Origin of the sequence: Mixta sp. (assembly GCF_024610815.1) — a bacterium.
In the GTDB taxonomy this organism is placed as follows: Bacteria; Pseudomonadota; Gammaproteobacteria; order Enterobacterales; family Enterobacteriaceae; genus Mixta; species Mixta calida.
This window is the reverse complement of the sequence record NZ_JANION010000047.1, coordinates 1-57,671: the sequence shown is the minus strand read 5'-3', so window position 1 is coordinate 57,671 and position 57,671 is coordinate 1. Positions and strand designations below refer to the sequence as shown.

General features: G+C 58.8%; 44 protein-coding genes, 1 tRNA gene and 2 pseudogenes. 21 read left to right on the top strand and 26 right to left on the bottom strand.

Annotated features, from left to right (window positions below):
- Positions 1–263 precede the first annotated feature (263 nt).
- Both MYY08_RS02760 and MYY08_RS02755 read right to left on the bottom strand, forming a co-directional pair.
- The gene (locus tag MYY08_RS02760) at positions 264–995 is read right to left on the bottom strand and encodes a pirin family protein (RefSeq protein ID WP_288012999.1); all 732 of its coding nucleotides are present in this window, start codon (positions 993–995) and stop codon (positions 264–266) included.
- Positions 996–1,072: 77 nt separating this feature from the next.
- On the bottom strand, positions 1,073–1,282 hold the full coding sequence (locus MYY08_RS02755; protein WP_038627720.1) for a DUF1471 domain-containing protein: 210 nt from the start codon (positions 1,280–1,282) through the stop codon (positions 1,073–1,075).
- An 887-nt stretch (positions 1,283–2,169) separates the two neighbouring features.
- Between MYY08_RS02755 and MYY08_RS02750 the strand changes: the two genes are divergently transcribed.
- The 3 genes from MYY08_RS02750 to MYY08_RS02740 all read left to right on the top strand — a co-directional run bounded on the left by MYY08_RS02750 (position 2,170) and on the right by MYY08_RS02740 (position 7,480).
- Complete coding sequence (locus MYY08_RS02750) at positions 2,170–5,967, top strand: glycosyltransferase (RefSeq protein ID WP_288012997.1); 3,798 nt, start codon at positions 2,170–2,172, stop codon at positions 5,965–5,967.
- A gap of 164 nt (positions 5,968–6,131) precedes the next feature.
- A complete protein-coding gene (locus MYY08_RS02745; protein WP_038627724.1) occupies positions 6,132–6,689 on the top strand; it encodes a non-canonical purine NTP pyrophosphatase in 558 nt (185 codons plus the stop codon).
- Positions 6,686–7,480 carry an SIR2 family protein gene (locus MYY08_RS02740; protein ID WP_038627726.1) on the top strand — a complete coding sequence of 265 codons (795 nt, stop codon included), beginning with the start codon at positions 6,686–6,688 and terminating at the stop codon, positions 7,478–7,480. The genes MYY08_RS02745 and MYY08_RS02740 overlap by 4 nt, the downstream gene beginning before the upstream one ends.
- Before the next feature lie 74 nt (positions 7,481–7,554).
- Here MYY08_RS02740 and MYY08_RS02735 read toward each other — a convergent pair whose 3' ends face one another.
- From MYY08_RS02735 to norR, 3 genes are all read right to left on the bottom strand, one after another.
- The gene (locus MYY08_RS02735; RefSeq protein ID WP_288012993.1) at positions 7,555–9,603 is read right to left on the bottom strand and encodes a glycoside hydrolase family 31 protein; all 2,049 of its coding nucleotides are present in this window, start codon (positions 9,601–9,603) and stop codon (positions 7,555–7,557) included.
- Complete coding sequence (locus MYY08_RS02730) at positions 9,600–10,982, bottom strand: glycoside-pentoside-hexuronide (GPH):cation symporter (protein WP_052133936.1); 1,383 nt, start codon at positions 10,980–10,982, stop codon at positions 9,600–9,602. Before MYY08_RS02730 ends, MYY08_RS02735 begins: the two co-directional genes overlap by 4 nt.
- Before the next feature lie 436 nt (positions 10,983–11,418).
- The gene (gene norR / locus MYY08_RS02725) at positions 11,419–12,936 is read right to left on the bottom strand and encodes a nitric oxide reductase transcriptional regulator NorR (protein ID WP_288012989.1); all 1,518 of its coding nucleotides are present in this window, start codon (positions 12,934–12,936) and stop codon (positions 11,419–11,421) included.
- 155 nt (positions 12,937–13,091) lie between these two features.
- On the opposite strand from norR, the gene norV reads away from it, so the two are divergent.
- Genes norV through tehB form a run of 3 tightly spaced genes read left to right on the top strand, consistent with a single transcriptional unit; the run spans position 13,092 to position 16,583 of the window.
- Positions 13,092–14,567, top strand: coding sequence for an anaerobic nitric oxide reductase flavorubredoxin (gene norV, locus MYY08_RS02720; RefSeq protein ID WP_038627732.1), 1,476 nt, complete (start codon positions 13,092–13,094; stop codon positions 14,565–14,567).
- Between the two features lie 4 nt (positions 14,568–14,571).
- The gene (norW, locus tag MYY08_RS02715; protein WP_190296618.1) at positions 14,572–15,705 is read left to right on the top strand and encodes an NADH:flavorubredoxin reductase NorW; all 1,134 of its coding nucleotides are present in this window, start codon (positions 14,572–14,574) and stop codon (positions 15,703–15,705) included.
- A 14-nt stretch (positions 15,706–15,719) separates the two neighbouring features.
- Complete coding sequence (gene tehB, locus MYY08_RS02710) at positions 15,720–16,583, top strand: SAM-dependent methyltransferase TehB (RefSeq protein ID WP_288012985.1); 864 nt, start codon at positions 15,720–15,722, stop codon at positions 16,581–16,583.
- A gap of 93 nt (positions 16,584–16,676) precedes the next feature.
- Here the strand turns inward: tehB and MYY08_RS02705 are convergent, their stop codons facing one another.
- The 3 genes from MYY08_RS02705 to MYY08_RS02695 all read right to left on the bottom strand — a co-directional run bounded on the left by MYY08_RS02705 (position 16,677) and on the right by MYY08_RS02695 (position 22,189).
- Positions 16,677–18,083, bottom strand: coding sequence for a J domain-containing protein (locus MYY08_RS02705; protein WP_288012982.1), 1,407 nt, complete (start codon positions 18,081–18,083; stop codon positions 16,677–16,679).
- Positions 18,083–19,780, bottom strand: a complete 1,698-nt coding sequence (locus MYY08_RS02700; RefSeq protein ID WP_288012979.1) for an Hsp70 family protein — start codon at positions 19,778–19,780, stop codon at positions 18,083–18,085. Before MYY08_RS02700 ends, MYY08_RS02705 begins: the two co-directional genes overlap by 1 nt.
- 222 nt (positions 19,781–20,002) lie before the next feature.
- The gene (locus MYY08_RS02695; protein ID WP_376749034.1) at positions 20,003–22,189 is read right to left on the bottom strand and encodes a TonB-dependent siderophore receptor; all 2,187 of its coding nucleotides are present in this window, start codon (positions 22,187–22,189) and stop codon (positions 20,003–20,005) included.
- A gap of 357 nt (positions 22,190–22,546) precedes the next feature.
- On the opposite strand from MYY08_RS02695, the gene MYY08_RS02690 reads away from it, so the two are divergent.
- The 4 genes from MYY08_RS02690 to MYY08_RS02675 all read left to right on the top strand — a co-directional run bounded on the left by MYY08_RS02690 (position 22,547) and on the right by MYY08_RS02675 (position 26,213).
- A complete protein-coding gene (locus tag MYY08_RS02690) occupies positions 22,547–23,497 on the top strand; it encodes a siderophore ABC transporter substrate-binding protein (protein WP_190296616.1) in 951 nt (316 codons plus the stop codon).
- Between the two features lie 7 nt (positions 23,498–23,504).
- Entirely contained in the window at positions 23,505–24,464 is a 960-nt protein-coding gene (locus MYY08_RS02685) for an ABC transporter permease (RefSeq protein WP_038627746.1), read from the top strand.
- Positions 24,465–24,573: 109 nt separating this feature from the next.
- The gene (locus MYY08_RS02680) at positions 24,574–25,458 is read left to right on the top strand and encodes an iron chelate uptake ABC transporter family permease subunit (RefSeq protein WP_244555286.1); all 885 of its coding nucleotides are present in this window, start codon (positions 24,574–24,576) and stop codon (positions 25,456–25,458) included.
- Positions 25,455–26,213: an iron ABC transporter ATP-binding protein gene (locus MYY08_RS02675; RefSeq protein ID WP_084970319.1), complete on the top strand. Its 759-nt coding sequence runs from the start codon at positions 25,455–25,457 to the stop codon at positions 26,211–26,213. The genes MYY08_RS02680 and MYY08_RS02675 overlap by 4 nt, the downstream gene beginning before the upstream one ends.
- A gap of 106 nt (positions 26,214–26,319) precedes the next feature.
- Here the strand turns inward: MYY08_RS02675 and MYY08_RS02670 are convergent, their stop codons facing one another.
- Complete coding sequence (locus MYY08_RS02670; RefSeq protein WP_084970318.1) at positions 26,320–26,679, bottom strand: TehB family protein; 360 nt, start codon at positions 26,677–26,679, stop codon at positions 26,320–26,322.
- Positions 26,680–26,962: 283 nt separating this feature from the next.
- On the opposite strand from MYY08_RS02670, the gene dbpA reads away from it, so the two are divergent.
- Positions 26,963–28,342: an ATP-dependent RNA helicase DbpA gene (gene dbpA, locus MYY08_RS02665; protein WP_038627754.1), complete on the top strand. Its 1,380-nt coding sequence runs from the start codon at positions 26,963–26,965 to the stop codon at positions 28,340–28,342.
- Positions 28,343–28,390: 48 nt separating this feature from the next.
- Here dbpA and MYY08_RS02660 read toward each other — a convergent pair whose 3' ends face one another.
- Positions 28,391–28,729 carry a cupin domain-containing protein gene (locus MYY08_RS02660; RefSeq protein WP_038627757.1) on the bottom strand — a complete coding sequence of 113 codons (339 nt, stop codon included), beginning with the start codon at positions 28,727–28,729 and terminating at the stop codon, positions 28,391–28,393.
- A gap of 91 nt (positions 28,730–28,820) precedes the next feature.
- On the opposite strand from MYY08_RS02660, the gene MYY08_RS02655 reads away from it, so the two are divergent.
- Complete coding sequence (locus tag MYY08_RS02655; protein WP_288012971.1) at positions 28,821–29,204, top strand: RidA family protein; 384 nt, start codon at positions 28,821–28,823, stop codon at positions 29,202–29,204.
- Positions 29,205–29,258: 54 nt separating this feature from the next.
- Here MYY08_RS02655 and MYY08_RS02650 read toward each other — a convergent pair whose 3' ends face one another.
- Positions 29,259–29,444, bottom strand: a complete 186-nt coding sequence (locus tag MYY08_RS02650; RefSeq protein WP_038627761.1) for a hypothetical protein — start codon at positions 29,442–29,444, stop codon at positions 29,259–29,261.
- Positions 29,445–29,728: 284 nt separating this feature from the next.
- On the opposite strand from MYY08_RS02650, the gene corA reads away from it, so the two are divergent.
- Positions 29,729–30,697, top strand: coding sequence for a magnesium/cobalt transporter CorA (gene corA / locus MYY08_RS02645; protein WP_190296615.1), 969 nt, complete (start codon positions 29,729–29,731; stop codon positions 30,695–30,697).
- Between the two features lie 314 nt (positions 30,698–31,011).
- Here corA and MYY08_RS02640 read toward each other — a convergent pair whose 3' ends face one another.
- From MYY08_RS02640 to MYY08_RS02605, 8 genes are all read right to left on the bottom strand, one after another.
- On the bottom strand, positions 31,012–32,022 hold the full coding sequence (locus MYY08_RS02640; protein ID WP_288012967.1) for a LacI family DNA-binding transcriptional regulator: 1,011 nt from the start codon (positions 32,020–32,022) through the stop codon (positions 31,012–31,014).
- Between the two features lie 197 nt (positions 32,023–32,219).
- The gene (locus MYY08_RS02635; RefSeq protein ID WP_288012964.1) at positions 32,220–34,139 is read right to left on the bottom strand and encodes a glucose PTS transporter subunit IIA; all 1,920 of its coding nucleotides are present in this window, start codon (positions 34,137–34,139) and stop codon (positions 32,220–32,222) included.
- A 187-nt stretch (positions 34,140–34,326) separates the two neighbouring features.
- On the bottom strand, positions 34,327–35,211 hold the full coding sequence (locus MYY08_RS02630) for a metal ABC transporter substrate-binding protein (RefSeq protein ID WP_038627770.1): 885 nt from the start codon (positions 35,209–35,211) through the stop codon (positions 34,327–34,329).
- A gap of 20 nt (positions 35,212–35,231) precedes the next feature.
- Positions 35,232–36,095 (bottom strand): metal ABC transporter permease, encoded by an 864-nt coding sequence (locus tag MYY08_RS02625; protein ID WP_288012961.1) that lies wholly within the window; start codon positions 36,093–36,095, stop codon positions 35,232–35,234.
- 3 nt (positions 36,096–36,098) lie between these two features.
- On the bottom strand, positions 36,099–36,758 hold the full coding sequence (locus MYY08_RS02620) for a metal ABC transporter ATP-binding protein (protein WP_288012959.1): 660 nt from the start codon (positions 36,756–36,758) through the stop codon (positions 36,099–36,101).
- Between the two features lie 41 nt (positions 36,759–36,799).
- Positions 36,800–36,937, bottom strand: a complete 138-nt coding sequence (locus MYY08_RS02615) for a hypothetical protein (protein ID WP_167401654.1) — start codon at positions 36,935–36,937, stop codon at positions 36,800–36,802.
- A gap of 440 nt (positions 36,938–37,377) precedes the next feature.
- Positions 37,378–39,813 carry a formate C-acetyltransferase/glycerol dehydratase family glycyl radical enzyme gene (locus MYY08_RS02610; RefSeq protein ID WP_190296610.1) on the bottom strand — a complete coding sequence of 812 codons (2,436 nt, stop codon included), beginning with the start codon at positions 39,811–39,813 and terminating at the stop codon, positions 37,378–37,380.
- Positions 39,814–39,816: 3 nt separating this feature from the next.
- A complete protein-coding gene (locus tag MYY08_RS02605; RefSeq protein WP_038627779.1) occupies positions 39,817–40,716 on the bottom strand; it encodes a glycyl-radical enzyme activating protein in 900 nt (299 codons plus the stop codon).
- Between the two features lie 139 nt (positions 40,717–40,855).
- Here MYY08_RS02605 and fsa point away from each other — a divergent pair, with 139 nt between their 5' ends.
- The 6 genes from fsa (at position 40,856) to glgX (ending at position 50,700) form a co-directional block, all read left to right on the top strand.
- Positions 40,856–41,518 (top strand): fructose-6-phosphate aldolase, encoded by a 663-nt coding sequence (gene fsa, locus MYY08_RS02600; RefSeq protein WP_038627781.1) that lies wholly within the window; start codon positions 40,856–40,858, stop codon positions 41,516–41,518.
- 220 nt (positions 41,519–41,738) lie between these two features.
- Positions 41,739–43,007 (top strand): DUF1479 domain-containing protein, encoded by a 1,269-nt coding sequence (locus MYY08_RS02595; RefSeq protein ID WP_190296608.1) that lies wholly within the window; start codon positions 41,739–41,741, stop codon positions 43,005–43,007.
- A gap of 132 nt (positions 43,008–43,139) precedes the next feature.
- Entirely contained in the window at positions 43,140–43,904 is a 765-nt protein-coding gene (locus MYY08_RS02590) for a DeoR/GlpR family DNA-binding transcription regulator (protein ID WP_038627785.1), read from the top strand.
- Positions 43,905–44,240: 336 nt separating this feature from the next.
- Positions 44,241–46,028, top strand: a complete 1,788-nt coding sequence (treZ, locus tag MYY08_RS02585; protein WP_288012950.1) for a malto-oligosyltrehalose trehalohydrolase — start codon at positions 44,241–44,243, stop codon at positions 46,026–46,028.
- Positions 46,025–48,559: a malto-oligosyltrehalose synthase gene (gene treY / locus MYY08_RS02580; protein WP_038627789.1), complete on the top strand. Its 2,535-nt coding sequence runs from the start codon at positions 46,025–46,027 to the stop codon at positions 48,557–48,559. Before treZ ends, treY begins: the two co-directional genes overlap by 4 nt.
- A gap of 65 nt (positions 48,560–48,624) precedes the next feature.
- Positions 48,625–50,700 (top strand): glycogen debranching protein GlgX, encoded by a 2,076-nt coding sequence (gene glgX / locus MYY08_RS02575; protein ID WP_084970304.1) that lies wholly within the window; start codon positions 48,625–48,627, stop codon positions 50,698–50,700.
- 74 nt (positions 50,701–50,774) lie between these two features.
- Here the strand turns inward: glgX and MYY08_RS02570 are convergent, their stop codons facing one another.
- Entirely contained in the window at positions 50,775–51,401 is a 627-nt protein-coding gene (locus tag MYY08_RS02570) for a TetR/AcrR family transcriptional regulator (protein ID WP_038627793.1), read from the bottom strand.
- 76 nt (positions 51,402–51,477) lie between these two features.
- Here MYY08_RS02570 and MYY08_RS02565 point away from each other — a divergent pair, with 76 nt between their 5' ends.
- Entirely contained in the window at positions 51,478–52,344 is an 867-nt protein-coding gene (locus MYY08_RS02565; RefSeq protein ID WP_084970302.1) for an aldo/keto reductase family oxidoreductase, read from the top strand.
- Between the two features lie 53 nt (positions 52,345–52,397).
- On the opposite strand, the gene MYY08_RS02560 is transcribed toward MYY08_RS02565, so the two are convergent.
- The 3 genes and pseudogenes from MYY08_RS02560 to MYY08_RS02550 all read right to left on the bottom strand — a co-directional run bounded on the left by MYY08_RS02560 (position 52,398) and on the right by MYY08_RS02550 (position 54,398).
- Positions 52,398–53,072, bottom strand: coding sequence for a hypothetical protein (locus MYY08_RS02560; RefSeq protein ID WP_288012943.1), 675 nt, complete (start codon positions 53,070–53,072; stop codon positions 52,398–52,400).
- 698 nt (positions 53,073–53,770) lie between these two features.
- Positions 53,771–54,014: pseudogene (locus tag MYY08_RS02555) on the bottom strand (hypothetical protein); the annotation flags it as partial.
- A gap of 21 nt (positions 54,015–54,035) precedes the next feature.
- Positions 54,036–54,398 (bottom strand): putative T6SS immunity periplasmic lipoprotein, encoded by a 363-nt coding sequence (locus MYY08_RS02550; protein WP_333896183.1) that lies wholly within the window; start codon positions 54,396–54,398, stop codon positions 54,036–54,038.
- A gap of 223 nt (positions 54,399–54,621) precedes the next feature.
- On the opposite strand from MYY08_RS02550, the pseudogene MYY08_RS02545 reads away from it, so the two are divergent.
- Positions 54,622–54,771: pseudogene (locus MYY08_RS02545) on the top strand (integrase); the annotation flags it as partial.
- A 17-nt stretch (positions 54,772–54,788) separates the two neighbouring features.
- Here the strand turns inward: MYY08_RS02545 and MYY08_RS02540 are convergent.
- The 3 genes from MYY08_RS02540 to proB all read right to left on the bottom strand — a co-directional run bounded on the left by MYY08_RS02540 (position 54,789) and on the right by proB (position 57,405).
- Positions 54,789–54,864, bottom strand: a tRNA-Thr gene (locus tag MYY08_RS02540).
- 173 nt (positions 54,865–55,037) lie between these two features.
- Positions 55,038–56,291: a glutamate-5-semialdehyde dehydrogenase gene (gene proA, locus MYY08_RS02535; RefSeq protein WP_038627885.1), complete on the bottom strand. Its 1,254-nt coding sequence runs from the start codon at positions 56,289–56,291 to the stop codon at positions 55,038–55,040.
- Between the two features lie 10 nt (positions 56,292–56,301).
- A complete protein-coding gene (gene proB, locus MYY08_RS02530; RefSeq protein WP_038627888.1) occupies positions 56,302–57,405 on the bottom strand; it encodes a glutamate 5-kinase in 1,104 nt (367 codons plus the stop codon).
- Positions 57,406–57,671: the final 266 nt, after the last annotated feature.

Below are 57,671 nucleotides of genomic sequence, written 5' to 3'. Positions count from 1 at the left end.
ACACCTCGCCTGAAAACAGTGAGGCAGATCTATTTTCCTTTTCTTGAGGCGCTTTTAAGGTTAACGCAGACGACGCTATTTATGCGCGCCCTTTAACTGGCTGAAATAATCTATTTCCACGGCCCTGAATATTTTACTATCTTCACTAAACCGGCAATGAATTTAAATCCAACGCACAGTCAGGCCAGGACTTAAATAAAGAAACGATGATATGGCCGATGCCGGAAAAAATATAAAAGGCAGGCGTTGCGCCTGCCCTGCGTTTACTGACCGCTAATCCGGCCCGCCAGCGACATTTTTGCGTCGGGATCGACCTGGAAACAAACCAGAATGGCGTCGCGGCGCGCCTCAATAAGCGGCAGCGCCTGTAACCCGTCACTTATCGCATCGCCCTTGCTGAGCCGCTCGCCGCCGACGATCACTCTGCCTTCCGCCACGTAGAGCCACTGCGCCAGTCCGTCGCGGTAGGGCGCGGCGGCGCTGCTTTTCGCCGTCAGCCGGATATCCCAGGCCCACACCCGTTGCCGAACGGTCAGCGGCGCGCCTGCGTCCTGCGGCCCCGCCAGCAGCGTCCATTGGCCATCAACGGCGCCTTCAGGCCTCGCCATAAACTGCACGCTGCCCTCGACATCCGCCTCTTCAGGACGAATAAAGACTTGTAGCATCTCCGTCTCCACCAGCGGCGCAGACTCCTCGTGCCATACGCCGCATCCGGCGCTAATCAGCATCGCTTTTTTCGCGGAAAGCGGCGTTCTCTCGCCGCGATCGTCCTCATGAAGCATCGAGCCGCGCCAGACATAATGCAGGATTTCGTCATTAACATGCTGATGCATGGCAATGCGGGCGCCGCTCTCCAGCTGCATATGATCGATAATCGCCAGTGGTCCGAACGCGCTGTCGTTGCGCATCGGATCGATCTCGCCGGGACGCATACGCCGAATGGTAAAAGGACCATATTCAAACAACTGTGACGGGCTGGCTCGCATGATATTCATCACTTTCTCCCTCCAGTGTTAAGGCAATGGCGGCAAAAAAAAGACGCCCGCAGGCGTCATCTTTCAGCGTCGACGTTTTATTTCACCAGTTCGGCGGTCATATGCACGCCGTTATTAAAGTTGGCTTCGGTAATTTTGTAACCTGCGCCCTGCTGGGCCGCCTGCGCAGCGATTTTTGCCTCGGCAGCCTCCAGCGTCAGTGCGGTGGCGGTAACGCTGGCCGCGAAGCTGTTAACAGAGAGAGCGGAAAGCGCGATAATTGCAGCAAAAATTTTGACGTTTTTCATAATGGTTCACCTGATGCTTTATGAAGTTAGTGAGGCGTTATGCCTCGATGTGATAGATAGTAGGTGAGCCAGGCACAATTAAAAAGCGGAAGGATTTGCTCTATTCGTTCATAAAAATTGAAAGAAAAACGACCAGCGGTTAAGCCAGAAAACAAACCAGATAAAGCGAGAAGGTTAACTGGACGGCTGACTGACGATAAACGGGTCAGCAAACGGTAAAACCTGTTTTGCATGCAAAAAAGCCCGCCCGCGTGCCTGTTTTGGCGTTACGGTTTCGCTGTTGCGGCATGTCGCCGATGCAAGTTATGAATACGGGTGCGTTTTTTATACTTCACCGCATCACGTGAAATAAAGAGACACGCGCGGTTTTTATACAGCCAGCCATTAGCGGGAAAACGGCCGGCGCCTTACTTTTGCCGACGAAAATTCAATCAGTTGTCGTCTTCCGTGCAGCGCAATTTCTGTATCTGCTGGCGCTGCCTGCGCTTCGCTTCACGCGAAAAAATAATAAGTAAAACTAATAAATCAACAAGCTAAACAGCAAGGATATTCCTAAGTTCAGCGTTAAGTATGCACATTACTTGCGCATAATAAGGCCTTCCCTATACTTTCAGTAGAAGATTCCCTTGCGCAATCATTTAGAAAAATAAATATAACAAGCGCAACCGTGCTCCGACATTAACCTTTTAACGTTGATCAGGCGCTCCTGCCATCACTCTGGCTATCACAGCTGATACGACATCAACCGCCAGCGTTCTTTCTCTGCGTGGAAGACCAGCATGACATAAAGCGACACCTGAGGCCGCTTTCCACGCTTTTTTGTTCCGATTTACCGAATGCGGCTGTCAGCGGTGCGTTTACTGGCAAGGCCGCAGGAGAGACTGTTAATGACACCTTTTTCATCATTCTGGCAGGCCGGCTATGAGGGTGCGGATCATATCAATCAGCACGGCATACGCCTGTCAATGAATGAAACCAATGGGCATCTGCTTCGCATAAAGGAAGATTACGCCGCGTTAAAAGCGTTCGGTATTACAACGGTGCGGGAAAGCGTGGGATGGCGTTTGACCGAACGCGACGACCGCTATGATTTTTCCTCGCTTGACGCCCGCCTTGAGGCGGCGCAGGAATATGATATCCAAATCTGCTGGACGCTTTGCCACTACGGCTGGCCCGAAGATTTACATCTCTTTTCCAGCGATTTTATTCCCCGCTTCGCCGCCTTTTGCGCCGCCGCCGCCGACTATATCGCGCCGCGCTCTACCCGGACGCCGATCTACTCGCCAAACAATGAAATCTCTTTCCTCAGCTGGGGCCTCTCCGTCGGGCTGTTTACCTGTTCAAATCTGCCTGAACAGGATCCTGCCGACGCCTGCAAACGTCAGCTGATTCGCGCGACGCTGGCTGGCTGCGACGCTATCTGGGAGGTCGACAGCAAGGCGCGCATTATGCACTGCGATCCTCTTATTCATATCGTCGCAACGGAAGCGTCGCCGGAAGCCAGAGATGCGGCGCAGTCCCTCAGCAATGCGCAATTTCAGGCATGGGACATGCTGCGCGGCACGCTGGCACCGGAGTTGGGCGGCGCGCCGCGCTATCTCGATTTGATCGGCGCCAACTACTACCACGACAACCAGTGGGAAATGCCTTCGATGGCGCGGCTGCACTGGCACCTGGGCGATCGTCGCCGCAAGCCGCTGCACACCATGCTGGAAGAGCTGCAACAACGTTATCAGCGCCCAATGGTGATTTCTGAAACCAGCCACGTCGGCAGCGGACGCGGCGCCTGGATCGCGGACGTCACCGCGCAGGTGGCGCAGGCGCTGCTGGCGGGCGTCGAGCTTTATGGCGTCTGCCTTTATCCCATTATCGACCGGCCCGGATGGAATGATCTAACGGCCTGGCCCCACAGCGGACTCTGGGATCTCGACCGCAACGGCTCCGACCCTTTTCTCCGTTTAATCAACCAGCCCTACGCCAAGGCGCTTAGCCAGGCGCAACGAACATTACGACATTTTCAGTCGTTTACTCCTCCGGCAGCGGAGAATAAGGAGAATGGTATGCAGCAAAAAACTCTGATTGTTTTTAGCCACCTGCGCTGGGGCTTTGTATTTCAGCGTCCGCAGCACCTGCTGTCACGCCTGGCGCAGCACTACCGCGTGCTGTTTATCGAAGAGCCGATTTATGACGCGCAGGCCGCTTCGCTTCATTACTCCACGCCCGCGCCCAATATCACCGTGATTCAGCCCCATACGCCGATTGCGGCGCCTGGCTTCCATGACGACCAGATCGCCACGCTGCAGCTGCTGCTGACGGAGCTGGTGGACGAGCAGGAACAGCCTGTCGTCTGGTTCTATACCCCAATGGCGCTGCCGCTGCTGACGCCTTTTACGCCGTCGCTGGTGATCTACGACTGTATGGATGAGCTCTCCGCCTTTAATCAGGCGCCGCGCCAGCTACAGCAGCGTGAATCGGCGCTGATGACGCGCGCCGATCTGGTGTTTACCGGCGGCTCCAGCCTGTATGAGGCGAAAAAGAATAAGCATCATGCAATCTACTGTTTCCCCAGCAGCGTCGACGCCGTGCACTTTGAGCAGGCGCTGGATCGCAGCAACGGCCATCCGCTACAGCAGGCGCTGCCGCCGATGCGCCTCGGCTACTACGGCGTGATCGACGAACGTCTCGATATCGATCTGGTGGCGGCGCTGGCTGATACCCACCCGGAATGGCAGATCGTGATGGTCGGCCCGGTGGTGAAAATCGATCCGGCGACGCTGCCGCAGCGCCCGAATATTCACTGGCTGGGCCAGCAACCTTATGAAGCGCTGCCGCAGTTCCTCGCCGGCTGGGACGTTTGCCTGATGCCGTTCGCCCTGAACGCCTCAACGCAGTTTATCAGCCCCACCAAAGTGCTGGAGTATATGGCGGCGCAGCTGCCGATCGTCAGTACGGCGATTGCCGACATTGTCCGTCACTATCCCGACCTGGTGGCGATCGCCTACAGCCCGGAAGAATTTGTTCGCGCCTGCGAACGCGCGCTGGCCATGAGCGCCGAAGAACGCGAGATGAAGGCGCAGCAGATGCAGGCGGTCGTCGCCGCCACCTCGTGGGATACGACCACCGAGCAGATGCATAAGCTGATGAGCCAGGGCGCAGCCGCCGCGCGCGCGCCGGTGGTTCAGACGCCGCCGGTTATCGCCGACGAGGTACAGCAGATTACGCGACGGCTGAAGCCCACCGCCGATCAACTGTCCTCCCTGCCCTGCCTGATTATCGGCGCCGGGCCGACCGGCCTGAGCGCCGGTTATCACTACGGCAAAGGGGCGTTGGTGCTGGAGAAAAACGCCTCGCCGGGCGGTTGGTGCCGCTCGCTGAACGACAAAGGTTTCACCTTCGACTACGCCGGCCACATTATGTTTTCGCAGGACCCCTACGTACTGAAGCTGTATGAGATGCTGCTGGGCGATAACCTGCACTGGCAGATGCGCGAAGCGTGGGTCTATAACGATGGCGGCACTTACACCCGCTATCCGTTCCAGGGCTCGCTCCACGGGCTGCCGCCGGAAGTGATTAAAGAGTGTATTCTCGGCGCGATCGAGGCGCGCTACGGCGTGGCGGGCGACGCGGCTGAGACGGCGTCAACGGCGGCGCTGGCGCAGCACCGCGACTGCTGCGCCGACGGCGTAGTGCCGGATGGCGAATGCGTGATGCAGGAAAAGGGTCTGACGGAAAATTTCGAGCAGTTTATCTATAAAACCTGGGGCCGGGGCATCGCTAAACATTTTGCCGTGCCCTACAACAAAAAGCTCTGGACGCTGCCGCTGAGCGAAATGGAAACCTCCTGGCTCGGCGGTCGCGTGCCGCTGCCCGACCTGGCGCAGATCGTCGAAGGCGCGTTGGCGCCGCTGGAAAAACCGATGGGGCCGAATGCCCGCTTTGGCTATCCGCTAAAAGGCGGCTTCCAGGCGCTGATGCACGGCTTCCTGCCGCACCTGACCTGTGAGCTGGAAACCAACAGCACGCTGGCGGCGCTGCATCCTGAGCAGCATATCGCGGTGCTGACAGACGGTCGCCGCTACCGCTACGATCAGCTGATCAGCACCATGCCGTTGCCGCAGTTGATTAAGCTGATCGGCGATGAGGCGCCGCAGGAAATTCACGATGCGGCAGCGAAGCTGCGTCACGTGTCGATTCGCTGCGTCAATATCGGCGTAGGCCGCGCCGACCTGACGGAAAAACACTGGATCTACTATCCGGGCGAGACGCTGTTTCATCGCATCTTCGTACAGGGCAACGCCAGCCCCTTCTGCAACCCGCCCGGCGGCTGCGGCCTGACTTGCGAAATCAGCTATTCGCCGCATAAGCCGCTGCCGGTAGACGGCGACGCGCTGATCCAGCGCTGCATTCAGGAGTGCATCGCGGTAGGCATGATTAACGCCGACGACCCGATTATTACCGCCAACCAGGTCGATATTCCTTACGCCTACGTGGTCTACGACCATGCGCGCCAGGCGAATATCGCGCTCATCCGCGACTGGCTGCTGCAACAGGATATCCTGCTGTCGGGACGCTACAGCGAATGGGAATATTACAATTCCGACCACGCCTTCCTGGCGGGCAAGCGCGCGGCTGAGTTTGTCAAAGCGCGCGAAACCACGCTGGATAAACAGGAAACCGGCTACTGATCCCACCGGCGTCGGGTTCTGGCCCGACGCCCTTTATTCTCTTCCTATACGCGATCCATCTGGCTGATCGGCTCGCCCGTCTGGTCTACACTGTCTGACACCGGTTGACGCGTCTTTGCGCTCATAATCATAACCATACCGGCAGACACAATACTGGGTGAAGCATGAAAATACGGTTTCTTTCCAGCAACGATTTAAAGCTGGACGAGGTGCGCAAAATTCTTGGGCCGATAGGCGTTGAGGTCATGCCCGTTGCGTGCCGCATTGAAGAGATACAGACAGAAGATGAAGTCGAGCTGGTGCGCGACAAGCTGACCAAAGCGTTCGCTCTGATCGGGCGGCCGCTGTTTGTGGAACATACCGGCCTCTATCTCGACGGGCTGAACGGCCTGCCCGCCGGACTGACGCGCATTTTCTGGAACCGGCTTAACGCCGAACGCTTTACCGCGCTGGTGCAGGCGCTGGACAGCCAGCAGGCTACCGCCAAAACCGTGCTGGGCTACTGCGACGGCCGCAAAATGTATCAGTTTTCCGGCGAGGTGCGCGGCAAAATCGTTGCGCCAGCCGGCCCGCGTGAATTTATCTGGGACTGCATTTTTATGCCGGAAGGCCATACGCAAACCTTCGCCGAGATGGGCGAACTCAAGCACGAGATCTCTATGCGCCGTCTGGCGCTGGATCGTTTTGCCGCCTTCCTGAAAACCACAAGGAGCGTGCCATGAAACCCGAACTGAAACGCGCCTATGACGCCGGGAAACTGATCCTGTTCGCCGGGGCGGGCGTTTCGCGCAATCTGGGCCTGCCGGAGTGGCATGAGCTGATTGCGCATCTGGCCAACGAGCTGGGCTACGATCCGCAAATCTTCAACGCCTACGGCACTCACCTGTCGCTGGCGGAGTACTACAAACAGAAAAAAGGCTCGCTGGGGCCGCTGCGCAGCTGGATGGATCGCGAATGGCACCGGCCCGATATCGACGTGCGCTCCTCAGAGATCCACACCATGATCACCCAGGGACGCTTCTCGCGCATTTATACCACCAACTATGACCGCTGGCTGGAGATGGCGCACGACGCGCACAAGGTGCCCTACTATAAGGTGGCCAACGCCGCCGATCTGGTGTCGCTCAACGAAAGCCGCCGCCATATCATCAAGCTGCACGGCGATTTCGATGACGACACCTCGATCGTGCTGGATGAAAGCAGCTACTTTGAGCGGCTCTATTTAGACTCGCCGCTGGATATTAAGCTGAGGCACGACGTGATGGGCAATTCAGTGCTGTTTGTCGGCTACAGCATCAGCGATTTCAATATTCGCCTGCTGTTTTACCGTCTGACCAAAATGTGGGGCCGCACCGGTCTCGCCTCCGCCCGCCCCACCTCGTATCTGTTCACTAACCGCAACAATCCGGTAGCGAAGGAAGTGCTGGGCCAGTGGGGCATCGAGATGATCGTTTCCGAGGAGGATGATCCGCGTAAGGCGCTGGGCGATTTCCTGTCAGAGCTGATCGCCTGAGGCTGACGCTTCAGGCGAGATACGCGTTTAGCCGATCGGAGGCGCCGGTTGCCAGCAGCCCTGACGCGCCGCCGTTATGCTTTCTTTTGCAGCGCCGCCAGCAGCGACTCATCCGCGCCGACGCGTACCAGCGCCGGGATTTCGCTGAGCGGCGCCTCCATTTGCAGCCATTGACCGCCGTGATAACGTTCGCCATCGCGCGCGATCCAGCTTTCCTCCGCTGGCAGCCAGACGCGGCGAGTGCGTTCTCCGGCATGCAGCACCGGCGCTACCAGCAGATCGCGTCCCAGCAAATACTGATCCTCGACCTGCCAGCTTTCCGCCTGCTGCGGATAGTGATAGAACAGCGGACGCATCACCGGATCGCCCTTTTCATGGGCCTGTCGCATCAGGCTGTCAATGTAGGGACGCAGGCGCTCGCGCAGCAGCAGACAGGCCTTCATTAGCTGGTAATTCTCTTCGCCGTAGCTCCAGACTTCGTTTGGCGAGCCGCTGTTGCACTGCGCGATGCCGTTGCGCCAGGCTTCCGGCGGCGCGATCTGCGGCTCGCGGTAGCCGTGCAGACGCATTACCGGACAGAATACCGCCCATTGAAACCAGCGGATCAACAATTCGTGAAAGGCGGGATCTTCGACGTTGCCGCCCTGAAAGCCGCCGATATCGGTGGTCCACCAGGGAATGCCCGCCATCGCCATATTCAACCCGGCGGAGAACTGGTTGCGCAACGCATGAAACGAGGAGTGCACGTCGCCCGACCACGCCAGCACGCCGTAGCGCTGGCTGCCTGCCCAGGCGCAGCGCACCAGGTTGACGATCTCCGTTTCCCCCTGCTGCTGTAACCCTTCATAAAAACCCTGAGCAAACTTCTGCGGGTAGATATTGCCCACCTCCAGCACCGGCCCCAGATGGTAGCGATAGTTATCGAAATCGTAGGCGCGATACTCCGGCTCCGCCTCATCCAGCCAGAAAGTGCGAATGCCAGAATCGTAATAGTTGCGCTTCACCTCCTGCCAGACAAACTCGCGCGCGGCGGGATGAGTGGCGTCGAAAAAGGTGGTGTTGCCCAGGAAATCGAGGTTGACCGACACGCCGCGATCGCTGTTAACCAGCAGCCCCTGCGATTTCATGCGCGCGTAGTTGGCACTGCGGCTGTCGACCGTCGGCCAGACCGACACCATGGTTTCGATGCCCATCGCCTTCAGCTCCGCCACCATCGCTTTGGGATCGGGCCAGTCGAGCGGGTCGAAACACCAGTCGCCCTGATTCGGCCAGTGGAAAAAGTCGATAACGATCACCGAGAGCGGCAGCTGACGTCGCCGGTATTCGCGCGCCACCTCCAGCACCTCCTGCTGAGTGCGATAGCGCAGCTTGCACTGCCAGAAGCCGGTGGCGAAGCTGGGCATCGGCGGCGCGGTGCCGACGGCGCGGCCATACTGCCGCAGGATCTGCGCCGGTTCATCGCCTGCGGTGATCCAGTAATCCATCTGGTCAGTGACCTGCGCCTGCCAGCGGGTGACGTTTTTTCCGAAGGTGGCTTCGCCGATTGCCGGGTTATGCCACAGCAGGCCATAACCCAGGCTGGAGAGCATAAAGGGCACGCTGGCCTGCGAGTTGCGCTGCGCCAGCTCCAGCGTGCAGCCTTTGAGATCCAGCCCTTCCTGCTGATACTGCCCCATGCCGTAAATTTTTTCGTCGCGCCGCGCCTCGAAGCGCACGGTCAGCTGATACTTGCCACCGGGGATCGGACGAAACTCGCGGCCATCCAGCTTGAGGGCGCTGATATATTTATCCTGGCTTTTCTCCGTCGCGCCGATGCCGACCGTGGTGCGCTGGCGCCAGAACTCTTCCAGCAGCAGCTCGCCGCGCTGATTACGGAAGGCGAGCTGACCGCGCTGATTAAGCGTGGCGGTAATATTGCCGTTGCGCAGGCTCAGGGACTCGCCATCCTGTGTGATCTCCGCCGCCTGCGGACCGGGCGGCAGCAGCGCCCAGTCGGTGTCCGCTATCTGCGGCTGGCAACTGGCGCGCACGCGCAGGCTGTTTTCTCCCCAGGGTTCGACAATCAGCGTTTGTCGATCGAAGCGCCAGATAATGCGCTGCTGTTCCGCCCGTAATTCACTCATGACAACTCCTGTGGCTTAAGGGCGCCCGCGCCGCTGACGTTCTGCGTCGCCGCCGCCGTTTTATGCTGGTTAATTTCACGCATGGCGTCGTCGTTCAGCCGATACCAGCGCATGGTGAGCGCGCTCAACAGAGAGAGCACGCCAGGGATCAGGGAAAAGAGCGCGATAATCGCCAGCATCGCACTGCCGTTTTGCTGCGGCGCCTGAGCGACATATCCGCTGAGGCCGAGCGTCCAGCCGACAATCGCGCCGCTGACCGCCATGCCCATCTTCAGCACCGCCAGCAGAGTAGAGAATATGGTGCCGTCCATGCGCTTGCCCTGACGATATTCACCGTAGTCCACCACGTCCGACATCATCACCCACATCAGCGTGGTGGTGACCTGGTAAAAGCTGGAGACGACAAAGGTCATTGCCACCAGCAGCGGCAGCGACGCAGGCATAAACAGAATGCTGATGCTGAGCAGGCCGCACATTACCGCGCTGAGGGTAAATGCCTGCAACTTGCTGCGGCGACGCGTCATCCACTTCGCCATCCAACTGCCGACGCTTTTGCCGACAATATGCGCCGCCAGCAGCCACATAAACAGGCTGGCGTCGCCGAGATAGTAGGTGACGTAATACATCATCGCGCCGAGCCGTACTACGCCGAAGGCGATATTGCAGAACACCAGCAGCGCGACCACGCGCCACTGATCGTTACGCAGCAGATCGCGCAGGTCGGCGAGGAAATTCTCATGGCTGCCGTGCGTGCTGACGCGCTCGCGGGTGTTGAAGAAGCAGAGCAGGAACATCAGCGCCGCCAGGCTCGCCATAATCGCCATCGCGCCGAAGTAGCCGTCCAGCTTGTTGCCGCCGCCGATCCACTGCGCCAGCGGCATCATCAGAAAGGTGGACATCGCGCCACCGAGGGTCGCCAGGAAAAAGCGGTACGACTGCAACGAAATACGCTGGGTATCGTCAGAGGTGATAATGGCGCCCATCGAGCAGTAAGGAATATTGATGGCGGTATAGAGCAGCATCATCAAACAGTAGGTGACGCTGGCGTAGATCATCTTGCCGCTCAGCGACAACGATTCCGGCACGGCGTAAATCAGCAGGCAGCTGACGCCGAACGGCACCGCCAGCCAGAGCAGCCAGGGCCGAAAGCGCCCCCAGCGCGTGCGGGTGCGGTCGGCAATCAGCCCCATCGCCGGATCGACGATCGCATCGGCGACGCGCGCCAGCAGAAACAGCGTGCCGACGAAGACGGCGGGCAGGCCGACGACGTCGGTATAGTAGAAGGTGAGAAAGATAATGACGTTTTCCAGCCCGATATGGCTCGCCATATCGCCGAGGCCATAACTGATTTTTTCTTTAACCGATAAGGTTGCACGCATGGTTGTCCGCCTTGTTCGCCTGAGAGGAACACCTTCCGTGGCCTGAAGAGCAGTTATAGGAAGCCAGGCGGGCGGCAACAATTACGGGATCTGATTAAACCCTTATGTTTTTTACTTTATGTGATACGGGTAACAGGCTGGTTGTCGATTGCAGCTAGCGCGTGAAATAAATAGCGTTCCTGGTTCATTTTTAACACTTTCTGGCTTTTCTTGTGCGCCAGAGCCGCCAGATGCACAGTTCACAATGCAGTATTTGCCCGGCGGCAGCGGATCTTTATCAGGAGCATCAAAGCATCCGTTTTATGGCGGCAGTGTTGATCTCCCGGCCAGGCCATAAACACGTCGACGCTATAAATCGTCAAGGGAGAGTAATCCGCATCGTTGATAACAAACTTTCCATGCAGCCGCACAGGCGCGCCGACGCCGTCTTAACTCTCTATTTCAACTCCAGCCGACGCGCCAGGCGATGCAGGTTGCCCGCATCCATCTCCAGACGGCGCGCGCAGGCAGCCCAGTTATTGTTGCTGGCCTGCAGAGCGCGCAAAATATACTGGCGCTGAAAGTCGCGCGTGGCGTCCTGCAAATTTTGCTGCGGCAGCGCCTCGGCGAACGACGGTGCCTCCGCGACCTCCGTGCCGTTATCCAGTGAAAAGTGATGCGGCATCAGCAGAATATCGCCGTTGCGCGCATCCGCCTGCGCCACGATGGTGGCTCGGTAAATCGCATGCTCCAGCTCGCGGATATTCCCCGGCCAGCCGTAGCCGCTGAGCATGGCGCGCGCCGCCGCGCTCAGCGCGATATGCTGCAAACCAAACTTCACCCGGCATTTTTCGCAGAAATAGCCCGCCAGCAGAATAATATCCTCGCCGCGTTCGCGCAGCGCCGGCACCTGTAGCGGAAAAACGCTGAGGCGATGGTAGAGATCGGCGCGAAAGCTGCCGTCCGCCACCGCCTGACGCAGATCGCGGTTGGTGGCCGCCAGGATACGCACGTCCACTTTCAGATGCCGATCCTCCCCTACCCGTTGCAGGTCGCCATACTGCAATACGCGCAGCAGCTTCGCCTGTAGCGTCAGCGGCAGCTCGCCGATTTCGTCGAGAAACAGCGTGCCGTTATCGGCCATTTCGAATTTGCCTGTGCGATCGTGCACCGCGCCGGTAAAGGCCCCTTTTACGTGGCCGAACAGCTCGCTCTCCGCCACCGTCTCCGGCAGCGCCGCGCAGTTGAGGTAAATCAGCGGGCTGGCGGCGCGCGCCGACTGGCGATGCAGCGCCTGCGCCACCAGCTCTTTGCCCACGCCGGTTTCACCGGTGATCAGCACATTAAGATCGGTCGGCGCCACCACCGCGATCTCTTTCTTCAGCTGCTGCATCGGCGCGGAATCGCCGATCATTTCGCTCTCTTCCGTTTCGCTGCGGCGCGGGCCGCCCAGCGTCAGGGCGTTGCCCGGCTGCTCCAGCTGCTCCAGCAGCAGCGCGTTGTTCAGCGCGCTGCCGACCAGCGTCGCCACCACGCGCAGTTCCTCATCGCTGTAGGCGTCGAACTGGCTGGCGTTCATGCCGTCAAGCGTCAGCGCGCCGATCAGATTCTGCCCGGAAAACAGCGGCAGTCCAACGCAGGCGTGAACGTGCAGCTCCTGCTGGTCGGGGATCAGCCCGTCGTAAGGGTCGGGCAGGCTGCTGTCGGCGGGAAAGCGCACCACGTCACCGGCGCGCGCAATCGCCTCCAGCCGCGGATGCGCCTCGATTTTAAAACGGCGTCCCATGACATCCGGCGCCAGCCCCGCCGTCGCCAGCGGACGAAAATGCTGCGCCTCATAGCGCAGCAGCGCAGTGGCGTCGCACTGCAACAGATGATGAATGCTGCCGATCATCCGGTTAAAGCGATCGGGACGTGAAAGGCCGTTCTGAATCTCAACTGCCAGCGCGGCCAGCTTCTCTACGGATATCGTCATGCTGTCGTTTCCACAATACATTGTCAAAATAACAATAGACTTGGAATGTCATTTTAACAACCCATGAAAATAAAAGGCTTATAAAACAATAAAATAAAAGTTGGCACGCCGAATGCAATAACAGGATAACTTTATGAACCTGTTGAGGAACCAAGATGAGCATTCACGTTAAGAACAATATTACCTGGGTAGGCCAACGCGACTGGGAAGTACGTGATTTTCATGGTACCGAATATAAAACGTTAAAAGGCAGCAGCTACAACAGCTATCTGATCCGTGAAGAGAAGAACGTCCTGATCGATACCGTTGACCATAAATTCAGCCGTGATTTTGTAACGAACCTGATGCAGGAGATCGATCTCGACAAGATCGATTACATCATCATTAACCATGCGGAAGAGGACCATGCCGGCGCGCTGACCGAGCTGATGTCGCGCATTCCCCATACGCCGATCTACTGCACCGAAAATGCTATCGATTCGATTAACGGTCACCACCACCACCCGGAGTGGAACTTTAACGTGGTGAAAACCGGCGACACGCTCGATATCGGCAACGGCAAAAAACTGATCTTCGTGGAAACGCCGATGCTGCACTGGCCGGACAGCATGATGACCTATATGACCGAAGATGCGGTGCTGTTCAGCAACGACGCCTTCGGCCAGCACTACTGCGACGAACATCTGTTTAATGACGAAGTGGATCAGACCGAGCTGTTTGAACAGTGCCAGCGCTACTACGCCAATATCCTGACGCCGTTCAGCCGTCTGGTGACGCCGAAAATCAATGAAATCCTCGGCTTCAACCTGCCGGTCAGCATGATCGCGACGTCGCACGGCGTGGTATGGCGCGACAACCCGACGCAGATCGTCGAGCTGTACCTGAAATGGGCGGCGGACTATCAGGAAGATCGCATCACCATTCTGTACGACACCATGTCCAACAACACCCGCATGATGGCCGACGCCATCGCGCAGGGCATTAACGAAGTCGACCCGCGCGTGGCGGTGAAAATCTACAACGTGGCGCGCAGCGACAAAAACGAAGTTCTGACTAACATTTTCCGCTCTAAAGGCGTGCTGGTGGGCACCTCCACGATGAACAACGTGATGATGCCGAAAATCGCCGGTCTGGTAGAAGAGATGACCGGTCTGCGCTTCCGCAACAAACGCGCCAGCGCCTTCGGCTCACACGGCTGGAGCGGCGGCGCGGTGGATCGTCTTTCTACCCGTTTGCAGGATGCGGGCTTTGAGATGTCCCTGAGCCTGAAAGCGAAATGGCGCCCGGACGGCAACGCGCTGGCAGCGTGCCGCGAGCATGGCCGCAGCATCGCCCGCCAGTGGGCGCTGTCGCCGCTGCCGGCGAAAGCCGCGCAGCCGGAACCGGTCGCCGCGCCTGCCGCCGCGCTCGATGTGCCGGTTAACGCCGCGCCGAAAAGCTGCGCCAGCGCCGCGACGGGCGACGCCGATCAGAAGATGATCTGCAGCGTCTGCCTGTGGGTCTATGACCCGGTCACGGGCGAAGATTCTCAGGATGTCGCGCCGGGCACCGCCTGGGCAGACGTGCCGGAAGATTTTCTCTGCCCCGAATGCGGCATGGGCAAAGACGTTTTCGACCCGTATGAGGGCTAATGCTATGTCATCCGATATCGTCATTATCGGCTCCGGCTTCGCCGCCCGACAGCTGATTAAGAATCTGCGTCAGCAGAATAAAGAGGCGCCCATCCGGCTGATCGCCGCCGACAGCTGCGATGAGTACCACAAGCCGGAGCTGAGCCACGTCTTCTCTCTGGGCCAGCGGGCCGATGATTTGACCCGCATGACCGCCGCCGAGTACGCAGAGAAAAACAACGTGACGCTGCATCCGCATACGCGGGTCTCGCGCATCGACGCCGCCGCGCACCGTATTGAGACCACGGCGGGCGACTTTACCTTCGGCAAACTGGTGCTGGCCACCGGCGCGGAAGCGCTGGTGCCGCCGGTCAGCGGCAGCGAGCTGATGTACACCCTTAACAGCCAGCAGGAGTATCGCCGCTGCGAGGAGAATCTGCGGGGCGCGAAACGCGTGCTGCTGATCGGCGGCGGGCTGATCGGCACCGAGCTGGCGATGGATCTCAACCGCGCCGGCAAACAGGTAACGCTGGTGGATCACAGCGGCAGCCTGCTCTCGGCGCTGATGCCGCCGGAGATTAGCGGGCGCTTACAGCATCGTCTGACGCTGGCGGGCGTGGAGATGCGCTTTAACTGCGAGCTCTCCTCGCTGGCGCGCCATCACGACACGCTGATCGCCACGCTGAATAACGGTCAGCAGATCGCCTGCGACGCAGCGGTCTGCGCCATCGGCCTGCGCCCGAATATCGCGCTGGCGCAGCAGGCGGGGCTGGAGACGCGGCGCGGCATCGTGGTGGACGATCGCCTGACTACCTCGCGCCCCGATATTTTCGCCCTCGGCGACTGCGCCGAGATTCAGGGCAAGCTGATGCCTTACCTGCAGCCGGCGCAGCTGGCGGCGATGACGCTGGCGAAAAACCTCACTGGCAACAGCGCCAGCCTGAGCCTGCCGGCGATGCTGGTCAGGATCAAAACGCCTGACCTGCCGCTGCACCTGGCCGGCAACGCCGGGGATGCGGAGCTGAACTGGGAAATGCAGTTCAGCAAAGCGGGCATCGTGGCGAAAGGGCTGGACGCCGCCGGACAGCTGAAAGCGTTCGTGGTCAGTGAAGATCATATGAAGCAGGCGCTTCCCTTGCTGAAACAGCTCACCCGTTAATCACGGAGTAAAATATGACTGACCTGATGTGTTATCAAACGCTGCCGTTGTGGAACAGCGCCACGCTGCCGCCGGTATGGCGCGAACCTTACCGCACCGAGCCGGGCTGCTGGGCGCAGCTGAAAGTGTATAAAGGCACGCTGGATATCGCCCTGCTCACCGAGCGCGGCGAGACGGTCGAGACGCTGAGCCTGAACGCCGCCTCGCAGGTGCCGCGCCTGGCGCCGCAGCAGTGGCACCGCGTTACCGCCGTCAGCCCGGACGTGGAGTGCCAACTGGCGTTCTACTGCAAGCCGGAGGATTACTACCATAAGCGCTATCAGCTGACTCCGACCCACTCGGAAGTGCTGGAAGCGGCGGGCCGCATCGCGCCGGGCCGGGCGCTGGATCTCGGCTGCGGCAACGGCCGTAACGTGCTTTACTTGCAGCAGCGCGGCTTCGATGTGGAGGGCTGGGATAAAAACAGCGACAGCCTAAGCAGCCTGCAACAGATCATCAACGCCGAAGAGCTGGCGCATATCCGTCTGCGGCAGTGCGATCTCAATCAGGTCACCATTGAACAGCAGTACGATTTTATTCTCTCGACCGTGGTGATGATGTTTTTGCAGCCGGAGACCATTCCGGAGCTGATTGATCAGATGCAGCAGGCGACCGCGCCGGGCGGCCATAATCTGATCGTCGCGGCGATGAGCACGCCAGACTATCCCTGCCCGATGCCGTTCCCGTTCACCTTTAGCCGCAGCGAACTGCTCGGCTATTACGACGGCTGGGATATTCTGAAGTACAACGAGAACCCCGGCGCGCTGCATAAAACCGACGCCCAGGGAAACCGCATTAAGCTGCGCTTCGCCACCCTGCTGGCACGCAAACCGGCTTAAACGTGAAGCAATGTGAGTAAAAAGCAAAAGCCCGGCGTCAAGCCGGGCTTTTTTATGTAACAGCAATGCAAGCGGGATAAGCGCGCCGTTCTGCTAGCCATACAAGCCGGCAGCGAGATTCAGCAGCGCATCCAGCAACAGGCAGCAGAAGATGGCATAGACGGCGATAAGCGGATAGCTCACCACGCTAAACTCCAGCGTTGCCAGCAGGCGCCAGGGGCTGCTGAGCAGCCGCGCGACGGCAATGCCCGGACGGCGGAGGCCGGGCGCCTGTTTCGACCAGACCGACCAGAGAATAAGCCATTCAATCAGCACGATAAACAGTGGGGTCATGCCGGAAAAGCCTTCTCCTTTCGCGGCGCTGTGGCTAATGGTCAGCACCAGCACCCCGACCAACAAAGCCGCTAACAACGCCACCGAAACCAGGCAATCCAGCAGGATAAATATCCCCATCAGCCACGGTCTGCGCCGTAGACCCATCAGGATCGCATCGCTGAGATAGAGGAAATAGACGACAAGGGCGAACGCGATCGGCCCGGTCGGCAAGCCAGGCGGCGAGCCGGAAAGCGCCAGAGGAAAAATCGCGCCCCAGAACGCCAGCAGAAACAGGCCCTGCCAGCTTAACGCACAGCGGCGCGCACTGATGAATTCGAGCATCGCGGGATTAAGCCGCTGGACCAGCTCAGGAAAGGTGACGTAAAGCGTATTGACCTGCTGCGCCATTTTCGCGATCAGCCCCGGCACCAGACGCGCCCATAACGGCGCGGCGGCGCGATCGCCGCACAGCAGCCCCAGCGCCAGGCGCGTGGAGAGATCGCCGTGCTGCGATTCATTTTTCATCTCATGCCAGGCACGCTCGCGCCCGGTCGCGTGAATTTGCGCATTAAGCGCCTCCTGCAACGCTTCCGGCACCAGATAGCCGCTGCTGTATTGGTCCAGCTCCCACTGCAGCGCATCGCTGATTTTCTCTACCAGCCACTCTGACAGCCCTGGCTGCTCCGCCAGCGCGGCAGCCAGATCCTGATGAAACTGCTGCTGCTGCATCAGGTTGCCTTCATGGCTCACCCGCTGAAACAGCGCGTCCAGCGCCGTAAGTTTACCGTTACCTTCGTTCACCAGCTCAGCGGCCAGCGCCTGCATCTCTTCCGGGGTATAGATTGGCGCGAGCGAAGGCGGAAAAGCCGCGACGGCTTCAAGGCCGGGTTCAGCGACATATCCCGGAAAAATGGAGGCCTCCGCGTCCGGCTCAGCGGCGGCGATGTCCTCCGGGCGATGTACGGCGTCCTTCTCAACGGCCAGGGCGCGCTCAGGAGCGTCGTCAGTTTCGTCCGGCTGAAGCGCGCTGGCGCTGCTTTTCGCCCACTCGAACGCCTCGCGCAGCCGCTGATATCCATCCGGATCGCTGTCCGGGCGGCAGGTTTTCAGCTGGCGCGCATAGGCGCGACGAATCAGCGCTTCATCGCCGGTGGGCTCAATGCCCAAAATTTGCCAGCTGTTCATCACAATAATGTCCCTTCAACCGTATCCAGCGCCTCGCAGACCTTCTGGCGTACGTCCGCGATACGTCGTTCATCCTGGCTGTCGAGCGCCTGTTCGAAGACGCTCATGACGTTATCGATCCAGGCGCGCTCTTCCCCCAGCAGCCGCTCAAACAGACGCGAGCCGCGCAGCAGCAGATCGCGGTTCTCCTGGCGGTCGCGCGGGTGACGCTTGAGGTCGCTCAGCTTTTGCAGGCTCTGCTCGATTTGCTCTGCCGTCATCTGTCCCGGCACCTTCTCTATTACCAGCCGGGCGCTGTTCGGGCCGTCGATCTGCTGGCACTGCACTTCCAGCAGGCCATCCAGCGTATAGGTAAAGCGGATATCCAGCGCCACCTCACCCGCCCCGCGCGGCGGCACTTCAATATTCATTTCGCCGAGGTAAACGTTATCTTTTACCCGCCGCCCTTCGCCCTGATAAATTTTTAGCAGGACGCTGGTTTGGTTGTCGGCAACGGTGGTCACCGTTTTGCTTTTGCTCACCGGCAGCCAGGTGTTACGCTCAATCAGCGGCAGAAAAAAGCCGCTCTCCAGCCCGCCAGGACTCTCTTTTGCCGTTTCCACGCCAAGCGAAAACGGCATCACATCGGTGAGAATGACATCTTCGATCGCCGCATCTTTCATCACCATGCCCGCCTGTACCCCGGCCCCCAGCGCGACCGCCTCATCGGGGTGAAGGTCGTGACGGGGGAAGCGGCCAAACAGGCGCGCCACCGCCTGGCGCACCAGCGGCATGCGCGTCGCGCCGCCGACCAGCAGGACATGGTCAAGATCCTGCAGCGAGAAGCGCGCATCATGCAGCGCCTGCATAACCGGCTGCTGCAGGCGGGCGATCAGCGGCTGGCAGCAGCGGCCAAGCTGCGCTTCATCCAGCGTCCAGCGCCAGGTTTGCGCCTGCCATGACAGCTCGACGCTGGCTTCCGGCGCGTGGCTCAGGGCGAGCTTCAGCCGAGCGGCCTGCTCCAGCAACGCGGGCTTCACCGCCGGCAGCGCCGCTTTTAACGCCGGCTGCTGATCAAGCATCCACTGGCAGATCGCCTCGTTAAAATCATCGCCGCCCAGCTGCACATCGCCGCTGCTGGCGCGTACTTCAACCACGCCTTCAAACATATCGATAACCGAGACGTCAAAAGTGCCGCCGCCTAAATCGAAGGTCAGATATTTTTGCTCGCGGTTTTCCAGCAGCCCGAACGCCAGCGAGGCCGCCGTCGGCTCATTTAACAGACGCAGCACGTTAAGGCCCGCCAGTTCGCCGGCGGTTTTCACCGCACGTCGCTGTACGTCATTAAAGTAGGCGGGGACGGTAATCACCGCGTCTTCGATACGCTGGCCGAGCCAGCTTTGCGCATCTTCTTTCAGCTGACGCAATAAAATGGCGGAGAGTTCTTCGGCGCGGAAGGTTTGATTACCCAGCGTCAGCGTCGCTTCGGTGCCCATATAGCGTTTGAAGCTGGCCTGCGTCAGATGAGGATGGGTGCTGAGACGGTCGAGCGCCGGCTGGCCGGTCAGCAGATTGCCCTCGTCATCCAGCCCGACAACCGACGGGGTTAACATACTGCCGAATTTGTTGGCGATCAGCTGCGACCGGCTATCACGCCATATCGCGACCGCGCTGTTGGTGGTGCCCAGATCGATGCCGATTACCTGCCTGGCTGACATACGTTCTCCCTGTGGAGGCATCCTGCCCGTCCCGACCGGGTTCAGCTGGCCGCGCGGCGCAGAGCCTTGAATGAATAACCTGATAAAGAGGTTTATCGTCGTATTGTATTGAATCTTTAGGCGCCCGGATCTTATCAGCGCTTTCGAAAGATCAGATATATTTCACCGGCGCATTCAATAAAAAGGCCCGCATTGCGCAGGCCCTTTTTTATTTCGCGGTTATCAGAACGACATCGTGACGCCCGCGTAATAAGCGCGACCCGGCTCGTTGTAGGTTGAGGCGCCGTCGTTTTCACGGTAGACGCGCTTATCGAGCAGGTTGCTGACGCCAGCGTTCAGGCGCAAGTCTTTCATCAGGTCGTAGTTGACGTTCAGCCCGACAACCGAGTAGGCGCCGACCTCTCTGTCCGACATGCCTTCTTTGTTTTCTTTGTTGATTTCCGCATAGTGACGCGGCTTCTGGCGGCCATAGAGCGTCCAGTTGACGTTAGCGGAAAGCTTATCGGTCACCTGATAGTCCAGCATGTTGTTAATGGTGTATTTCGGGATAATCGACAGCGGATTACCGGTTTCCTTATCTTCCGAGGTAATCATATACGTCACGTTGGTGCGCCAGGTGAGCGTATCTTTCACCAGCGGGATCAGCAGGTTTCCTTCCAGCCCTTCCACCACCGCCTTGCCGCCGTTTTCCCAACGCAGCACGTGATAACCGTCAGCGGTTTCGCCCACCAGATCGGTGCCGGAGACGATTTTGTTTTTGTAATCGTTGCGGAACCAGGTGATGCCGGCGTCGTAGCCCTGATCGGTAAATTCAAGGCCGATCTCTTTGTTGACGCTGACTTCCGGGTCGAGATGATCGCTGCCCATCAGATAACATTTTTCAGAAATGCCTAACGGGCAGCCGTTGCCTTTGGTGGAGAGCAGATAGCCTTCGCTGGACTGATAGAGGTTCGGCGCTTTAAACACGCGCGCGATGCCTGCCTTCAGTTTAACGTTGTCGCTCAGCTCCTGAGAGAGGTTCAGGCTTGGGCTCCAGTTATTGCCGAACTTGCTGTGGTGATCCAGACGCAGGCCGGGGATCAGGGCGGTGCCGGGCAGCGGCTCGATATTATCCTCGAAATAGACGGCGCTTAAATCGGCGCTGTTTTTGCTGCTGCGTCGGGCAGGATCGCCTGAGACGCCGCCGACGTCAATATCACCGGCGTTCACCATCGACATCGAGGCGGGATCGTTAAGTTCCTCGCGGTTCCACTCCGCGCCGAGCGTGACGTTCTGCTCCACCAGCAGATCCAGCGGCATAACGATTTCGCCGGTAGCGCGGTAATTTTTCAGGCGGCTGGTAATATATTTGTCGCTGTTGATCATCCCTTCGACTTTACCGCCCGCCCCTTCGCCCAGCCGGGTGTTGTTGGTTTTCTCATACCAGAAGCCCAGCTTCGACTGGCCCCAATCCCAGATGCCGTTATGCGTCACGCCGTAAGACTGGCGGTACATGCGGTTGGTTTCGTGGCCATAGAGACCGGCGATGCGGTCGCCTGGGCTGACGTTGCTGTTGCTGTACTGGGTATCGCCCGCGTAGATATTGCCCTGCCGGCTGTAGCCGTAGCTGAAATCCAGAATCTGCGTCGGCGACAGCTTCCAGGAGACCACGCTGTTGATATCTTTATTGCGCACCCCTTCGCGCCCGGCGGCGTAAGAGCCGTTTTGCGCGTTGTTAATATCCCAGGCGTCAGCGTCGGTTTTATTGATATTGCCGTACAGGCGCATGGTGAGCGCATCGCCCGCCAGCGGGCCGCTGAGACTGAAGTTGGCGCGTTTGGTCGCCCCTTCTTTGTTATCTTCCGGCTGGTTGGTAAACAACGACAGGCTGCCGTGCCAGTCGTTGGTTGGCCTTTTGGTGATGATGTTAATCACTCCGCCCGCCGCGCCGGAGCCGTAACGTGCCGCAGCCGGGCCGCGCAGTACCTCGATGCGCTCGACCATTTCTGGCGGCACCCAGTTGCTGTCGCCGCGCGTATCACGTTCGCCGCGCCAGCTGTAGCGCACCGCGTTGCGTGAGGTGGTCGGCACGCCGTCAATCAGGATCAGGGTATTTTCCGGCCCCATACCGCGAATATCGATCTGACGATTGTTGCCGCGACTGCCGGAGGCGCTGTTGCCGGTGAGATTGACGCCGGGCATTTTACGAATGATGTCGGAGAGATCGTTAACGGGCGGGCTTTTTTCAATGTCTTTAGCGGTGATAATCGAGACGCCAGGCTGCTGTTTAAGTTCTTCTTCTGCCGTCGCCCGCACCGTCATTACGCCCTCTTCTGACGCTATCGCATCGGCCGCCAGCGCGACGCCGTGAACGCTGAGTAACAGCAGCAGCGCGCAAGGACGCATCCTGAAAGACTTTGTATGAATCATGCTACTAATCCCTGAGAAGTGTGTACGGATATGTCAAAGCGATATGATAACGATTATTATTTCCATTACACCTGATAGGGCGCAATCTCCATAAAATCTCCATATTTCATCCAGCCTTAAAGGATGAATTTTGAACATATAAAAATAAAATCATTCTAAAACAATCATCTATTAATAATTTTTTCATTGACGGCGTTCACTGTCTTGCCCAATCCTGCCGATTTCATCGGGTAAAAGTCCCCAACAGGGTGCTGTTCAAGCCGTCGTTGTAAGGGTATGATTTGCGCGCCGCATCAAGAATACGAATCATATGCATTCACGATTACCGTATGTCTGTTAACATTTTCAGGAGAGAAAATGCGCCTAACTGCCGTTTTTACCGCCTCGCTGCTCGCCGCTGCTCTCGCGCTGACCGGATGTGATGATTCCCGCGCCCAGACCGCTTCCGCCTCTACGCTTAACGTTGAACACGCGCAGGGAACCACCGCCGTTCCGTCATCGCCGCAGAAAGTGATCGTTCTGAATCCCGCCACGCTGGACAACGTCGATGCGTTGCATATTCCGGTCGCTGGCGTGCCGAAAAACAGCGCCCACCTGCCCGCTTTTCTGGCGAAATATCAGGGCGAGGAATACATGAACGCCGGCACGCTGTTTGAGCCTGACTATGAGGCGATCAGCAACGCGAAACCGGATCTGATTATCGCTGGCGGCCGCGCGCATGACGCCTACGACAAGCTCAGCACCATCGCGCCGACCATCGCGCTGGACGTCGATCCGAAGCAGTTCACCCCCAGCCTGATCCAGCGCGTGCAGCAGTTGGGCGAGATCTTCGGTAAGCAGGCGGAGGCGAAAGCGCTGACCGACGCGTTCGACGCGAAAATCGCCGCGCTGCGCGAGCGCAGCCAGCACGCAGGCAAGGCGATGGTGGTCATGGTCAGCGGCGGCAAGATGTCCGCTTATGCGCCCGGTTCGCGCTTCGGCTTTATCTTCGATACGCTGGGCTTTCAGCCTGCCGCTACCTTCGGTCAGCAGGGCAAGCACGGCAACGTCGTGACCTCTGAATTTATTATGAATGTCGACCCGGACTGGCTGTTTGTGCTGGACCGCGACAGCGCCATTGGCCGCGCCGAAGGGCAGTCTGCGCAGCAGGTACTGGATAACGCGCTGATCCATAAGACCAAAGCCTGGCAGAACAAACATATCATCTACCTCGACTCCGCTTCGCTTTACATCGCTGGCGGCATTCAGAGCTACAGCCGCCTGATGGACAGCGTCAGCGCCGCGCTCAATGACAAAGCGGCGCAGTAACCGAATCATGACGCGATTCAGTTTTGCAGCAGGCCTGGCTGTCGTGCTGGGCCTGATGTTCTGGAGCCTGTTCGTTGGCGTCAGCCCGCTGACAATGACGCGGTTGTGGAGCGACGCGGAAATGCGCGACGTCTTCTTTATCAGCCGCGTACCGCGCACTCTCGCCCTGCTGCTGGCGGGCAGCGCGGTCAGCGTCGCTGGGCTGATTATGCAGATGCTGACGCAAAACCGCTTCGTGGAACCCTCAATTGCCGGCACCACGCAGTCGGCCAGCCTCGGCCTGCTGCTGGTAATGATCGTCAACCCCGCCGCGCCGGTGATGGTGAAGATGGTTGTCGCCACGCTGTTCGCGCTGCTCGGTACCGGCCTGTTTCTGCTGATGCTGCAACGTATGCGTATCAAAACGCCGCTGATGGTGCCGCTGACCGGCATTATGCTCGGCGCTATTTTTAGCGCGGTAACCACCTTTCTGGCGATGGAGTTTGATCTGTTGCAGTCGCTGGGCAGCTGGGAATCGGGTGACTTTTCCGGCGTGTTGCAAGGCCGCTACGAGCTGCTGTGGCTCACCGGCCTGCTGACCCTGCTGGCCTGTGTTATCGCCGACCGCTTTACCGTCGCTGGAATGGGACGGGAATTCGCCGTCAACGTCGGACTGAACTATCGTCGCGTGGTGTTTATCGGCATGGCGATTATCGCGCTGATCAGCGGCGTGGTGATTGTGGTGGTCGGCGTGCTGCCCTTTCTCGGCCTGATCGTGCCCAATCTGGTGAGTATGGCGATGGGCGATAACCTGCGCCGCACCATTCCCTGGGTGGCGTTGTTCGGCGGCGGGCTGGTGGTGCTGTGCGATATTATCGGCCGCCTGATCAGCTTTCCATGGGAGATCCCGGTCAGCGTGATTCTTGGCTGCCTGGGCGCAGCGGTTTTTCTGCTGTTGATTATAAGGAGCCAACGCCATGCAGGCTGACACCTCCGTTCCTCATTCGGCGCGGCGCGCGCTGCGCCTGCGTTTCGATACGCCTGCGAAGCGGCTGGCGGGGTTGAGCGTTCTGGCGCTGGCGTGCGTCACGCTGTTTATGACCATCAACCTCAGCGGCAATATCGGCTATATTCTGGCGCATCGCGGCATGATCCTCGCCACCATGCTGCTGGTCGCCTTCGCTTCCGGCGTCGCCACCTTGCTGTTTCAGACGGTGACCAACAACCGCATTTTGACGCCGTCGGTGATGGGGCTGGAGGCGCTGTTTATCCTGTTGCAGACGCTGCTGATTTTCTTTATCGACGCCAACGGCCTGCGCCGTCTCGGCGTCAGCGGCCAGTTTATTTGCGAAGCGCTGCTGCTGGTGCTGTTCTCCACCTTTCTTTACCGCTGGCTGCTGGGGCGCGTCGGCATCAACCTGCACAGCGTGCTGCTGGTGGGGCTGGTGTGCGGCACCCTGTTCCGTAGCCTTTCCGGTCTGTTGCAGCGCCTGCTGGAGCCGGGCGAGTTCGCCATTTTACAGAGCCGCATTTTCGCCACCTTCACCCGCGCGGCGCCGGAGATTATCGTGCTGGCAGCGCTGGCGACGCTGGCGACGGCGCTGATTATCTGGCGTATGCGCTACAGTCTGGACGTGATCGCGCTTGGACGCGATATATCGGTGGGGCTGGGCGTCCCCTGGCGGCGGCGCGTCACGCTGATTTTGCTGCTGATTTCACTGCTGGTGGCGCTTTCCACCGCGCTGGTGGGGCCGCTGACCTTCTTCGGCCTGCTGGTGGCGAACCTGACTTATCAGCTGATCGGCTCTCATCGCCATCACTATCTGCTGCCCGGCGTGGTGCTGGTCGGCATTATCACACTGGTAGGCGGGCAGGTGATTCTGGAGCGGCTGCTGCATATGGCGGGATCGCTGTCGGTGGTGATCGAATTTGTCGGCGGCGCGCTGTTCCTCTGGTTTTTGATTAAAAAGGCGGCGGTGTGATTGAAGTAAAAGAGATTTGTAAAAGCTATCAGAACACGACGGTGCTGAACCGTATTACCGAGTCGATCCCGATGGGCGGCATCACCTCGATTATCGGCGCCAACGGCGCGGGGAAATCGACGCTGCTGTCAGTGATCAGCCGCCTGCTGACGGCGGACAGCGGCAGCGTCTGGGTCAACGGGCTGGAGGTAGCGAAAACGCCCGACGAGCAGATGGCGAAGGTGCTGTCGGTGCTACGGCAGGAGAACCACTTCACCAGCCGCCTGACGGTGGAAGATCTGGTCGGCTTTGGCCGCTATCCCTGGTCCAAAGGGCGGCTGACGCAGGAGGATCGCCAGCACATTGAAACCGCAATGGATTTTCTCGACCTGCTGCCGCTGCGGGCGCGCTACCTCGATCAGCTCTCCGGCGGTCAGCGCCAGCGCGCCTGCGTGGCGATGGTGCTGTGTCAGAATACCGACTATGTGCTGCTGGACGAGCCGCTGAACAATCTGGATATGAAGCACAGCGTGGCGATGATGAAACAGCTGCGCCGCGCCGCGGACGAGCTGCATAAAACCATTATTCTGGTCATTCATGACATCAACTTCGCCTCGGCCTGGTCGGATCATATTATCGCCATGAAGCAGGGCGAGGTGCTCTGGCGCGGCGCGCCGCAGGAGATTATGCGCTCTGAAGTGATTGAAGCGATTTTCGATACTCAGGTGCATATTGAAAGGCTGCACGGCCAGCATATCGCCATCTACTATCGCTAATTGAGGCGAGTTTTTTTCTTTAGCGGAGACGCGGCAGAAAGACTTTTCAGTGAATAACAGCAGGCGCGTCGCGCGGGCGCGCCTGCCGACGCGATCTTACCGGCGGTTATTCGCCTTTATGGGTGTTTACCACCTGGCCGATGCCTTTGCCCTGCAACTCTTCCTGCGGATCGGCGAAGAAATCAATATTGAAGTACGTGTCGTCTGTCAACACTTCCACATGGTGCCAGTATTCCGGCGGGCTGATGCCGAAATGACCCGCTTCAATCACCACCTCCACTTCCGGCGTCGTGTCATGTTCGTTGGCGAAACCGTAATATTTCACCGCGCCCTGCATCACCGACAGGCGGCCATAAACCCCTTTTTTGGTGTTATGATGGGTCAGCAGCGCGCGCGGCACGCTCTCTTTGTCCCAGAACGGCGTGGAACGGGTATGAACGAAATGTTTAGGGATGCGATGAGCCATGATGATTACCTCTTATGTTTTGATTAATCTGTAATTTGCAATCTCCATGCCAGGCTGTTAGCTGCCTTATTTATCAATAACATAATCAAAGTCGCCCTGCGCTTTTTTGTTAAAATGACTGCGATATATGTTGTCTTTTTGACATACCCTTGTCGTGCTGACACGCCTTTGTGCTGTGATAAAGCGTAGGCGCTCGACGATGCCCCTTTGCGCCTTTTACTGTCCAACGCCTTATCTTCTGATAAACTGCACGTCGCAAACCCGCCTGATTAGAGATTTTCCCGTGACTGCTTTTTCCACCCTGACGCAACTGCCCGCCAGCCAGCTCGATAACCTGCGCGAAATGGGCTTCGACGCTATGACGCCTATCCAGGCCGCTTCCCTGCCCGCCATTCTTGACGGCCGCGACGTGCGCGCCCAAGCGAAAACCGGCAGCGGTAAAACCGCAGCGTTTGGATTAGGCATCCTGCAACATATCGATACCGCGCAGTATCAAACGCAGTCGCTGGTGCTCTGCCCGACGCGCGAACTGGCCGAACAGGTCGGCAATGAACTGCGTCGCCTGGCGCGCTTTACGCGCAATATTAAAATTCTGACGCTATGCGGCGGCCAGCCAATCGCCGCTCAGCGCGATTCGCTGGTGCATGCGCCGCATATTGTGGTCGGCACGCCGGGGCGTATTCTCGATCACCTGAAGCGCGAAACGCTGGATCTCACTCAGCTGCGCTCGCTGGTGTTGGATGAGGCGGACCGTATGCTGGAGATGGGCTTTCGTGAAGATATGGAAGCGATCGTCAGCCATACGCCGACGCAGCGCCAGACGCTGCTGTTCTCCGCCACCTGGCCACAGGGCATTATCGCCATCGGCGATCGTTTCCAGCGCGACGCGCTTACCGTCACCACCGAAGACGTCACCGAACTGCCGGCGATCGAACAGCATTTCTACGAGGCGAACAGCCGTGAAAAGCTGAGCCTGCTGATCGGGCTGTTAAGCCAGCGTCAACCCGCTTCCTGTGTGGTGTTCTGCAATACCAAACGCGAGTGCGACGACATCGCCGACGCGCTGGAAAACAGCGGCATCAGCGCACTGGCGCTGCATGGCGATCTGGAACAGCGCGACCGTGACCGGGTGCTGATCCGCTTTGCCAACGGCAGCTGCCGCGTGCTGGTGGCCACCGACGTCGCCGCGCGCGGTCTCGATATCAAAGCGCTGGAGATGGTGGTGAACTATCAGCTCTCGTTCGACCCGGAAGTGCATGTTCACCGTATCGGCCGCACCGCGCGCGCCGGCGAACAGGGTACGGCGGTCAGTTTCGTCGCACCGGATGAGATGGTGCGCGCCCATGCGCTGGAAGATTATTTGCAGCAGCCGCTGGCCTGGTCCTCTGCCGCCGTCCTGAAAAACCAGCCGTCGCAGCCGCTGCCTGCGGCGATGATGACGCTCTGCATCGACGGCGGCCGTAAGGCGAAGATCCGTCCGGGCGACATTCTCGGCGCGCTGACCGGCGAAGCGGGCTTCAGCGCCGACCGCATCGGCAAAATCGATCTGACACCGACTCATGCCTACGTCGCCATTGCCGCCGCGCAGGCGAAAGAAGCGCTGATCAAGCTGAAGCAGGGTAAAATCAAAGGCAAAAGCTGCCGCGCGATTCTGCTGAAATAATCTGCCGTATCTCGCCGCGCCCTTCGTCAGCCGGAGGGCGCGGCTTTTTTATGCCAGTTCGGTGCGGTCGCCGCGCGTGGTAGGGTGTGAAATCACCAAAAACTCCACCGGTTCCGCAGAGAGGTTTTGCGCCTGATGCGCCTCGCCCGGCGGGATCTCCAGCCCCTGCTGCGCCGTCAGCCGGTGCTGCTCGCCTTCCAGCTCCATCGTCAGCTCGCCGCTCAGCACAAAAAAGAACTGCCGCGAACGGCTGTGAAAATGACGCGCCTCGCGTCGGTCCGGCGGCATGCGTTCATGAATGACGCTCATATCCTGGCGTTTCACCAGATACCAGCCGTCGCACTGCTCGCCCCACTGATAATGTTCCGCGTTCTCTTTGCCGATCATCTCACTTTCCTGTCTGGCTGGTTTTCCTGCCTGGTAAGTCGGTCTATGCTGTTAAGCGCTATGACATTTTAGTCATCAATAAGGAAACCACATGGGCATTGCTGAACGAAAGAACTATCCGCAGCTGGGCGAAGTGAAAGGCCCTTACGTACATGCTGTCCGTCACGGGGAGACGCTCTATATTTCCGGGCTGACGGCGTTCGGCAGCGACGCACAGAAGGAAGGCATCGCCGCACAGGCCAAGGCGATTTTTCACCAGCTGAATGTTATCGCCAGCGCCGAAGGAACCTCGCTGCACGCGTTGCTGAAGGTGACTATCTTCGTCACCTCGCTGCGTGAGATCGACGCGTTGCGCGCCGTACTTTATCGTCACTTCGGCGATCATCTGCCCGCCAGTTCGCTGGTACAGGTCAGCCAGCTTTTCTCGCCCGATCTCTCTATTGAGATTGAGGCGATACTGGCGCTGAATCACTGACGCGACGGTTTTGCCGTTCAACAGGGCGGCATGTCAATCGCCCGGCCTCGGCGGTCAGCCGGCGTCGTGAGTCTGGGGCAGCTCGCTGTGCAAACGGTTAAACAGCGCCTCGTCCGCCGCGCTCCACAACTCCCCTTTTCCCTTCAGCAGCTCGCGCAACAGCGTTGACCACTGACCGATACGCACCAGCTCTTCTGATGAAAAAACCGCTGACGACGCGTTCTCTGTTCCCACAGCCATAAACAACCTCATAGATCGACAAAAGATGTTCGCAGGCGCCGGAGGTGGCGCCGTCAGCTATGTTAATTCACCGCGATTGCCGCTGCACAGCGCCCGATCCGCCGCGAACGCTTTTCCAGATTTTCTTTAGCTTCGCTGACGGCGCGCTTCGCTTTACCGACCGCTTTGTTACAGGCGGATACGTTAAAATCAGGCGTGCGCCGGCGGGGGGATTTCCCTTTCCGCTGCGTTAACGACTACCCTTAACCGGGGATAAAACCATTCAATAAGGGAGCCGTGGAACTATGGTTGTGAACAGTATCGTTTACCGCAACGGAGAGCGTGGGGAAGTTATCGACCCGGAGAACATCAGCGACGTGATAAACGAGCCTGATGCTTTTGTCTGGCTGGGACTTTATCAGCCCGATCCGCCTTTTATGAAGAAAATGCAGGAGGAGTTCGGCCTGCATGAACTGGCGATCGAGGATGCATTGACCGCCCACCAGCGTCCGAAGCTGGAGCAGTATGGCGAATCGCTGTTTATCGTACTGAAAACGGCGCACCTGACCGAAAAACACCATATCGAATTTGGCGAAACGCACTTCTTCGTCAGCCAAAAATTCCTGATTACCGTGCGCCACGGCGCGTCTGACAGCTATGCGCCGCTGCGCCAGCGCGCCGCCGAGCGCCCTGAAATGCTGAGCAAGGGCGTCGGTTTCCCACTCTACTGCATTTTCGATTTTATCGTTGATAACTACAGCGATATCACCGCCTCGCTTAGCGAACGCATCAGCGAAATGGAGCGCGCGATGTTCCGCACCGAGTTTGACCGCAAATCGGTGCAGCATGTCTATACGTTGCGGCGTCAGCTGCTGGCGCTGCGCAACGCCGCGATGCCGGTGGACGAGATCTGCAATCAGCTGATTCGTCTGCATGAGGATATTATTCCCAAACCTTTGCGCGCCTATTTGCGCGACGTGCAGGATCACGCGCACCACGTTGTCACCGATACCGACGACATGCGTGAAATCCTGACTAACGCCATGCACGTCAACCTGGCGCTGGTGACGGTGCAACAAAACGAAGTCGTGAAAAAGCTGGCGGGCTGGGGGGCGATTCTGGTGATCCCGACGGTAATCTTCAGCATGTACGGCATGAACTTTGAAAGCATGCCGGAAATCCACTCTCCCTTCGGCTACCCAGCGGCCATTGGCGGCACGCTGCTCGCCTGCGCCGCGCTCTACTGGCGACTGAAACGCGCAGGCTGGCTGTAAAGGAGATAATGCATAACCGATGCCGCACAGCGTCGCATCGATTCTTCTGGCTTTGCCCTTGAATTACTCACTAACGCCGTGCTGCCCAGCTTAAGGCGACGGGCGGCCAGGCAGAGAAGTAAAGCGTCCCGCTGCCAGGGAAGATGCGGGCCGAACTGTCAGGGATGACGGATTGCGTCTTTACGATCTGACTGGGCGTCCGACGCAGGCGCTGTCGTTTTGCCAGCGAAGCGGGCGCTAAAGGCCTGTCTTCTGGTCGCCCCTTCCACGTGGACGCCAACCTTTCCGCCTCGCTCCCTTCAACCGCATCGCCCTTAATCCTCAGATGAACACCGCTGTCCCACAGACTCGCGCACCACCAGCGTTCCGCACAGGGCCGCGCGCGCAGGATCGTTTTTGATGTTCAGGATCCTTTCCACCGCGTTCTGGATCATGTGCTCGATGGGGATATCAAGCGTGGTGAGCGCTGGCGACACAAAGCGCCCCACCTTCGCATTATCAAACCCCGCGACCGAAACATCTTCCGGCACCGCCAGCCCCTGATCTTTCAGCGCCTTGATCGCGCCCAACGCCATATCGTCATTGGCAGCGAGAATCGCGCTGAAAGTTCGGCCTTGAGCAAACAGCGCCTGCGCCGCGCGATAGCCGCTCTCCATGCTCCAGTCGCCCTGCGCCAGCAGCGCGTCCGTATCCTTAACGCCGAGCGCGTTTAACTTATCCTGCCACGCCTGCTGACGCGCCGTATTGCTGGGCGACAGCATACTGCCGCGAATATAGGCGATGCGCCGGTGCCCCTGCGCCTGGAGATAATCCATCATGATTTCGCTGCCGCGATAGTGATCGATAAACACCGCATTATCGGGCAAGGCGGAGAGTCGCTGGTTCAACGCCATTATCGGCACCGGGCTCTCGCTGATGATTTTCGCCAGCTGCGGCGCCGGGATATGCCGCGCATAAACCATCACGCCAGCGCACTTCATGCGTACCAAAAAGTCGATGGCGTTCATCTCCTCTTCCGCGCTCTGCTTGCCGTCAGCGAAAATCAGGCGATGATTGTGCGCTTCGCAAAACTTCGCCGCGTTATAAACCAGCGTCGAGAAAAAGGGACCGTTATAAACCGCATTGGTCATCACCAGGCCAATCATGCTGCTTTTTTTCGTCGCCAGCTGCTGCGCCAACAGATTAGGCCGGTAGCCCGTCTCCTCAATGGCTTTGTACACCAACGCTTTTACCTCTTCCCTGACGACATCCTTTCCATTCAGCACGCGCGACACCGTGGATTTGGAAACGCCGGCACAGCGCGCCACGTCAAGCATTGTCACCATTACAGCCTCGCTTTACGGCAGCTTTGTAAAAAACTCTCCCAAAGGGAGCGGCTAAAACGGCGTCATTATATCGCAAAGCGAAGCGGACGCCGCAAGGTTATGCCGTGCGCCGCGCCGCGTTTTTCAAGATTGGTTTTGCCGTCGCGCATGATGCGCCAGAAGGGATCGGCACGGCCGCTACGCCGCGCCGGAAATATTTAGCTCACCGTCATTACCGGCGCGCCGGAGGCGACCGGACCGTCATTAACACATTTCGTCATGCGATACCCATCGCTGTTCATCACCAGAAAAGGCGTCGTGATGTCATAGCCCGACGCGACGATGGCGCTGCGCTGGAAGCGAATCAGCGGCGTGCCCGCCGTGACCCGATCGCCGACCTGCACCAGCGTCGAAAAGTGCTGACCGCCGAGATTAACCGTATCCAGCCCGACATGGATCAGAATTTCTGCGCCGTTATCGCATACCAGACCGACCGCGTGATGGCTGTCAACGGTAGAAGCGACCTCCGCGTCGCAGGGCGCGACGATAACATCCTCCTCCGGCACGATGGCGATGCCGTCACCCAGCAGGCCGCCAGCGAAGCTCTCATCGTTCACGCTGGCCAACGGCAGCGCATTGCCCGCCACCGGACTCATCAGGGTTAAGGTTTTGCCCGCCGCCGCAGGCGCGGTACCTGTCGACGACGCGGTCGCCTCTGAATGCGCCGATCCGACGGAAGCGCCCGCAGCCTTGCCGCCCGCTTCGTTTTGCGCCTCCGGCTCGCGGAAGCCAACCAGGAACACCAGAATAAAGGTCGCCGCCATCGTCACCAACACCCCGGTCAACTCGCCGATAAAAGACATCGGGTTTTCCGGGCTGATGGCGTTCACAATGGTCAGCACGCCCGGCAAACCCGCATAGGCGTAGTAATAGCTGCCGAACAGGCTGGTGACGATGGCGCCCACCGCCCCGCCGATGCAGCCGCAGATAAAGGGCTTTTTCAGCTTCAGCGTAACGCCGTAAATCGCAGGTTCGGTGATGCCGAACACGCCGGTCAGCCCCGCCGACCAGGCGACGGTTTTAAAGCCGCGCTGCTTCGCTTTTATCGCGCAGGCGAAGGCCGCCGCCATCTGCCCTACTACCGCCATGGTTTGAAACGCCTGAAATGAATCACGGCCATGCAGATCGAAGTTCGCCATCACCACCGGCGTAATGCCCCAGTGCACGCCGAAGATCACAATCACCTGCCAGACCCCGCCGATCACCGCCGCCGCCAGCGCGGGCGCGGTGTCGAACAGCCAGTTGTAGCCCATGGCGATGCCGTTGGCGAGACCGGAGGTAACCGGCCCAATCAGCACCAGCGTCAGCGGCACCATAATCACCGCGCAGATCAGCGGCGTAAACAGCGGCGCCACCACCTGCGGCAACACGCGATTTACCAGCCGCTCCAGATAAGAAAGCCCCAGCACCAGGAACAGCGGAGGCAGCACCGACGAGGTATAGACCGTTTGCGCCAGCGGCAACGAGAAGAAGGTTACCGCCTCGCCTTTGGCGATCTGCGCCGCCAGCGTCGCCCACTCTGGATTAATCAGCGCGCAACAGCAGAACAGCGCAATAAACATATTGCACTTAAAGAATTTCGACGCGGTGACGGCGATAAATACCGGCAGAAACGCGAACGGCGTCCAGGAGATAAAGTTCAGCACGCTGAAGGCGCCGGTTTGCTGAAAGGCAGGCAGAAAATAGTTAACGGTAATCAGAATGCCCTGCAGGATCCCCGCCGCGGCGAGCACGTAGATAATTGGCGCGAACACCGCCGACATCGTGGCGATCACCGTATCGAGAACGCGCCTCTTCTCATTGCTCTGTTGCAGTTTGTCAGGGTCGACTATCGCCGCCAGCGCGTCATACACGTCCGCCACATGCGTGCCGATCACGACCTGGAATTGCCCGCCGCTCAGCACGACCGTGATAACGCCCGGCAGCGCCTTGATCTTTTCTACCGCGCCGGGCGGCGTCTCTTTCAACACCAGGCGCAGACGCGTGGCGCAGCGGGAAAAGCTAATCAGGTTGGTCTCGCCGCCCGTCTCCTGCAGGATATCAGCGGCTAATCTGGAATAATCTCGTATTTTTCCCATGGTCAGTCCCGGTAGCTGAAAATTTGAAACCGGTTTCAAACTAGCATTATGCAATACTGCTGCAACCGGTTTCAAACAGATCTGTGCCGCGCTTCGCAGTTTTTGCGACCGGGAAAGCAGCGAGAAAAAGAGGGATTCTAAAAAATAAAGGAAGCCAGCAGGCTTCCCTTATACTCTGTGAGGAAGGCTATTTCATGCTGGCGGCGATGGTCTCGACATTATGCTTAAACGCCGCCGCGTAGCTCGGCGCCGGACCGTTTTCTTCGCTCAGCGCCTCCGGGTAGAGTTCGCCGCCCGGCTGCGCGCCGCTGGCTGCCGCAATCTGCTTCACCAGGCGCGGATCGGTCTGGTTCTCAATGAAGTAAGCGGCGATCTTTTCCTGTTTGATCTGCTGAATCAGCTTGCCGACATCGCTGGCGCTCGCTTCCGCTTCGGTGGAAAAGCCGACCGGAGAGAGAAAATGGACGCCATATTCAGCGGCGAAATAGCCGAAGGCGTCATGGCTGGTTAGCACCTTACGCTTGCTTTCCGGCACGGCGGCAAATGTCTCTTTCGCCCAGACGTCCAGTTTCTCCAGTCGCTGAATATAGGCGGCGCCGCGCTGCTGAAAATAGTCTTTGTCCTGCGGATCGGCAGCAATCAGCGCGTTCATCACATTGCGCGCGTAAACAGCGCCGTTTTTCGCGCTGTTCCAGGCATGCGGATCGGTCACCTTATGCCCTTCTTCTTCCATGCTGCGCGTCTGAATGCCGTTCGACGCGATGATGACTGCGCCTTTGTAGCCAGAGGCCGCCACCAGACGATCCATCCATCCTTCCAGTCCCAGCCCGCTGACGAATACTACATCAGCCTTATTTAACGCCAGGCTATCTTTCGGCGACGGCGAAAAAGCGTGCGGATCGCCGTTGCGGCCCACCAGCGACGTTACCGTCACATGCTCGCCGCCGACCTCCTTCACCATATCGGCCAGCACCGAGAAACTGGCGACGGCGGTAACGGTTTTCGCCATCAGCGCCGGGCTAACGACCATTAACAGCGACAGCGCGGACGCTTTTACGATTCTGGAACCCATGTATAACTCCTTACCTGTAATTATCGGACTCTGTTTTTTAATATGCGGAATACCCCTTTCTCCGCGCCGAACAGCACGGAAATCAGGAAGATCAGGCTGGCGGTCAGCACAATTGCCGGGCCTGCGGGCAGCGACTGATACCAGGACCAGGCCAACCCAATAAAAGCGCTGACCATGCCGGTTAACACCGCCAGCAGCAGAATATGCGGCAGGCGGTTCGACCAGCAGCGCGCGGCGATAGCGGGCAGCATCATCAGCCCTACCGTCATCAGCGTGCCGAGGATCTGAAAGCCCGCCACCAGGTTCATCACCACCAGCGCGAGAAACAGCGCGTGAATCAGTCGCGGCAGTTGGGGGCGGCGCACCTGCAGAAAGGTCATATCAAACGCCTCCGCCACCAGCGCCCGATAGCAGACCGCCAGGATCAACAGCGTCAGGCTGGCGATGATGCCGATAAAGGTGAGCGCTTCGCCATTCACCGCCAGCAGCGAGCCGAACAGCAGATGCAGCAGATCGACCCCGCTGCCGCGCAGCGAAACCAGCGTGACGCCCAGCGCCAGCGAGCCGAGATAGAAGCCGGCGAAGCTGGAATCTTCGCGCAGCGTGGTGACGGAGCTAACCCATCCTGCCAGCAGCGCCACCAGCAGACCGGCGATAAAGCCGCCCACTCCCATCGCCAGCAGCGACATGCCGGAAAGCAGATAGCCGATAGCCACGCCGGGCAGCACCGCGTGCGACAGCGCATCGCCGATCAGACTCATCCGCCGCAGCAGTAAAAAGACCCCCAGCGGCGTCACGCTAAGCGACAGCGCGAGACAGGCGACCAGCGAACGGCGCATAAAACCGAATGCGGTAAAGGCCTCGAAAACAGGAAAAGTGGCCATCGGCTACGCTTGCCCTACCGCACAGCGAATCGCAGGCATCAGCGGCGCGCTGCCGTTCGTCAGCACCTCGGCGGTATTTCCCCAGTGGTAATGCCCTTCATGCAGGAAAAGCAGCTGCGGAAAATGGCGTTCGACCACGGACTGACTGTGCAGCACGGTGATGATGGTTTTGCCCTCGCGGTGCAGCGCGTCGATCATCTGCAGCAGCAGCGCGCGGGTCTGGCTGTCGATGCCGGTAAACGGCTCGTCCAGCAGCAGTATGTCGGCATCCTGAACCAGCATGCGCGCGAACAGCATCCGCTGAAACTGCCCGCCAGAGAGCTGGCTGATGGCGCGTCCGGCCAGATGGATTAATCCCACCTGCATGAGCGCATCGTCGATTCGCTTGCGCATCGTACGGCCCATGCCGCGCAGCATGCCGGTCGACGGCCAGCTGCCCATCGCCACCACGTCGCCGACCCGCAGCGGAAACTGATGGTCGATATCGCTCTGCTGCGGCAGCCAGGCGATCTGCGGCTTGCGCTGTGCATAGCGCACCGTGCCGCTGACGGCGGGCAGCAGTCCGGCCAGGGTTTTCAGCAGAGTAGATTTTCCGACGCCGTTGGCACCCATGATCGCCGTCAGGCTGCCCGGCGTGAACTGGCCGCTAAGCGGCTGGCTCAAGGCTCTGCCCCGGTAGCCCGTCACAAGGTTGTTCAGTTTAATCATGGGAGCATTTCCGCCCAGCGAATCGCGATCCACAGCGCGGCGAGCAGCAGCGCGACGGCGAAAGCGCGGGCCAGCGCAGAGCAGGCTAGCAGGGAGAGGCCGCGGCGTTTAGAAGCTGAAAACAGGTCAGGCATAACATACTCAATATCAGGCTGTCGCCGCACGGTCAGCGGCGCGGGGTCAAGGTTCGCGTTAACACGCAGGTTTATCAGGCGGGCGCGTCAGGTTTGCAGAACAGGCCGCATGCCTTTGTTGGCATGTTATAACATAACAATTCTTAAAAACAAAGCCTGCCGCTGCGTCCAGGGAAGGCGGGATACGGCTGCGCGCCGCTGAGTCAGCAAAAGACAGCAGCACGGCTGAAATCAGAGGAAACAGAAGACTGCGAGAAGATGCGAAAAGAGAAAAGCAGATAAAGCGGATAAAGCGGATAAAGCAGAAAATCGTGAGCGGCGGGCGCGAGCAGAATAAATCCGGCTGCCCGCGACGCAGCCGCGCATAAAAAAGCGGGCTGGGATGCCCGCTACAAGAGATAGTGCGTAAAGCTCCAATGGCTGACGCGCCCGCCGCTTTATTACGCCAGCGTATGCTCGGTGCGCGCGATAATATCATCCTGCGCATCAGGCGACAGCGCGGTAAAGAAGGCGGAATAACCCGCTACCCTGACCACCAGATCGCGATAGCGGTCGGGATGCTTTTTCGCCTCGATCAGCGTCTCGCGCGACACAATGTTGTACTGAATATGCCAGCCCTGATGATCTTCGAAGAAAGTGCGCAACAGCGCCATCAGCTTCTGACGATCGCTTTCATTATCGAGCGTCGCCGGGTTCAGCTTCTGGTTCAACAGCACGCCGCCGAGGATAGCGCCGGTCGGCAGCTTGCCTACCGAGCCGATCACCGCCGTCGGTCCCAGATGGTCGGTGCCGGAAGCGGGACTTGCGCCTTCCGCCAGCGGCGTTCTGGCTTTACGGCCATCGGGCGTCGCCATGGTCTGCGCGCCGAACGGCACGTTAGCGGAGATCGAGGAGGTGCCCGCATAGTAATCGCCGCCGATTGGGCCGCGGCCGTAGCGCGGGTTATGGTAGTTTTTAATCTCGTCGATATAGGTCTGATACGCGCGCACCAGCAGCGCATCCACGTTGTCATCGTCGTTGCCATACTTCGGCGCGCCGTTAATCAGCCTTTGGCGCAGCTGTTCGTGCGTCAGCCCGTCGTAATCGCTTGCCAGCGCTTCCGCCAGCTGCCGCTGCGCGACGGCGCCCTGTTCGAAAACCAGCTTTTTCACCGCCGCCAGGCTGTTGCCGAGGTTAGCGATGCCGACCTGTAAGCCGGAAACCCAGTCATACTTCGCCCCGCCCTGCTTAATACTTTTCGCGCGTTCGATGCAGTCGTCCACCAGCGCCGAGCAGAGAATATCGTGCGCGTTCTCCTCCAGCACGGTATCCACCACATATTCAATCTCAATCGACTTACGGGTGTAGTAGCGGATCTGTTTATCCCAGCACGCCAGAACCTCATCGAAATGGGTAAAGTTGCCTTTCGACAGCGCCTGCTCCTGCGGCAGGAACACCTTGCCGCTGGTAGCGTCGCGGCCCCCTTCCAGCGCCGCCAGCATCACCCGCGCGAAGTTGATAAAGCTCATGCCGGTGCAGCGATAGCCCCATTTGCCGCCGACCGCGGTTTCGATGCAGCCGATGGCGGCGTAGTCCCAGGCGTCCTCCGGCGCGACGCCGAGCTTAATAAATTCGGGAATAACGATTTCATCGTTGTTGAAGGCGGGCATGCCGAAGCCACAGCGAATCACCTGCACGCAGGCATCGAGGAAGTCGTCGCTCATGCCCGCATGATAGCGCACGCTGAGGTTCGGCTGCGTGGAGCGCAGGCGGCCGCACGACTCCAGAATGGCGTAAGAGAGCGGATTCACCGCATCCACGCCTTTGCCGTCGCGCAGGTTTTGCCCGCCGATGGTGACGTTCTGATAAAGCGGACTGCCGGCCGAGGCTTTAGAGTGGGAGCCGGAGCGGATCTTGTTCACTTCCAGCAGCTTCAGCCAGCAACCATGCAGCAGCTCAATCGCCTGCTCGCGCGTCAGCGTCTGCTCCAACTCCACGTCGCGGCGGTAAAACGGATAGAGATACTGATCCATGCGGCCAAACGAAACGGAGTGGCCGTTGGATTCGATTTGCAGCATCAGCTGGATGAAGTAGCAGAGTTGCAGCGCCTGCCAGAAATTTTTCGGCGGCTGGTGGGCGATGACCTCGCAGTTTTCCGCGATGCGCAGCAGCTCCTCTCTGCGCGCCGGACGCGCTTCCTGCGTCGCCATCCGCCGCGCCAGATCGGCATAGCGGATAATATGATCGCTGACCGCCTCCAGCACGATGGCGATCGCCTTCAGGAACTGTTCGCCGTGCAGATCCTCCAGGACGGTCAGGTTGATGCGGCTGCGGCGCTCCGCCACTTTTTCCCTCAGGCCGTCCAGCCCTTTTTCCAGCAGCAGCGGATAGTTGACCGCCAGATGCGCGTCGCCGGAAGTCATATTGCCTTCGGCTTTGATGATGCCGGTCGCCAGCAGCGCCTGCTGTTCGTCGGTGAACATGCCGTAGCAGCGATCCTGCACCGTCTGGCCGCGCCACCACGGACAAACTTCATGCAGCACGCGCTTGTTCTCTTCCGTCACCGCGAAACCGGCGCCGGGGCGATCGGCCAGATCGTCGATCTCTTTTTCGATCCAGCTGACGGTATATTCCGGGAAGATCGGCGCGGCGCGTACTTCGCTCGCCTGGTTGCCGACGATCAGCTCATCATGCTTAATCCAGATAGTGCGGTTGGCGAGATGGTAAGCCAGCGCCAGCGCCCGGCGTACCGGCACCGGCTTATCCATGTTCTCCTGATAGATTTTGGTGTAGTGCGCGGCGCGCTCGGTGCACACCGGCGGCTTGACGATATGTACCAGCGCGTCTTTGTGGGCCTTGATACGTTCGCTCAGGGTATCGAGTTTCAGAGTCGTCATAATTTATCCTCTCAGTGTCGCCGTCAGGCCTTTTTGCGCGGCGTAATGCTGCGCAAAGGTGAGCAGCGCCGGATCGTCCAGCGGTTTGTCCGGCGCATGGTAGGGCTGATTAAGCAGGGCGTACTTGTTCATGCCCAGCGTGTGGTAAGGAAGAAAGTGGATCGCGCTGACGCCGAGTTCATCCGCGGCAAAATTAACGATGGCGCTCACCGACGCTTCGTCGGCGTTAAACTGCGGAATCAGCGGCACGCGAATAATCATCGGCTTGCCGGCGTCGGCCACGCGGCGCAGGTTTTTCAGCACCCGCTTCGCCGAGCCGTCGGTCCAGGCATGGAACCGTGTCTCATCGACATGCTTCAAATCTGCGAGAAAAAGATCGATATGCGGCAACGCGGGTTCGATATAGCGCCACGGCACATGCAGGCAGCTCTCCACCGCCGTATGGATGCCCTCGTCATGGCACTGGCGAAACAGGCTCGCCGCCAGCTCAGGGTTCATAAAGGGTTCGCCGCCGGAAAGCGTGACACCGCCGCCGCTGCGCGCGTAGAAAGGTTTATCGCGCCTCACCGCCGCCATGATCGCGTCCAGCGGCTTTTCTTCGCCGCAGACGCTTAACGCCAGCGTCGGACAGCAGTGTTCCAGCGCCGCGATATGGTCCGGTTGCAGGCGCTGCCGGTCAATGGTGATGCCGTTCAGCGTTCTGGCGATAACCTCCGGCGCCGCCTGCTGACAGAGATCGCACTGTTCCAGGCAGAGGCGCGCGTCATACAGCAGATCTTTATGGCGGGAGCGGCTTTCAGGATTCTGGCACCAGCGGCAGCCCAGCGAGCAACCTTTAAAAAAGACAACGGTGCGAATGCCGGGACCATCATGCGTCGAATAACGCTGGATATTAAAAATCATAAGCCCTCTCCTTTCTTGCGTTCGAAGATTTGATAACTTTCGAAAGAAAGCGATATTGACACTGGTCAATAAAAAAGCGGAGTCGGGCGATATACTCAGCGAAACTTGCTAAACCTCACGATCTCCTCAGGAGCTGGTTATGGAACTCTATCTCGATACCGCCGACGTCGCGGCCGTCAAACGCCTGGCGCGCATTTTTCCCCTCGCCGGGGTCACGACTAATCCAAGCATTATCGCCAGCGGCAAAACGCCGGTTGACGAGGTTTTGCCCGCGCTGAAAGAGGCGCTGGGCGGCCGTGGCAAGCTGTTTGCGCAGGTCATGGCGCCACAGGCGGAAGGCATGGTGGAAGATGCGTTTCGTCTGCGCGCCATCATTAACGATCTGGTGGTGAAAATTCCGGTAACGGCGGAAGGGCTGGCGGCGATTAAACAGCTGCGCGCGGCGGGCGTCCCTACGCTGGGTACTGCGGTCTATGGCGCCTCGCAGGGGCTGCTGGCGGCGCTGGCTGGCGCGGAGTATGTCGCGCCCTACGTTAACCGTGTGGACGCGCAGGGCGGCGACGGCATTCAGACGGTAAGCGACCTGCAACAGCTCCTGACGCTGCACGCGCCGGGCGCGAAAGTGCTGGCGGCGAGCTTTAAAACGCCGCGTCAGGCGCTGGACTGCCTGCTGGCCGGTTGCGCCTCGATCACGCTGCCGCTGGACGTGGCCGAACAGATGATCTCTGCGCCCGCCGTCACTGCCGCCGTCGAGAAATTTGAGCAGGACTGGCTCGCCGCTTTCGGCAAGACAGGTCTGTAAGCCGCTTTCAAAAAGCGCAGTCATACATAACGCCGGGCGGCCCGCTGCCCGGCTTTTTTTATGCTGAATGAGTTAACGCATTACTTCACCTAAGTTAAAGAAATGTGATCCTTTTCACTCCCTGCGTCGATCTTCTTTGTTATCTTTCGTCTTAGACTTACGAATGAAAGTTAAGACTTTCATTTCCCCGAAAAGGCCAACCTGAACCGCGGAGAAAACGATGAACGCATCCTTCACCTCACTGACCTTACCGAGTGATTACAAAAAAAACGTCGTGGAAATGAAGCGGGCGTTACGCGCGCAGATTGGCGACGTTGACGCCCTGTTCCGCCAGGTTTGTCAAAAGATCGAAACGGAGATCGCCGCCGCGCGTGAAGAAGAACGGCGTAACGGCAGCGCCTGGCCGGTGCTGCGCCAGGAAGATGTCGCGGCGGGAAACGTGACGCCCGCGCAGATCGCGCAGATCAAACGCCGCGGCTGCCTGGTGGTGAAACAGACTTTCCGCCGCGACGACGCGCTGGCGATGGATCAATCGATGCTGCACTACCTGGATAAGAATCACTTCGATGAAATCTACCGCGGCCCTGGCGATAATTTCTTCGGCTCGCTGGAGGCGTCGCGCCCGGAAATTTATCCGATCTATTGGTCGAAGGCGCAGATGGAGGCGCGGCAGAGCAGCGAAATCGCCGCCGTTCAGTCTTTCCTTAACCGTTTGTGGACCTTTAAGCACGCCGGGGGCGAATGGTTTAATCCCGACGTCAACATCATCTATCCCGATCGCATCCGCCGCCGTCTGCCGGGCACCACCTCAAAAGGTCTGGGCGCGCATACCGATTCCGGCGCGCTGGAGCGCTGGCTGCTGCCCGCTTATCAGCAGGTATTCGGCAAGATTTTTAACAACCGTTTTGAAGAATACGATCCCTGGGATGCGGCGCACCGCCCGGAAGTCAACGAGTATGACATGGACAACACCACCAAATGCTCCGCGTTCCGCACTTTCCAGGGCTGGACGGCGCTGTCGGATATGGGGCTGGGCCAGGGGCTGCTGCATGTGGTCCCGGTGCCGGAAGCGATGGCCTATGTGCTGCTGCGTCCGCTGCTGGACGACGTGCCGGAAGATGAACTGTGCGGCGTGGCGCCGGGTCGGGTCTTGCCGGTTTCCGAACAGTGGCATCCGCATCTGATCGCCGGGCTGAGCAGCATCCCCGCGCTGGAGGCAGGCGATTCGGTCTGGTGGCACTGCGATGTGATCCACGCCGTCGCGCCGGTAGACAACCAGCAGGGCTGGGGCAACGTGATGTACATTCCGGCGGCGCCGGCGTGTGAGAAGAATATGGCCTGTGCGCAGCGCGTGCGCGAGGCGCTGGAAACCGGCGCGTCGCCGGCGGACTTCCCGCGGGAAAACTATGAGCAGAGCTGGCAAGATCGTTTTCTTATCAGCGATCTCAACGCACGCGGCCGTCGCGCGCTGGGCATCGATCCGCTCTGATGCAGCTAACAGGCGAGCGTAGCGTACGCCATGACGTTGAACGTGGACGGCCTTGCGGGCCGTCCCGACGCGATGCTATCGGGAGATGATTTTGTTATACTCCTCTCCCCGCTCCCCAGGATGAGACGCCGGATGAACGCAAGGCAATTACAGATTATTCAACTGGTTAATGAAAGAGGCAGCATCAGCGTCAGCGAGCTGTCGCGCCTGACCCACGTTTCCGAAGTCACGGTGCGTCAGGATCTCAACACGCTGGAGAAAGGCAGCTATCTGAAGCGCGTTCACGGCTCCGCGATCTCGCTGGAAGGCGACGACGTCGCGGCGCGTATGCAGGCGCGTTTTCCGCTTAAGCAGGGTCTGGCGGAGTATGCCGCCTCGCTGGTGAAGCCTGGAGAATCGGTGTTTATCGAAGGTGGCAGCACCAACGCGCTGCTGGCCCGCTGCCTGGCGAACAACGACACCATCACCATCGTCACCGTCAGCCACTATATCGCCGGACTGTTAAAATCGTCACGCTGCGAAGTGATCGTGCTGGGCGGCCTCTATCAGAAAAGCAGCGAATCGGTGGTCGGTCCGTTAACCCGCAACTGTATTCAGCAGGTGCATTTTCAGAAAGCCTTTATCGGCATCGACGGCTGGCATCCTGACACCGGCTTTACCGGTCGTAATATGCTGCGCAGCGATATCGTCAACGCGGTAATGGCAAAAGATATCGATACCTTCGCGTTAACCGACTCATCGAAGTTCGGCCAGTTTCATCCCTACCCGATCGCCGTCGACAAACCTTTTCGTCATGTGATTACCGATACCGGCCTGGAGGCGCGCTACCGCCAGCTGCTTGAACAACAAGGCATTTGCGTCCATCAGGTTAACGAAAACATCCCCGGCGTAGCGTAACGGGGCGGTTCGCCTCGCGTCGTCCTTCCCGCCCCCCTTTATTTCCGTCTGGTTCATAAACCCCGTTACCGCCCTGCCGCTCAACTATCACGGCCCTTCACTTCCTGTCCGATGGTCTATGATTGTTCTTTGTATGCTGCCTGGAGCCGAAACCGCCGGACACCGTTTCAACACGCATTCTCTGGGGGGCAGCCACTTCGTGATTGACCAGAAGAACGATGCCCCATTACGGCGCCAGATCACGCTTACTGATTTAAGCACCTGAAACTCACATCACCGGATTCAGCCGGGCGATGTCGTCTATTGCTCACATCTGGGTTAAAACGAGGCAGTTGAATGGAGTCCAAATCATTTCTTAAAAGTTGGGGCGCGGAATATGTGGCCGCCGACACCGTCCGTTTTCGTCTCTGGGCTACCGGCCAGCAAAAAATCACGCTCAGGCTGTCAGGTAAAGAGGCAGAAATGAAGCCGGTCGGCGACGGCTGGTTCGAACTTGAGGCCACCGGCGTGGCGCCCGGCGCAGAGTATAATTTTGTTCTCGCCGACGGCACCGTGGTGCCGGATCCCGCCTCGCGCGCGCAGAAGGCGGACGTTAACGGCCCCTCTCTGGTGATCGATCCCACCCGCTATACCTGGCAGAACGCCGCCTGGAAAGGCCGCCCGTGGGAAGAGAGTGTGGTCTATGAGATGCACATGGGCACCTTTACGCCGGAAGGCACCTTCCGCGCCGCTATCGATAAGCTGCCGTGTCTGGCCGAACTTGGCGTAACGATGATTGAAGTGATGCCGCTCTCCCAGTTTGGCGGCAACCGCGGCTGGGGCTACGACGGCGTGCTGCTCTACGCGCCGCATTCCGCCTACGGCACGCCGGACGATTTTAAAGCCTTTGTCGACGCCGCGCACGGCCATGGCCTGTCGGTAGTGCTCGATATCGTGCTGAACCATTTCGGGCCGGAAGGCAATTATCTGCCGCTACTGTCACCCGACTTCTTCCATAAAGAACGTATGACGCCCTGGGGCGCAGGCATCGCCTACGACGTCGATGCGGCACGACGCTACATTGAAGAAGCGCCGCTGTTCTGGCTCAGGGAGTATCACCTTGACGGTCTGCGCTTCGACGCCATCGACCAGATTGAAGATCCTTCCGACAAGCATGTGCTGATCGAAATCGCCGAGCGCATCCGTGCGGAAATTACCGATCGACCGATCCATCTGACCACCGAAGATTGCCGCAACGTGATTTTCCTGCATCCGCGCGCGGAAGATGGCTCCGTGCCGCTGTTTACCGGCGAATGGAACGACGATCTGCATAACGCCGTGCATGTCTTCGCCACCGGCGAAACCCACGCCTACTATCAGGATTTCGCCAGCGAGCCGGAAAAACGCATCGCGCGCGCGCTGACCGAAGGTTTCGTCTATCAGGGCGAAGTGTCGGCGCAAAGCGGCGAGAAGCGCGGCGTGAAAAGCAGCGGCCAGCCGCCGGTCGCCTTTGTCGATTTTATTCAGAACCATGACCAGGTCGGCAACCGCGCGCAGGGCGAGCGGCTGATCGAACTGGCCGGCGCCGACCGCACCAAAGTGATGCTGTCGATGCTGCTGTTGTCGCCGCATATCCCGCTGATCTTTATGGGCGAGGAGTATGGCGAAACCAACCCGTTCCTGTTCTTTACCGATTTCCACGGCGACCTGGCGAAGGCGGTGCGCGAAGGCCGCGCGCGCGAGTTCCAGGGCCACGCCGGGCATGAAGGCGAAAGCGTGCCCGATCCGAACGCCAAAGAGACCTTCGATATGTCGAAGCTCGACTGGAAAAAGCGGGAGAGCGAAGAAGGCAAAGCTTGGCTGACGCTAACGCGCGAACTGCTGGCGCTGCGTCAGCAGCATCTGGCGCCGCTGCTGGCGACCGCAGGCGGCGACGCGGGCAAGGTGCTGAAAACGGCGGAAGGCTTCCTCGCCGTCACCTGGACCTTCCCGCGCGGCACGCTGTCGATGGCGCTGAACATTGGCGAGAAGACGGAGCCGCTGCCCGATCTGCCGGGTGAAACCCTGTTCGCCTGGCCGCAGGCGGCAGATGCGCTGCCGCAGAATTCGATTATCGTCCGCCTGGCTTCTGGAGACGCAACGTGAAGATCCCAACCGCTACCTATCGCATTCAGTTTCGTAACGGCATGACCTTTGACCGCGCCGCGGCGCTGGTGCCCTACCTGAAGCGTCTGGGCATCAGCCACCTGTACGCCTCGCCGATTTTTACCGCGACGGCGGAGTCCACTCACGGCTACGATGTCACCGACGCCAACGAGATCGACCCCGCTATCGGCGGTCGCGAAGGCTTCGACCGCATGGCGAAAACGCTGAAGGAGGCTGGACTCGGCCTGATTCTGGACATCGTGCCGAATCATATGGCCGCCTCGCTGGAGAACGCCTGGTGGCGCGACGTGATCGAGCATGGCGAAAAGAGCCGCTATGCGCGCCATTTCGATATCAACTGGTCGCGTCGCCTGACGCTGCCGTTCCTCGGCGACACCTTTGAGGCGGTGCTGGAAAACGGCGAGATCAGCGTCAAGGCGGACCCGAAAACCGGCAAGCCCGCTTTCGCCTATTACGACAGCTACTATCCGCTGACGCCGGAGAGCTGGCAGGGGCGCGAAGAAGAGGTGCTGAAGCTGACCGACAAGGCGCAAATCGCCGCGCTGCATGAGCAGCAACCGTGGCGGCTGATGTCCTGGCGCGATGCGCCGCGCGATCTCTCCTACCGCCGCTTTTTCGAAATCACCGGACTGGTCGGCGTGCGCGTCGAAGATAAACAGGTCTTCGACGATACCCATCGGCTGATTCTGGAGCTGGTGCATTCCGGCGTGGTCGACGGCCTGCGCGTGGACCATGTCGACGGGCTCGCCGATCCCAAAGCCTACCTGGAGCTGCTGCGTCAGGAGGCCGGACCGGACTGCTATATCACCGTGGAAAAAATCCTCGGCAAGAACGAGCAGATCCCGGAAGACTGGCCGATTTCCGGCACCACCGGCTATGAGTTTATCGAATCGCTTTCCGACGTGCTGGTGGACGATGAGCAGCTCGACGCCTTGCGCGCCGCCTGGGACTACGTGGTCGGCAAGCCGGTTGATATGAGAGCGGAGTTGCGCGCGGCCAAACTGCTGATGGTCGATAAAAACTTCGAGGGCGAATTCACTACCCTGCTGCATCTGGCGATGGGCATCGCCGGGGCGGACAATGCCGGCGTGGAAGAAAATGCGGTGCGCGGCGCGCTGCGCGAACTGCTGGTTGCGTTTCCGGTCTATCGCACCTACGGCACCACGGCAGGTTTGCCGCCGGAAGGCCTGGCGCTGTTGCAAAAAATAGTGCAGCGCGTCAAAAGCAGCGCGCACGCGCCTGATACCCAGGCGCTCGATTTCCTGACCGACATTCTGGCGGGCAACGTATCGGATCGGGTGGCGGGCGACGCCGCGACCTTCCGCACGCGCTTCCAGCAGCTGACCGGCCCGCTGATGGCGAAATCGGTCGAAGATACCCTTTTCTTCCGGCAGAACATGGAGCTGGCGCTGAATGAGGTAGGCGCCGAGCCGATGCCGCGCACGTTCTCGCTTAACCGTTTCCACGCCGAGATGAAGACGCGGCTGGAGCGGCAGCCCGATGCGCTTTCCGGCACCTCTACCCATGACACCAAACGCGGCGAAGATGCGCGCGCCCGGCTCTATACGCTGACCGAAGCGCCGGAGCAGTGGGCAGAATGCGTCGCCCGCTGGCGTCAGATGAACCAGGAAAAGGTGGTGCAGCTTAACGACGGCGCCGCGCCGAAACCGGCCGTGGCCTGGATGCTCTATCAGGCGCTGGTCGGCGTCTGGCCGACCACGCTGCGCCCCGACGACGAAGCGGGCCTGAAGGCGCTGGAAGAACGTTTCCTCGCCTTTACCGAGAAGGCGCTGCGCGAGGCCAAGCTGCGCACCAACTGGGGCGACAGCAACGACGCCTATGAAACGGCGGTGCTGGACTATGCGCGCCATCTGCTTTCTCCGGCGAACCAGACCTTCCTGCAGGATTTTTATCGCACCATTCAGCCCTTCGTGCGCGCCGGCCTGGTCAACAGCCTGACCCAGACCATTATCAAGCTGACCGCGCCAGGCGTGCCCGATATCTATCAGGGCAGCGAGGGGCTGAACTTTAGCCTTGTCGATCCCGATAACCGGCGCGAACCCGACTTCGCCACGCTGGAGCAGTGGCTGGCCGACGATGAAGCGCCGACCACCGGCAACGAGCAGAACTGGCTGAGCGGAGAGCTGAAGCAGCATGTCACCGCGAAGCTGCTGCGCTTCCGTCAGCAGAAGCCGATGCTGTTCCGCAGAGGCGATTACCTGCCGCTCGCCGCCACCGGCAAGCGCGCGGAAAACGTCATCGCCTATGCGCGCGCGCAGGACGACGAGGCGCTGATCGTCATCGCGCCGCGCCTGGTGCTGAACGCGTTGCACGAGGGTCTGGCGCAGCCGCAGCTGGCACGCTGGAGCGAAACGGAGATCCCCCTGCCCGCGTCGCTGGCTAACCGTCGCTACCGCGACATTCTCAGCGGGGAAGAGCTATTCCTGACCGATCGCATCAGCATGGAGTCGGTCGATTGTTGTTCGTCTGTGGTTCTTGTAACACTCTGATTTTGCTTATCAGTAAGCGTTAAACGCTGTTACAGGCAAAATGTTCATTCGATGGAGAAGAATGCATGTCAAACGGTAAGCCTTTTGAAATAACAGCAGGGTATAGTCATCTTCTCGGCGCCAACTTTGATGGCGACGGCGTCAACTTTGCGATCTTCTCGGCGCATGCGGAGCGCGTGGAGCTTTGTCTCTACGATCCGAGCGGCAAAAACGAAATCGCCAGGCTGGATCTGCCGGAATATACGCATGAAGTGTGGCACGGCTATGTGCCTGGGCTGAAGCCTGGCGCGCTCTACGGATACCGCGTCCATGGCCCCTACGATCCTGAAAACGGTCATCGCTTTAACCCTAATAAGCTGCTGATCGATCCTTATGCGCGCGAGCTGGTCGGCGATATTGAGTGGAATGAAGCCCACTTCGCCTACGACCTGCTGCACGAAGATAAAGATCTGACTTTCGATACGCGCGACAGCGCCCCGTTTACGCCGAAGTGTCGGGTGATCGATCCTAACGAGTTCGACTGGCAGGATAATAACCGCCCCTCTATCGCCTGGCCGAAATCGGTGATCTACGAGACGCACGTCAAAGGTTTTACCCAGCTTAACTCCGCCCTGCCGCCGGAGCTGCGCGGCAACTTTGAAGGTATGGGCCACAAGGCGTCCGTGGACTATATCAAGAGCCTCGGCATTACGTCGGTCGAGCTGCTGCCGGTTCACTGGTTCCCGGACGATCAGCATCTACTCGACAAGGGGCTGAAAAATTTCTGGGGCTACAACTCGCTGGGCTTCTTCGCCCCCGCATCACGCTACTACGGCCCGAAAGGCATTCAGGGCTTCCGCGATATGGTGCGCTCGTTCCACGACGCCGGCATCGAGGTCATCCTCGACGTGGTCTATAACCATACGGCGGAAGGCAATGAGCTCGGCCCGACGCTGTCGTTCAAGGGCATCGATAACTTCTCCTATTACCGCACCCTGCCTGACCAGCATCGTTATTACATCAACGATACCGGCACCGGCAACACTGTGAATACCTCGCATCCGCGCGTATTGCAGATGGTAATGGATTCGCTGCGCTACTGGGCGGAGTCGATGCATATCGACGGTTTCCGTTTCGATCTCGGCACCATTCTTGGCCGCGAGCCGGAAGGCTTCGACCAGCGCGGCGGCTTCTTCGACGCGGTAACGCAGGACCCGGTGCTTTCTAAAGTGAAGCTGATCGGCGAACCCTGGGATATCGGCCCCGGCGGTTATCAGGTCGGCGGCTTCCCGCCGGGCTGGGCGGAGTGGAACGATAAATACCGCGATACGGTGCGCGAATACTGGAAAGGCGACAACGTTTCCACCGACTTCGCCGCACGCCTGCTTGGTTCCGGCGACCTTTACGATCAGCGCGGGCGCCGTCCGTGGGCGAGTGTTAACTTTATCACCGCGCATGACGGCTTTACGCTGAACGATCTGGTCTCCTACAACGAGAAGCACAACGAGGAGAACGGCGAGGACAATAACGACGGCCATAACGATAACCGTTCTTATAACTACGGCGCCGAAGGCCCGACCGAGGATGAAGGCATCAACGCGGAGCGTGACCGCCAGAAGCGTAACTTCCTCGCTACGCTGTTCTTCTCCCACGGCACGCCGATGCTGTTGGCGGGCGACGAGTTTGGCCGCAGCCAGATGGGCAACAACAACGGCTACTGTCAGGACAGTGAGATCTCGTGGGTGCACTGGGACGATCTGCCGGAGACCTGCGAGGCGCTGCGCGAGTTCACCCGTCGGGTAATCAAGCTGCGGGCGGAGCAGCCGCTGCTACGCCGTGAAAGCTGGCGCGACGGCATGGATATCAAGTGGTTCAACGCTGGCGGCGGCTTCCAGCAGCCGGAACAGTGGGACGAAGGTTCGACGCTTGGCGTCTATATTGGTCGCGCCGACCTGCAGCCGGAAGAAGGCATCTGGCACGATGTGCTGATGCTGTTCAACCCGTTTGAAGGCAACGTGCCGTTCCAGATTCCGCAGTTCGGCGAAGGCGGCTGGGTGCTGGAGCTGACGACATCCGACAGCGCGAAGCGCGGCATGGTGATTACCAAAGAGATGGATTTCGAGCTGGAAGGTCGTAGTCTGGCCCTGTTCAGAAGACCGTAAGCGCGGGTTATCTGCTAAAAATCCCCGTTGGCGATGCCGGCGGGGATTTTTTTATTGCCTGACGCGGCGCGTTTTTAACGCACCTCGCTGTTAAAACACGCTGTCAGCACTGAAGAAAGGTGCTCAGGAAAACGTTCCGCGTACGCCTGCGGGATCAGTCCTTCAAGAAACGCTTTTACCGGACCGGTAATCATCCCCAGCGCCATATGAGCGGTGAGCTGACAGTCGGCGCACTGCGCGTCCGGCGAACTGCTCAGCATCGCTGCGACAGCCTCCACCATACGCTGATAGACCGCCGCGACGATCCTTGCGCCGTCCCGCTCTGCGGCGATGCTGTAGAGCGCCTTAGACTCTTGCGGGTTGGTCAGCTTCGCTGCGAGGAAGGCGTTCACCAGTAACGAGGCCATCTCAGCGACAGGTTTGCCGCGCGCAAGCAGACAAGCCTCTTCAATCGCGCTGGCCACGCCATGAAGATGTTGTTCAAGCACGCCCGCCAGCAGCGCGTCGCGGTTTGGATAATATTGGTAAAGGCTTCCCACCGACATACCGGCGCGCTGGGCGACGCGCGTGGTGGTGCAGCGGCTTAATCCTTCACGGGATAAAACCTGAATGGTTGCCGTATGCAGCGCATCGACGGTGGCGATGGCGCGCGCCTGAGCTGGCGTTTTACGGGCGTTGAGCGGGACGGGAGGCGTCTTCATCAAATGCGAATTCTTAAAGTAAGGGAGGCTTCATATACTGATACTTCCTGAACCTGATGAAATCAAGAAGGCAATAATGGGCATCATTGACAGCAGCGGCAGCTACAGACTCGGCGATCGTACGGTAAAACGGCTCGGCTATGGCGCCATGCAGCTGGCCGGTCCCGGCGTATTCGGGCCGCCGAAGGATAAACAGGCCGCTCTGGCCGTCTTGCGAGCCGCCGTGGAAGCGGGCGTTAATCATATCGACACCAGTGACTTTTACGGCCCGCACATCACCAATCAGTTGATCGGTGAGGCGCTATCGCCTTACGACGACGACCTGACGATCGTCACTAAGGTCGGTGCGCTGCGCGGCGATGACGCCTCCTGGCGACCCGCCCTGTCGCCGAAAGAAGTGACCCAGGCGGTGCACGATAACCTGCGCAACCTGCGGCTGGATGTGCTGGAGGTGGTGAACCTGCGGGCGATGTTTAAGGTGGATGGCCCGGCTGAAGGCTCGATTGAAGCGCCGCTGACCACGCTGGCGCAGCTACGGGAACAGGGACTGATTAAACATATCGGCCTGAGCAACGTAACCCGTGCGCAGATAGCCGAGGCGCAGCGGATCGTACCTGTCAGCTGCGTACAGAATATGTATAACATCGTTCAGCGTCAGGATGACAGCCTGATTAATGAGCTTGCGGCGCAGGGCATCGCTTACGTGCCGTTTTTCCCGCTAGGGGGATTCTCGCCCATTCAGTCCGCTACCCTGCAAAACATTGCGCAGCAGCTTGGCGCAACGCCGATGCAGGTCGCGCTCGCGTGGCTGCTTAAGCGTTCGCCGAATATCCTGTTAATTCCGGGCACCTCATCAGTCGCACATTTCAATGAAAATATCAGGGCGGCGGAACTGACGTTGCCAGAAGAGATGCTGAAGACGTTGGATACGCTGGCGGCATGATTCGGTTGTATAAGGCGGGCTGCCAGATAAGCAGCCCGCTCCGTTGCGGCGCCTTAAATCACATCGCACCTTGTCCAGTTGTAGTTAACCTGCGCCAGCTTGAGCTCTCCCGATACGTCGCCATAGCGACGATGCTGAGCATGAAAAAAATAGCGCTGTAGCCGCGCCGGCAGACGCTGCGCCCGATAGCGCAGCAGCGTGCTGTGCCAGAACGGCGCTGGCAGCGGCGTTTTCTCATGACGGGCAAGCAGTTCTTTTCTCCAGGACGAGGCTAACACCGCTTCGCAAAATCGCTGACGTGACATTATCGCCTGCTCATCAGGGATGCCCGCCAGCAAAAGCTGTCCCGGCAAAGCGACAAGCCGCAACGCCTTTATCGTCACACTCTTTCCCTGATAGTTTTGCCACAGGCTCAACAGCTGTGCGATTTTATCAGGCAGCGCTTCCCCTTCCTCATACAGAGGCGGCGTAATAGGCAAAAAGGTAAAATGAAACGCCTCTGTCGGCAGTACGTCTGCCAGCGTATCTTCTGCGCTCAACTGCCGAACCTCATCGAAGAGCGTATGTACGGCGGCAGGCATTGTCGGCCGAAGTCCAGCGGCCAGCGCCAGCTTCCGCGGATGATAATATCCTCCCCCCATCACCTCACCGACGCCGCTCTCCTGCTGCCAAAGGGAGACGGTTTTTTCATTCGTTGCGTGGTAGAGCGTGTCCAGATCTGTACTCATAAAACATCCCGACCTTTGGTTAGCAGAGGATAAAACGCGTTGCTGTTTAATTTAGCGGATTTTTGATGGGTTAGCGTGAAGTAAGCGGCAAGAAATGTGCTCAGGATAAAGAGAAGCTGGACGCTGTAAGTTGGAAACGACAAAAGAACCCTCTGTAAAACCAACTGGCTATCGCGTAACCTGGAAACATCCGGTGATTATCGTTAATATTTATAGTATTTAAATGAAAGTTAATTTTTATTTTTACCCTTCAATGCTATTTAAGGAGGCCAACAACGCAACTTTAACAGGGAGGTAAAAAGTGATGGTTAACTTAGTTATTATAATATCTCTTATCGCATTCGTGATAGTTTGTTTTATTTTACACTGGAGAGTTAGCCTTAAAAAGAAGATAGTCGCCCCCCATGTACGGCGCCGCTAACTTTCGCTGCTAACATCTGTTTAAATCGGCGTAGTGTATAGGAAGAAAGTTCACAGGGAACGACGGCTAGTCTACGTGTAAGCGTATTATGCGGGGTGAAAACGTTGGGATTAACGTTCAGGATGCCAACGGAAAAAGTTACTGGTGTATAAAAATTTCAGGAAAAATGAAAGAAGATGCCACGCTTCTTTCATTTTTTAAAATTCAGAATTGATGCTTGTTATAATGCCGACACTCTGCTTTCTAAGGACGCTACTGAAGTAATTAGTTTTTGGATTTAAGCGTTGACTGACAACAAAGGGACACACTGGCCTTTACTTGAATTGTGTACTGTTGAGCGCTCGTTCCAGGCATCTGTATACTGGATATCATCATGCAATACGCCAGGTGATTTTCTCGTATTGGATGCTGACGCTTTCAATATGGTTCATGTTATCATTGCCAGCTAACTTATCATCAGACACCTTACAATTAACGCCAGTGACTTTCAAACCTTCCAGCAACACGGTGTATTGACATAAAACAATGAAGCCTGATAATCATTACAAACTATCTTTCTGTTTATTATTTCCATTCATAACCATACCCGTTTTTGCTATGGAGAACGTGGCGGTAATCAAATAGGATTTTGATTTTAATGTTTTAATATCATATGCAATTGAATATTTCTCCTCAGCAATAAACTGATAGCCAAAAACCGGCAAACAGTCACCCTTTTGAATATAAAGCGGATTGTCATCAAAAGTCCTGATAAGCTCACGACCTTTATCACTATGAATTTGAACAGCAGTCACCTGCTCGCCGGGACTTAAAGGAGACAGAATGCAAACGTGATTATCTTTTATTATCGTTGTAGTAGGTGTTCGGGACACCATACGATCGCCAGGCCCAGGACAACCGGCCAATTAAAAAACAGAAGTTACTATCAGGTATTTTTTCATTACGGTCATTTCTCTTGTCCTGTAACGATTTTTTTATAAAGATTAGGGATATCTTTCATACTGTCTTTCCCTGTGTATTTACCTATACGTTCTGGCCTCTGGTAATAAGACTTTACCACCCTGCAGAGCCTGGAAAACAGCATCATGAAGCCGCAGAAGACAGCAGAAACGTCCGGGCCGGTCCACAGGAGGATGGAAAAAGCAGGAAATGGTTCGACGTTATGCGCACCTGGCGCCGAGCCATCTGACCGAATACGCGAAGCAAATTGATGCGATTTTCGGGCGGATTGTCCCAAATCTGTCCCACATGGGTTTAAGGGATGGCACTGATGATTGATAACTCTTTGATTTTATTGGTGCCGGTAATAGGAGTCGAACCTACGACCTTCGCATTACGAATGCGCTGCTCTACCAACTGAGCTATACCGGCTTTGGGAAGGGATGCTACGGGCTGTAACGTTAAAAAAAAGCGGCGCCTGAGTCAAGAGGCGCCGCATCGGATGCTGCTTTTGTCGCCAGCGGGCGGTTTTTCATCTGAGAACGAGCCAGCGCTACAGCCGCTCCGCTACACACTTAACCAACCACAAGTCGTTGTCCTGCCCGTTACGCCCGGATGGTATCGTCGCCGTAGCCAATCCACTTATAGGTTGTGAGCGCCTCCAGCCCCATCGGGCCGCGCGCGTGCAGCTTCTGTGTGCTGACCGCCACTTCCGCGCCCAGACCGAACTGGCCGCCGTCGGTGAAGCGGGTGCTGGCGTTGACATAGACCGCCGAGGAATCCACCTGTCGGACAAACCGATCGGCGGCGCGCGTGTCGCGCGTCAGAATCGCGTCGGAATGCTGGGTGCCATGCTCGCGGATATGCGCAATCGCCTCATCCATATCGGCGACGATGCGCACGTTCAAATCGAGCGACAGCCACTCGTCGTCATACTGCTCCGCCTTCACCGCTTCTACCTCGGCTGGCCCCTGCTGCAACAGCGGCAGGGAGCGTTCGTCTGCGTGCAGCTTAACGCCCTCCTGCGCCATACGCTGACTCAGCGCCGGCAGAAAAGCGTCGGCGACGGCGGCGTTGATCAGCAGCGTCTCGACCGAGTTGCAGGCGCTGGGACGCTGTTTTTTCGCGTTGACGATGACGTTCAGCGCCGCTTCCGGCTCAAAGTCGGCGTCGATATAGATATGGCAAACGCCGATGCCGCCGGTGATCACCGGAATGGTCGACTGCTCGCGGCACAGCTTGTGCAGCCCCGCCCCGCCGCGCGGAATCAGCATATCCACATAGCGATCCAGCTTCAGCAGCTGGTTCACCAGCTCGCGATCCGGGCTTTCAATCGCCTGCACCGCGCCAGCGGGCAGGCCGTGCTGCGCCAGCGCGGACTGAATCACGCGCACCGTGGCGCCGTTGGTGCGGTATGTCTCTTTACCGCCGCGCAGAATCACGGCGTTGCCGGTTTTCAGGCAGAGCGACGCCACGTCCACCGTCACGTTGGGGCGCGCTTCATAAATAACGCCGACCACGCCCAGCGGCACGCGGCGGCGTTCAATACGCAGCCCGCTGTCCAGCTGGCCGCCGTCGATCAGTTGGCCGACCGGATCGGCCAGGCGACATACCTGGCGCACATCGTCGGCGATGCCCTTCAGGCGCGCCGGGTTCAGCATCAGACGATCCAGCAGCGCCTCGCTCAGGCCGTTGCCGCGCGCATCTGCCAGATCCTGCTCATTGGCCGCGAGGATAGCCGCGCTCTGCGCTTCCAGCTGGTCGGCGATGGTCATCAGAACGCGGTTTTTCTCCGCGGTGGTCAGCGTGGCGAGCTGATATGAGGCCGCTTTGGCCGCCTTGCCCATTTCTTCCAGCATTCATGCCCCCTTAGCTGACAATCATGTCGTCACGGTGCATCGCAACCGGACCATATTCATATCCCAGGATATCACTGATTTCCTGGCTGTGATGACCGGCAATCATGCGCAGCGCATCGCTGTTATAACGTGACACGCCGTGGGCGATATCGCGGCCCAGCAGGCTGCGAATGCGGATCACTTCGCCACGGGAGAAATTGCCGCTCACTTCGCGGATGCCCTTTGGCAGCAGCGAACTGCCGCGCTCCAGCACCGCCGACAGCGCGCCGTCGTCGATCACGATCTCGCCCGCAGGCGGCGCGCCGAAAATCCAGCGCTTGCGCATCTCCAGCGGCGACTGCTGCGCATGGAAACGGGTGCCGACCGGCTTGCCCGCCGTCACGTCGCCAATCACGCCCGGACGGCTGCCCGCGGCGATAATCACATCGATGCCGGCGCGGCAGGCGACGTCCGCCGCCTGGAGCTTGGTGCTCATGCCGCCGGTGCCCAGTCCGGAGACGCTGTCGCCGGCGATGGTGCGCAGCGCGTCATCGATGGCGTGAACGTCGCTGATCAGCTCCGCCTGCGGATTGCTGCGCGGATCGGCGGTAAACAGCCCTTGCTGATCGGTCAGCAGCAGCAGCTTATCGGCGCCCGCCAGGATCGCCGCCAGCGCCGATAAATTATCGTTGTCGCCGACTTTGATCTCCGCCGTCGCCACCGCGTCGTTCTCGTTGATCACCGGCACGATATTGTTATCCAGCAGCGCGCGCAGCGTATCGCGCGCGTTCAGGAAGCGTTCGCGATCTTCCATATCCGCGCGCGTCAGCAGCATCTGCCCGATATTGATGCCGTAGATGGAGAACAGCTGTTCCCACAGTTGGATCAAACGGCTCTGCCCCACCGCAGCCAGCAGCTGCTTTGAGGCGATGGTAGGCGGCAGTTCCGGGTAACCCAGGTGTTCACGTCCGGCGGCCATGGCGCCGGAGGTCACGATCACAATTCGATGGCCCGCCGCGTGCAGCTGCGCGCACTGACGAACTAACTCCACAATATGTGCCCGATTTAACCGACGCGATCCGCCGGTCAGCACGCTGGTCCCCAGTTTGACCACCAGGGTCTGACTGCCGCTCATGTTTTCCTGCCGTAGTAAAAATGTCTTTGAAGGGACGTTTTATCAGGAGTCAGGATGGAAGCCAACCGTCAGCGCAGGAAAAGCGTGGAAAATTGCCGACAGCGGTGTAGACCAAAAGTTCGCCCTTCACAAGAAAAGCGGAAAAGCTTCATAAAACATTCACACAATCCCGGTAAAAACGTTCCTGTTTTTTACAAGAAGTCTCAAAACTTTTTATTTTTTTACTCATCGGGATAGATAACAAATGAAAAAGAACGCACTGGCAC

Excerpts from the sequence above, each read along its gene's own strand:
- MYY08_RS02590 (WP_038627785.1), top strand. The coding sequence starts at position 43,140 with ATGAACGCAAGGCAATTACAGATTATTCAACTGGTTAATGAAAGAGGC.
- MYY08_RS02615 (WP_167401654.1), bottom strand. The coding sequence starts at position 36,937 with ATGCCTGACCTGTTTTCAGCTTCTAAACGCCGCGGCCTCTCCCTGCTA.
- fsa (WP_038627781.1), top strand. The coding sequence starts at position 40,856 with ATGGAACTCTATCTCGATACCGCCGACGTCGCGGCCGTCAAACGCCTG.
- MYY08_RS02640 (WP_288012967.1), bottom strand. The coding sequence starts at position 32,022 with ATGGTGACAATGCTTGACGTGGCGCGCTGTGCCGGCGTTTCCAAATCC.
- norW (WP_190296618.1), top strand. The coding sequence starts at position 14,572 with ATGTCATCCGATATCGTCATTATCGGCTCCGGCTTCGCCGCCCGACAG.
- MYY08_RS02755 (WP_038627720.1), bottom strand. The coding sequence starts at position 1,282 with ATGAAAAACGTCAAAATTTTTGCTGCAATTATCGCGCTTTCCGCTCTC.
- MYY08_RS02655 (WP_288012971.1), top strand. The coding sequence starts at position 28,821 with ATGGGCATTGCTGAACGAAAGAACTATCCGCAGCTGGGCGAAGTGAAA.
- MYY08_RS02630 (WP_038627770.1), bottom strand. The coding sequence starts at position 35,211 with ATGGGTTCCAGAATCGTAAAAGCGTCCGCGCTGTCGCTGTTAATGGTC.
- MYY08_RS02760 (WP_288012999.1), bottom strand. The coding sequence starts at position 995 with ATGAATATCATGCGAGCCAGCCCGTCACAGTTGTTTGAATATGGTCCT.
- MYY08_RS02685 (WP_038627746.1), top strand. The coding sequence starts at position 23,505 with ATGACGCGATTCAGTTTTGCAGCAGGCCTGGCTGTCGTGCTGGGCCTG.
- MYY08_RS02570 (WP_038627793.1), bottom strand. The coding sequence starts at position 51,401 with ATGAAGACGCCTCCCGTCCCGCTCAACGCCCGTAAAACGCCAGCTCAG.
- MYY08_RS02695 (WP_376749034.1), bottom strand. The coding sequence starts at position 22,189 with ATGATTCATACAAAGTCTTTCAGGATGCGTCCTTGCGCGCTGCTGCTG.
- MYY08_RS02740 (WP_038627726.1), top strand. The coding sequence starts at position 6,686 with ATGAAACCCGAACTGAAACGCGCCTATGACGCCGGGAAACTGATCCTG.
- proB (WP_038627888.1), bottom strand. The coding sequence starts at position 57,405 with ATGAGCGGCAGTCAGACCCTGGTGGTCAAACTGGGGACCAGCGTGCTG.
- MYY08_RS02700 (WP_288012979.1), bottom strand. The coding sequence starts at position 19,780 with ATGTCAGCCAGGCAGGTAATCGGCATCGATCTGGGCACCACCAACAGC.
- MYY08_RS02605 (WP_038627779.1), bottom strand. The coding sequence starts at position 40,716 with ATGATTTTTAATATCCAGCGTTATTCGACGCATGATGGTCCCGGCATT.
- glgX (WP_084970304.1), top strand. The coding sequence starts at position 48,625 with ATGTCAAACGGTAAGCCTTTTGAAATAACAGCAGGGTATAGTCATCTT.
- MYY08_RS02730 (WP_052133936.1), bottom strand. The coding sequence starts at position 10,982 with ATGCGTGCAACCTTATCGGTTAAAGAAAAAATCAGTTATGGCCTCGGC.
- MYY08_RS02560 (WP_288012943.1), bottom strand. The coding sequence starts at position 53,072 with ATGAGTACAGATCTGGACACGCTCTACCACGCAACGAATGAAAAAACC.
- MYY08_RS02735 (WP_288012993.1), bottom strand. The coding sequence starts at position 9,603 with ATGAGTGAATTACGGGCGGAACAGCAGCGCATTATCTGGCGCTTCGAT.
- MYY08_RS02650 (WP_038627761.1), bottom strand. The coding sequence starts at position 29,444 with ATGGCTGTGGGAACAGAGAACGCGTCGTCAGCGGTTTTTTCATCAGAA.
- tehB (WP_288012985.1), top strand. The coding sequence starts at position 15,720 with ATGACTGACCTGATGTGTTATCAAACGCTGCCGTTGTGGAACAGCGCC.
- norV (WP_038627732.1), top strand. The coding sequence starts at position 13,092 with ATGAGCATTCACGTTAAGAACAATATTACCTGGGTAGGCCAACGCGAC.
- MYY08_RS02595 (WP_190296608.1), top strand. The coding sequence starts at position 41,739 with ATGAACGCATCCTTCACCTCACTGACCTTACCGAGTGATTACAAAAAA.
- norR (WP_288012989.1), bottom strand. The coding sequence starts at position 12,936 with ATGACGATATCCGTAGAGAAGCTGGCCGCGCTGGCAGTTGAGATTCAG.
- MYY08_RS02635 (WP_288012964.1), bottom strand. The coding sequence starts at position 34,139 with ATGGGAAAAATACGAGATTATTCCAGATTAGCCGCTGATATCCTGCAG.
- proA (WP_038627885.1), bottom strand. The coding sequence starts at position 56,291 with ATGCTGGAAGAAATGGGCAAGGCGGCCAAAGCGGCCTCATATCAGCTC.
- MYY08_RS02690 (WP_190296616.1), top strand. The coding sequence starts at position 22,547 with ATGCGCCTAACTGCCGTTTTTACCGCCTCGCTGCTCGCCGCTGCTCTC.
- MYY08_RS02745 (WP_038627724.1), top strand. The coding sequence starts at position 6,132 with ATGAAAATACGGTTTCTTTCCAGCAACGATTTAAAGCTGGACGAGGTG.
- MYY08_RS02565 (WP_084970302.1), top strand. The coding sequence starts at position 51,478 with ATGGGCATCATTGACAGCAGCGGCAGCTACAGACTCGGCGATCGTACG.
- treZ (WP_288012950.1), top strand. The coding sequence starts at position 44,241 with ATGGAGTCCAAATCATTTCTTAAAAGTTGGGGCGCGGAATATGTGGCC.
- MYY08_RS02660 (WP_038627757.1), bottom strand. The coding sequence starts at position 28,729 with ATGATCGGCAAAGAGAACGCGGAACATTATCAGTGGGGCGAGCAGTGC.
- MYY08_RS02705 (WP_288012982.1), bottom strand. The coding sequence starts at position 18,083 with ATGAACAGCTGGCAAATTTTGGGCATTGAGCCCACCGGCGATGAAGCG.
- MYY08_RS02670 (WP_084970318.1), bottom strand. The coding sequence starts at position 26,679 with ATGGCTCATCGCATCCCTAAACATTTCGTTCATACCCGTTCCACGCCG.
- MYY08_RS02625 (WP_288012961.1), bottom strand. The coding sequence starts at position 36,095 with ATGGCCACTTTTCCTGTTTTCGAGGCCTTTACCGCATTCGGTTTTATG.
- MYY08_RS02750 (WP_288012997.1), top strand. The coding sequence starts at position 2,170 with ATGACACCTTTTTCATCATTCTGGCAGGCCGGCTATGAGGGTGCGGAT.
- MYY08_RS02680 (WP_244555286.1), top strand. The coding sequence starts at position 24,574 with ATGACCATCAACCTCAGCGGCAATATCGGCTATATTCTGGCGCATCGC.
- MYY08_RS02610 (WP_190296610.1), bottom strand. The coding sequence starts at position 39,813 with ATGACGACTCTGAAACTCGATACCCTGAGCGAACGTATCAAGGCCCAC.
- corA (WP_190296615.1), top strand. The coding sequence starts at position 29,729 with ATGGTTGTGAACAGTATCGTTTACCGCAACGGAGAGCGTGGGGAAGTT.